A 56,514-nucleotide genomic window follows, 5' to 3' on the forward strand; every position below is an offset into this window, starting at 1 on the left:
CACGATAGACTCAGATACGCGTAGTGGTGATAACCAACGCATAATCGCTGGAACACCTTTCCATCCGATTAAAATAATAGAAGCGAAGAATACGACCTTCTTCAAGATAACCATTGTTAAGTTAACATCGTCTGTACCTAAGAAGCTCATTGCGAATGCTAATAAAATAACAACAAGAATGTCATCAAATACAGCTGCTCCAAGCATCGTTGTACTTTCACGTGTTTTCATCTTACCTAAATCGCGAAGTGTTTGAACGGAAATACTAACACTTGTCGCACATAGAAGTAATCCTAAAAATACAGCGTTCCCTTGTTCCATTCCCATAACAAGACCGGAAATATAACCACCTACGAATGGAAGAATGATACCTCCGAGTGCAACTGCTAAAGAAGAGTTACGATTTGCATTTAATTCTTCTAAGTCTGTTTCAAGTCCAGCCATAAACATTAAAAGAATAACACCAACATTACTTAATTGTGTTAGAAGTTCTGAGTTTTCAATCCAACCAAATACGGCTGGACCGATAACGATACCGACAATTAATTTACCGAGTACAGAAGGTTGACCTAATCTAACACTAAGGTCACCAGCAAGCTTTGTACTTAATAAAATAAGTGCAATTTGAAAGAAAAATTCGAATTCCATTTGATCCTCTCCTTATCACTTTGTATTTTTATTAAACGATTTCTCGGAATTTGCCTAATGAAAATATGTAAAAACCATTAAACAAAGGGTCTAATTACAAGTTCTTTTGAACTTGTAATTTGAACCTGTAATCAATATATAATAAAATTTATAAAAAATCAATGAAAAAATAGCAGATTTTCATGATGAGATTCGATTTAGGTATAGAGGGAATCAATATATAATAAGAAGAAATAAGGAAACATTTTTAATGAATTGGAGAATGGAATATGTTAATAAACAAACGCTTTACAATTGGAGAAATGGCAAAAATGCATAATATCGCAGAATCTACATTAAGGTATTATGATGAAAAAGGAATTTTTCACCCGTCTATTGTCGATCCGCAAACGAATTATCGTTATTACACAATTGATCAGTTTTCACTGTTAGATACGATTAAATTTTTACGACAGTTAAATATTCCGTTAAAGGAAATTAAGAAATATATTGATGAGCGGAACCCATCTTATGCGCTTAATTTACTTGAAAAGCAACAAGAAATGATGTTAAAGAAGCAAAGAGAAATTGAGTATGCTTTAGCAAAAATGGAACATAGAATTTATGTAATTAAGGAAGCGACGAAAGTAAAAGCTGAAAAAATCATAGTTAAAGAAATCCCGCAGCGAAAGATTACAGCGATTGCGGTTGCACCAAATACAACAGATGATATGTTTGAGTATTATATCCATTCGTTGCAGAAGAATATGAAACAAATAGATAATAGCTTATTCTCTGGAGATATCGGTGTAACGGTTGCCAAAAAAGCATTAATTCAAAATGAATTTCAATCATACAATAGTGTTTTTATTCTTTTGGATTATATGCCTTTTCAAGTACATAGTTCAGATGAAATTAAAGCAGGTATATTTGCGTGTGCTTATCATCATGGACCATATGAAGAAACAGATGAAACATACAAGGAGTTAATGAAATACATCTCTCAAGAGGGATATGAAGTGAGCGGAGATTCGATTGAGATTGCATTAATTGATTGGTCTGTAACAGAAAATCCAGAGGAGCAAGTAACGGAAATTCAAATCCCTATAATGAAAAAACAATGAAATAAGGTGTAAGACTCGTACTAATTACAAATCGGCATCAATGACGATAATTAAGTTACCTATTTTTAAATTCTCTCTTGACATTCAAGTTACTTGAAGGTTTAAACTGTGAACAGAGCGTTGAAAAAAGGAGCATATTAGTATGGAAGCAACAGAAAAATTAAGAGAAAAACCGATAAAAAGTTTATTTATTTCATATTTAATACCAGCAGTTCTCGGAATGGTATTAATGTCAGTTAATATTGTGATTGACGCGGTCATGATTAGTAGGGGAGTTGGAGCGAACGGTTTAGCGGGAGTAAACGTCGCTATTCCAGCATTTTCGATTTTCTTCTCCATTTCACTATGGATTGGAATGGGCGGAGCAACATTATATTCGATTGCACTAGGCGAAAATAAACTTGAAAGAGCAAGGTCTATTTTTACGCAATCTATGACTGTAGCAGTTATTATCGTAGGCGTTTTAGCGGCTATTTGCGTATGGAGAATAGAAGATTTAGCATACTTATTCGGTGCAAATGAAGTGATTTTACCGTATGCGTTAGACTATTTACACGTGTTATTAACATTTGGAATGATATACGTGTTAGAAAATATTTTAAGTACATTTATACGAAATGATGGAAATCCTAATTTAGCAATGGCAGGTCTTGTTGTAACGGCTGTATTAAACATAGTGTTTGACTATATCTTTATTTTCATCTTTGGATGGGGTGTAACAGGTGCTGCTTCAGCGACTATTCTTTCGGCAGCAATTGGTTTCCTTGTATTATTAACTCACTTCTTTAGAAAGAGTAGTATTTTAAAGTGGACGAAATTCCATTTTGAATGGGATACAGTTAAACAAATAATGGTGATTGGTTTCCCAAGTTTTACAGCAGAAAGTACAGTAGCAATCGTAACGATTGGTTTTAACATCGCATTCGTTCAATATGCAGGAGAAGTAGGAGTCGCTTCCTATGCAATGGTGAATAGTATTCATGCGATGGCATTACTATTATTCTTTGGTGTTGGAGCAGCATTACAACCAATCGCAAGTTTTCATTACGGTGCAAATTTATCAGAAAGATTGCGTGAAGGATTACAGTTTGCTGTGAAGATTGCGGTTGTACTCGGAGGCATTGCGATAATTGTCGGATTATTCTTCGGGAAATATATCATTGGTCTATTTGATGTCCAATCGCCAGAACTATTGAAGTTAACGTTAACAGGTATTAGCTTGTTCTTTATCCAATACGTATTTTTAGGCTACAACATTGTGTATGGAGAGTACTTCCAATCAGTGCGACAAACGAAGAAATCAGTACTTATTATAATGAGCCGAGGGTTACTATTTATTATTCCGTTGTTATGGATTATGCCAAAGTTATTTGGAATAAACGGAATTTGGCTCGTTATGCCGGTTGCGGAAGTATTGACAGCAATTATCGTATTTACGATGAATCGTATGAAACATCCTGTTCCGTTACATATGGCAGGAAAGAAAGAAGCAATATAATGAAGAAAATCCCCTTGAGCAAGTAAGGGGATTTTTCATTCTTTTAAACTAATCGCAAAAGACCCATCCGTTTCTTGAACAGACGCAAAAGCCACATTTTTAATATTTGTGATGCCTTTTTCTTTTAACTCTTTATATAACCACTTTTCGTCTTTATGGATCAACTTTAAGTTATCGTATTGAATTTGAGAATCGACAATAAGGGCGATTGGTAATCCAGCATACTTAACATGTATATTCATATCCTTTGGAGTCAATGGTACAAGTTCTCGCTTTGGTAAAATGCTAATGGCTCCATTCGCTTCTAAAATAGCGTATTCAATTTCATGAACACTTGGATATCCGGCGACGCGAAGGTTAGAAAGCAATTCGGGTATGGGATATCTACTTTTTTGTAAGTTCTCAAAAATAATATCACCATGTTTAATTAAAATAATGGGGTGTCCGAGAATGAAACGATTTAGTTTGTTGAGTAAGCTTAATTTTGTAAGAAGTAAGTGCAAACATGTAATAACGACCATACCGAGAAATGCTTGTAAAGCACCAGCGACTGGTATGGCTTGAAAAGCTAAATAAGATAAAAAAATAATAGCCCCAAAATCATGAGGAGTTAGTTGTGCTAATGCAGATTTACCGAGTAACTTAAGCGATAGTAAAAATAAAATAAAAAAGAATGATACGTTACATAAAAAGAGAAGCAATAGGGACACTCCTTCGTGCGAAGTTGTACTTACTATTCCCAAAAATAATAGAAATATTACCTTTTAGAGGATAAATAAGGGTTATTTGGAATTTGTCTGTATACAAACGAATAAATGGATATTATGATGAAAGAAGCAAAGAACATAGGAGTATATGGATATGAGAAAGAAGAAAATAATTAAGTATATTATAGCAATTATAACGGTTTGCGCCGTGTACGCGGTTTTTTTACAATATAACATTTATAAGCATGGGCATATGAAAGCTACCGACGATGCTGATTATATCATTGTATTAGGCTCGAAAGTAAATGGTACGAAACCATCGTACTCATTACAATATCGTATTGATAAAGCAGCTGAATATTTAAAATCACATGAGAAAACAATCGCTATCGTATCTGGCGGACAAGGAAAAGGTGAAGATATTTCAGAAGCATTAGCGATGAAACAAGGATTAATGAAACAAAATATTGCAGAAGACCGTATTATAATGGAGGATAAATCAACGAGTACAGATGAGAATATTACATTCTCAAAACCGTTAATTCCAGCCAATATGAAAAAAGGTATGATCGTAACAAACGATTTCCATATGTTTAGAGCGAAAAAAATAGCAGCAAAACAAGGTTTGCAATTAGAAGGGCTTCCTGCCAAAACACCGAAGCCAATTATCATCCCATCGAATGTCCGAGAATATTTAGCCATTACGCAATATTGGTTTATGAATCGAATATAGTGAAAGTAATCCCGCCCGAGATTCGAGGCGGGATTTATTTTGAGGAAAATCTTACAAAACTGTCATCTTAATGAAAGGTAAAGCGATAGTTTCTAGAATGGATTCCTGACATAATAAAGATAACAAAAACTATTTAGAGGTGAATCGGATGAAAGGAAATAATATTCTATCTTCACTATGTTACTTTAGTATCTTTTTTGCACCATTTTTACTGCCAATTATCGTGTACTTCGTTGCGGAAGATGAAGTGAAATATCACGCGAAAAAAGCATTTTGGTCACATGTTTTTCCGTACGCAATCTTATTTGCTGGATTAGCAGTATCAGGCGTATACGGTTTAGGCTTCGATCAATCTGATGGCGCGGGAATTGGGATGGCTATCACATATGCAGTATTCATTCTTGTAGGAATTTACTACTTCATTTGGAATATCGTAAAAGGTATTAAAGTTTTGAAAGCAGCGTAATAAGACAAGAAATAAATTGGTGTAATCCTGTCGTTATTTGTCGGTAAATCAATATTTCTTGTCGAATCGTCGATATATTCGAAAAATCGTTGATATAGTGCAAGGAATCGTTGATATATTTAAATTATCGTTGATATAATTTCATTTACCGTATTGATAGACATTTTAAAAAGAGCAATTCAAAAAGAATTGCTCTTTTTGTGCTTATAAGTTGTGAATATTGAAAAAGATATGTTAATTTTTCATTATGAAGAGAAAAAAGGAGTGTTTTTCATGAATGAGATCATACATAAAATGGAGCAACACGTTTCAGTTCGTAAATATAAAGAAGAATCCATTCCGAAAGATGTAGTAGAAAGAATGGTTCAAGCTGCGCAGCATGCCGCTTCCTCGCATTTTGTACAGGCCTATTCTGTTGTATATGTAACCGATCAAGACCTAAAGGCTAAACTAGCAGAACTATCCGGAAATCGTCACGTGAAAGAGTGTGCAGCATTCTTTGTTTGTTGTGCAGACTTAAAGCGACTTGAAATGGCGTGTGAAAAGCATGGTACAGAGATAAAGCATGAAGGGGTGGAAGATTTTATCGTTGCGACGGTAGATGCTTCACTTTTTGCGCAAAACTTAGCACTAGCAGCGGAATCATTAGGATACGGTATTTGTTATATTGGTGGTATTCGTAATAACCCGAAAGAAGTGAGTGAATTGCTTCATTTACCGGATAAAGTATATCCTGTGTTTGGAATGACAGTCGGTGTGCCAGATGAAGAACATGGAGTTAAACCACGTTTACCGGTAGCAGCAATTCTTCATGAAAATGGATATGATGAAAAGAAATATGATGAATTATTAAACGAATATGATGAAACGATGAGCGCATATTACAAAGAAAGATCATCAAATCAAAAAAACATAACATGGACGGAATCAATGAGCTCATTTATGTCCAAAGAGAAAAGAATGCATATGAAAGAGTTTTTAAGTGAGAAAGGGTTAAATAAAAAATGAGTAAAAAGACAAACCTGAGACGTTAGTTTAAGTTATAACATTACTTGTAAAACCGAAGCTGAGAAAGTGGGATTCACTTTTTTAACTTCGGTTTTTTATTTGTTATTATATAAAGTGAAAATAAAAATTAATAAATTTTTACAAAAGTGATAGAAAATGAGAATGAAATGCCAATAGTAAGTAAAAGCAGCTGCTAAAGGGGAACTGAGGAAGGATGATGTTTATGATTTTCGATTCTGAAGAGGATTTAATTATAGCAATGAAAAAACGTGATCAAGATGCTTTGAAAGAAGTGATTGATCAATATGGAAAATTAATTTTGTACATTATTCATAAATCATTAAGTACCCCTATTGAAAAACAATATGTGGATGATTGTTATAATGATGTATTTACTATCATTTGGTTTCAAATCGAACAATTTGATATAGAAAAGGGCAACTTAAAATCTTGGATGATTGGTATTACTAAATTAAAGGCATTGGAATATAAAAAGAAAGTATATAAAGAGAATAAAATTGATAAAGACGTAGAAATAGATGCAGGTATCCATGATAAGTATGAAATAGAACAAGAAGAGATTATGGAAATCGTACAAGATTTAAATACAAAGGATCGATATATCTTTTTAAAGAGGTATATTGATGGATATTCCATTGACGATATTGCAAAAGAATTAAAAGTAACGGCTGACTATATATACAATCGAATCTCTCGTGGAAAGAAAAAACTTCAAAAACTGTGGAAAGGGAGTGTGTAATATGGATAAAAGATTATTATCGATGTTAAATGAGCTCCAATATTCAGAAGAAGAAATTACACGTTTAGAGAAAGAAGCGAATGAGTCTATAAATATAGATAAGTATTATGTGAGAAATGGAGAGTTATTAAAAAAATTAACTTTACAAATGTTAGAAGAATCAATTCGCAACGAATTACAAGCTGGTGAAGAAATTCAGAAGGAACTATTAGTAGATGAAGGATATATGGCAAATAACAAAGTTATACCGAATATATATTACGTAGGAGCTACTTTTTATTATTATATCGTTTTAACGAATAAAAGAATGATAATGAAAGGGTTAGATTGTTATTTCAAAAAAACAAATGAACATAGCATGCCAATAGGAGATATACAATCTATTTCGCAACATAAAAAAATGAAAAACGTTTTTGAGATTAAATATAATAACAATTATATACAGTTTGGAAGTATTGCGTATGCACATGAAGTTGCGATGATTATTATGGAGTTGAAAAAACGCGGAGTAAAAGTAGAAAAGTATACAGATTTCGAAAAAGGTTTTTTCTTATTCTTTAATATACTCGTGATAGTAAGTTCAGGTCTTTGCTTTATAAAATATTTAATGTAAAAGGCGGCATAATAGCCGCTTTTTATCGGATGATTTTGTAGCTTAAAAATACAACAATAATTTCATTTAAACCAAGCTGTTATTGCGCAATCTAAAGCATTTTCTATAACAAATGCAAACTATCAATAAGAAGATAAATACCTGTACAGCTCAAAAGGATATATGTAAATATTTTAAAAACTTGTTGATTAAGCCATTTGAAAATAATTTGACCTATAAACAAACCTAAAAATACAATTGGAATTGCATAAAAACTTGATTTCCAAATTGTTATGTTCGTTCCAGTAAAGAGTATTTGAGTTAGTAGACTAATGAAATATATAAACAGATAAAAAGCCAAAGTAGTTGCTCTCAACTTCTCTTTTTCAGTATCAGTTCCTGTAAAGTAAAGTAACAAAGGAGGTCCGGGCATACCGATACTCGTCGTTAAAAGTCCTGATAATCCACCAACTACGAAATCTCTAAACGGTGTTGATCTAACTTTAACATTGCATATTAGCAACAATGTTAATAGTAAGAGTAGGATGCTAATTGTTAATTTAAAAGTGTTTATGTTAACGGAAATGAAGATTAAAATTCCAAAAGGTACACCGGCTATACTTCCAAAAATAAACCGTTTCAGTAAAATAAAATCAACGTCCATTCTTATTTTCCAAATGAGTGATATGGAAATAATTAATGATAAAATAATGTTTATTTGTATAGCTTCTTGTGGCAAGAATAACATGAGTAAGAAAGGTGTTGCCATTATAGAAAAGCCAAAACCTGTACTGGCTTGCAAAACAGAAGCCACCAATATTATACATATGAAAATTAATGTAATCTCCAAAACAGCCCTCCTATTTAATCAAATTCAATACATATTTTATTACTACGAAAATCGAATGTAGCTGTTTTGAGCCTATAGAATAAGTGCAATCTTTCACAATATTACTTTTATTTTAACATAAATATTTGATTTCCTCTCAAATGGTGTTCAAGTAAAGGGCCTTTTAATGAAATGAAATGACTTGTATTTTATTTAATTTGATTGTTATATAACGATAACAAATGAGAGTAAATAAAAATTAGCAGTGAGCTATATAGTATCGGTAGGAGCTTCACTAAGCTTCCCGCGATAAAATAAGAAAAGCCATATAAAACTAACAAAAATACAACATATAGCTAACAGGCAACCAATTACTTGCGGAGAAAGGGTTTCTAAAAGCCAGCCTGTAATAAACATAGATAGCTGAATGAGAGAACCATATATGGAATAATGAAATGAAAAAACTTTACCAATCATGTTTTCTTCGGTATACATTTGTAATAAGGTTGTGTCTAAAGGGACGATAATGCCCCCTGCGATACGCATGCAGAGTAAAGTAATAATACCGATAATAAGCTGATTGGATAGAACGAATCCGAGAAAGAAAAATCCTTGTAGTAAGTACGCCAAGCCAAATGCTTTTTTCATTGTCTCCTTATTTTTACATACATATAGATTAACGAATAGACTACCAATAATAAGACCTAATCCTTGAGCACTATATAAAATTCCAATATTAGCATGGAAGATCCTTTCGGCATAAATTGTTAAAAGAAGTTGATAAGCACCACCAATAATCCCCCATGAAATTCCGACAAGAATTAATGCTAATATAATTTTTTTCTGTAATATGTACGTGTATCCATCTTTTATATCCACAAAAAATGACTTTTTTATGTTAAATTTTTTGTGAGAAGGGATATTCAACTTATAAATGATTAAAGCGGAAACAAAGTATGATAGGCTATTAATGATAAAAGCAATTTCTATACTTAAAGCCTGGGCGATAATCCCACCTAATGAGGCGCCCATAATTGACATAAAGCCATTAACTGTACTAGAAAGTGTATTTGCAGTTACTAAATGTTTTTGCCTAATAATCATTTTTAAAGTTGATTGTTTAGCAGGCTCAAATAAGCAAGAGAGGACCGACAAACATATATTAGCTACGAAAATAATTTCAATCTTATAGGTTGCTAATAAGTAAGTGAGTACAATAACTCCTCTTAAAACATCGGTGGAAATCATAATCTTCTTTGTTGGAAATCGATCCACAAACCCTCCAATAAAAGGACTAAGAAGAAGTTGAGGTAACCCTTTACTCATAAAAGTTAGTGCGATCATAAACGGAGATTCTGTTACGCTATAAACGAATGTGAATAAAGCTACCGTATGAAACCAATCTCCCAGTACACTTAATGTTTGACCATAAAACAGCTTTCTAAAGTTTGTATTTGTTTTAAGCAGTGTGGAATAAGAAACTGACATAAAAGATTAATCCTCATGTATTAATGATGCTTGAACTTGTCTTTTCCATTCACTTAAATACATGTTCTCTGCTGCAGAAAGTTCAACAGGTAATTGTGCAATCAATTCTAAACTATTTCCATCAGGATCGTTAAAGTATACGGAGGCGTGTGCCAATTCTGGAAAAACGATCGGTTCAATTGGCTCCATTCCAAAGTCTTTTCTTGCTGAAATTCCTTTTTGACTTAGCCAATGTATTGCATTTTCTAAATCAAGCAAGCTTACTTGGAAGGCAATATGTCGCAAAGATGGGTGATAAGTAACTTTGTATTCTGTTCCTTCCCAAAGTCCGAGCCAACTCTCATTTTCTTTAATCCAAAAGAAAGCAATATCGTCACCTCTTTTATATAATTTTAGCCCTAGTGATTCATAAAAAGGTATTGATACTTCTAAGTTACGGACGGGTAAATGTGCCTCATAAAGACCTTTAATCATTGTAATCCCCCTTAGTAAAAATGTTTCTTATTTCATAGTAAACGATATTTTGTTAGATCAAATCAGAAATAAGAGGGATATAAATTCATACGAAAGTATGAAAAAACAGCTCAAATATGAGCTGTTTTCGTATAGTTTTTAATTCATTTGGTAAGGATAGGATGATTAATATCCGTATCCGCCGCCACCCCAGCAGCTACATCCGATAATGATTAGAAGGATGAATAGTACGATAAGCAAAGCAAATCCACCGCCGAAACCAGCACAACTACCACCATAGCTCATGTGTTTTCCTCCTTTTTGTAAATTAATCTATATAATTCATGGACTACTATATACAATATGTTTTTCATGTGGAAAAGGAGCCAGTCTGTATTTGAATTAGACAAATGTCTGTGTGATTCAGGTTTTTCTATATTACATGTGCGGGAAATCTTACTAAATAAAGCATTTACGGATTAAGAGTATGTTAAAAACGTAAAAATTGTAAAAAAAACCATTTTTATATTTTTTTATGAGGGAATATGTACTATAATTTTACAAGTAATATTATGGGAAAAGGGAGTTTTAGTTTAGAGATGGAGATGGGACGATTACAAAATAAAATAGAAAACAAAAAGAAAGAGTTAATTCAACTTGTTGCGAGACACGGATTGGATCATGATAAAGTTTTGTTATTTAGCCGAGATTTAGATATACTAATTAATAAGTTTATGAATGTAAAAGATAAGGTCCATAAATGAATAATTTATAGTTTTTTATATTAAGATATTCAACGGAAGAAAGGGGAGAAACGTTATTGGAACATTTACAAGATGAGCTTTATAAGCAAATAAAAGAAGAAAAAGGTACTGTTACAGTTTTCTTAAAGAGTGGTGTGAGAATAGTCGGAGAAGTTGCTGGCGTAGACAAATTTACAGTTTTAATGTTAGTAGATGGAAAGCAACAGCTGATTTACAAGCAGGCAGTATCAACAATAATGAAATAAGACACTCTAGTAGAGTGTCTTATTTCATTATTTCTTACAAGCTTCAACGTCAATGCCAGCAGCTAATAATTTCTTTTCTCCATCTTGTTCAATAATTTTTTGTAATTTAGATAGGAAAGAGTCAAAGTTTGTATGTTTTGCGACTTGGAATGTCATTTTATGTTCAATTGGTAGCCACGTATTAATGTCAGCCTCGTTATGCTGAATTTTTACTTCCAATTTATCAAGCGCATTAGCAACTTTTGCTTCGTACGTTTCTTTCGCTTCAAACTCCATCCATAAATTATATAATTCCTCACCGAGAGAACCTTTTAATGTTTGTTTAATATTTAAAATTGCTTCAAGTTCATTTTTTTGTTTTTGTAATTGTAATTCGTGACTATTCATTGTATCAAAAGCAGGGATATCGCCAGCTTCAGCTTCGACTAGGTCGTGAATAATAACCATTTTAAGTAACTTTTCAATATTTACTTTTTGATCTAAATAAGGCTCAACTAAAATGGCCATTAGAGACATGCGCCATGTATGTTCGGCAACACTTTCTTGGCGTCCGTTAGAAAGCCAGCTATGTCGCATTTCGTATTTTAGTTTTTCTGCTAATGCAATGACTTGTAAAATGTTATGTTCCATCGTGATCCTCCTCTTATTTCCATACCATAATTCTAATATGGAAATGAAATGTGTCAATTTTATGAGTATATTGCGATAAATAGATGATGAGCGTATAATGAACGTTATATGTGAAAACGCATTATTAAAATAAAAAAATGTTTTATAAAAATGAAAAGGAAAGGGCAGGAATATGGGAGACGAAAAACAAGTATTTGCTAGACCAGAAAGAAAAAAAAGGAAGTTTGATATTTCTAGTCCAATGGGCATTATAGTAGGCTTCGCTATTGTAATAGCGGCGATCGTACTTAGTGGCGGTGGAATAAAAGCTTTTAAAAACTTCTTAGATATTCCATCTATTTTAATTGTCATAGGGGGAACGGCAGCGACAATTGTTGTGGCGTATCGATTTGGAGAAATAAAAAAATATACGAAAAGTATTTTTACTGTTTTACATAGAAGAGAAGAAGATTTAGAACAGTTAACGGATTTGTTCGTTAATTTTTCGAAAAAGTCTAAAAAGAACGGTTTACTTTCTTTAGAAGTTGATGGAGAACAAGTAGACAACCCTTTTATTCAAAAGGGGATTCGTTTAATGTTAAGTGGCTACGATGAAGATGAATTAAAAGAAGTGTTAATGAAAGATATAGAAACAGAAGTGTATGAGCTAAGAAAAGGGGCAACATTATTAGATAAAATTGGTGATTTCGCTCCAGCTTGGGGTATGATAGGGACTTTAATTGGTCTTATCATTATGCTTCAAAATTTGCAAGATACATCACAAATTGGTACAGGAATGGCAGTGGCGATGCTAACGACATTATATGGATCAGTACTTGCGAATATGATTGCAATACCTCTTGCGGAAAAGGTGTATCGTGGTATTGAGGATTTATATACAGAGAAGAAGTTTGTAATTGAAGCAATTTCAGAATTGTATCGTGGGCAAATTCCTTCTAAATTAAAGTTGAAACTTGATACGTATGTGTACGAAACGAAGATAAAAAAAGAAAAACGAGCAGCCTAATATTGCAAGGAGTGGTATGATGATAAAACGATCGCAAAAGGGATCGCCTCGTTGGATGACGACTTTTACAGATTTAACGATGTTATTATTAACTTTCTTTGTATTACTAGTTGCTACATCAAAGCAGGATGCAGTAAAATTGTCAAAGATGCTTGAAAAGTTTAGCGATGCGGAGCAAGTAGATGCAAAAGTAATGGAAAATACAATACCAGATATAACACATGAAAAAAATGATGAAAAAATGATCTCAAAAAAGAGAATGGATGAATTATATAAAAAGTTAAAAGCATATGTAGATAATAACGGTATTAGTCAAGTGAATGTATATCGAGAAGATACAGGGGTAAGTGTCGTTATCGTAGATAATTTAATATTTGATACGGGTGATGCGAACGTTAAACCAGAAGCAAAAGAGATAATGAGTCAATTAGTCGGATTTTTCCAATCAGTACCAAATCCAATCGTTGTGGAAGGACATACAGATAGTAGACCTATTCATAATGAGAAATTCCCTTCTAACTGGGAATTATCTTCAGCGCGAGCAGCTAATATGATTCACCACTTAATCGAAGTGTATAATGTGGACGATAAGAGGTTAGCTGCGGTAGGATATGCAGACACAAAGCCAGTTGTACCAAATGATTCACCGCAAAACTGGGAGAAAAATCGTCGCGTTGTTATTTATATAAAAGAATAGTATATTGTTATTTTAATAATAAAATAATAAAAATACGAAAATTCTTTTAAAAAAATATTAAATTTTATCATTTTATTTTGTATAATGAGTGAGAATGATAAGGTGAAATATTAAGATATATTTATACATAGAAGGAGAGAATCAAAAAGAATGGCACATAAAATTTTAGTTGTAGACGATGCGATGTTCATGCGAACGATGATTAAAAACTTATTAAAAAGTAATTCTGAATTTGAAATTATCGGTGAGGCGGAGAATGGAGTAGAAGCAATTCAAAAGTATAAAGAACTTCAACCTGATATTGTAACATTAGATATTACTATGCCAGAAATGGACGGACTTGAAGCATTAAAAGAAATCATTAAAATTGATTCAAGTGCAAAGGTTGTTATTTGTTCGGCAATGGGACAACAAGGTATGGTATTAGATGCAATTAAGGGTGGGGCGAAAGACTTTATTGTAAAGCCATTCCAAGCGGATCGTGTAATCGAAGCTTTAACAAAAGTAGCAAATAGCTAATATAAAAGGGGTGCCACAAGGAATCAAAACAGTGATAGAGGATACACGTGTGGCCCCCTTTTTTCTCGTTTTAAAACACTAAATTGTTATACATAAATGAAATGTTTGTTAGACAGGTAGGGGATTAAAATGCAAACAGATCTATTGAATATATTTTTTGAGGAATCAGAAGAACATTTACAATCGCTAAATGAAAATGTGCTAACTTTAGAACAAAATCCAGCCGATATGGATGTTGTAGGAGAAATATTCCGCTCAGCCCATACATTTAAAGGTATGTCTGCAAGTATGGAATTTGCGGAAATGGCAGATTTAACGCATAAGATGGAAAATGTGTTAGATGAAATCCGTCATGGGAATATCGTGGTCAATGCGGATATTATTGATGTGATTTTTGAGTGCATTGATAATTTAGAGAAGATGGTTGCAGATGTACAACAAGGCGGAATGGGTAATATTGATGTAGTTTCTACTAAACAGAAATTAGAAGCATTATTGCACGGTAATGTAGTAACGCCTACAGAACATATAGAGCAAGATCATATAGGTAACGATGGTGGAGTTTCGCATGAAGTACATATAACGGTAGAACAGCAAGCTATTTTAAAAGCAGTACGTGCCATTATGTGTATAGAAGCATTGCAAAATGTAGGTAATATACAAAAAACTGTTCCGAGTATTGAAGAAATTGAAGCGGATGCTTTCGGATTTGAGTTCACCGTATTTATGGATAGTGATTATAATGTAGAAGAATTGAAACAAGTAGTGCTTCATATTTCTGAAATTGAGAAAGTAGAAGTGAAGCAAGGACATACATCACAAGAAGCTGTGCAAATAGAGAAAATGATACAATCTTCTGCAGTTGCGCAGGTTGTATCACCTGTAGAAGCACGGAAACAATCAGCTAATACTACACCAGCTAAAAGCACAGTAAAAACGAAAAATGCTAAAGTGGAGAATCGCTCCATTCGTGTTCAATTAGAGAAAATCGAAACATTAATGAATATGTTTGAAGAAAGTGTAATTGAGCGTGGGCGCATTGATGAATTGGCACAAACGATTCAAAACAAGGAATTAATTGAGCATTTAAATCGATTAGGAGATATTTCAAAAGATATTCAAAATGTACTTTTAAACATGCGCATGGTTCCAATTGAAACGGTCTTCAATCGTTTCCCACGTATGGTACGAATGTTAGCGAAAGATTTAGGTAAAAAAATCGATTTACAAATTACAGGAGAAACTACTGAAGTTGATAAAATTGTAATTGATGAAATCGGTGATCCGCTTGTTCATTTAATTCGAAATGCAATTGATCACGGTGTTGAGACTGTTGAAAAACGACGTGATGCAGGTAAAAATGAGACAGGAACGATTAAATTAGAGGCGTTTCATAGTGGAAATCATGTCGTTATTCAAATTACGGATGATGGAAACGGTATTAATAAAGGGAAAGTATTAGAAAAAGCGATTAAAAATGGTGTTGTAACAGAAGCAGATGCGAATAGATTAACAGATCGTGAAGTGTTTGATCTTATATTCCAACCAGGATTTAGTACAGCTGAAGTTGTATCGGATCTTTCTGGGCGTGGTGTTGGATTAGATGTTGTAAAACATACGATTCATAGTTTAGGTGGACATTTAATTATTGATTCTGAGGAAGGAAAGGGAAGTACATTCAGAATTGAACTTCCGTTAACTTTGTCTATTATTCAATCTATGCTTGTTCAAACGAACGATAAGCGTTATGCTTTACCTCTTGGAAATATTGTGGAAGCAATTCGAATTAAGAGAGAAGACATCCAATCCTTACAAGGAAAAGATGTGTTAAATTATCGTAACCAAATTATTGAAGTGAAACATTTAAGTACAGTATTTGGTGAAAAAACAGTAGATGAGGCGTTTGCGTCATATGATGGTCAAATGGTTCCTGTGTTAATTGTTCGTAATACACATCGTAGCTATGGGCTTATTGTAAACACAATTATCGGTCAAAGAGAAATCGTCTTAAAGTCATTAGGTGACTTCTTTGCAGAGAGTTCTAACTATTTCTCTGGTGCGACGATTCTCGGTGATGGACGAGTGGTCCTCATTTTAAACCCAGAAGGTTTATAATAGGAATGAAGGAAAGCTCCCCACTTGTATACAATTGGGGAGCTTTTTGGTTAATTATTATGAATGTATAAAAATAATTATATAACTGGAAATAAATACAGAGTAACGATTTGTATAATCAGTTTGTTAAAATATAATGAGTGTAATAAGTTGAGAGTTTATCCTGCTAGTTGCGGGTTAATAATCAGTGAGGAATGGATAGAAGTCCCATTGATTAAAGTGTCACTTTATATCATTTGATAGAAAAACAGAAATGAGGAGGCAGGGAAAATGCCTGAGCAACACACAAACGGGGAAACGAGCACAATTGTGCTAGAAAAAGAAAATGAGCATTTAACACCTCAAGAATGCGATATTCTTGGCGAAATCGCAAATATATCATTTGGTTCAGCTTCGACTGTATTATCAACAATTTTAAATAGGCAAGTAAACATTACTGCTCCTCGTGTAGAATTGGTAGATTTATATGATACAAGTGATGTTGAAGTTCCACATGTTGTGTTAAATATTCATTTTACAAAAGGATTAGATATGGAAAACCTTCTTGTTCTTAAGCAAGATGTTGCACTATCAATTGCTGATTTAATGATGATGGGGACAGGTGAAGTGGAAGAAGGAAAAGAACTTGGTGAATTAGAGCTAAGTGCTGTACAAGAAGCGATGAATCAAATGATGGGATTCGCAGCTACATCTATGTCGGAATTCTTCCAAGATACAGTAGATATGTCTCCGCCGACAATTAAAGTCGTAAAGCTATCAGAAGAGATGGAGAAAATCTCTGAAATAACTGGAAATAACACAATAGTTAAAGTATCGTTCGATCTAAAAATAGATAATCTTGTAAACTCTAAACTTGTACAAATTGTTTCGGTGGAACATGCGAAACGAATGATAAATAAATTACTGCAATTATCTGGTGAAGTAGAAGAAAGAGATGAACCGGCGGAACTGGTTGAAACTGAGATTGTAGAGGAACATGTTGAAAAAGAGCATTTAACACAAGAAGAGAAAGATGTACTCGGTGAAATTGCGAACATTTCAATCGGTTCAGCTTCAACGGTATTATCAACGCTTTTAAATCAGCCAGTCACGATTAGTACACCAAATGTAGAGGCGATTAATGTTCGTCATTATGATGGAGTACCAGTGCCATTTGTCATTTTAAATGTCGACTTTGTTGAAGGGCTAAAGAATGAGAACGTATTCGTATTTACGAAAGATGTTGCCTTAACAATGGTAGATTTAATGATGATGGGAACAGGGGAAGTTGATCCGGAAAAAGAGCTTAGTGAATTAGAACTAAGCGGTATTAAAGAGATCATGAACCAAATGATGGGGCATGCTGCAACAGCGATGTCGGAAATGTTTCAAGAAAAAATGGACATGACGCCGCCAAATGTCAAATTTGTAACGTTAAAAGAAGAAATGGAATACTTGGGAGAGTCAATGGAAGTGGACGAACTCGTTCAAATTACGTTCAATCTTGAAATTGGCGATCTTCTTCAATCGAAAATGTATCAAATTTTACCCATTTCCGAAGCGAAAGAAATGGTAAGAAGACTTCTGTATCCAATGGTGGAGGAGCAAGAAGAGATTGTCCCGGAAGAAATTGAAGAGGAAGAAATTGCGGCACCAGTTGTACAACCTATTGAATTTAAAGAAGTAAAACAGATTGAACCAGTATATATGGATACATCCATTCTACAAAATGTAGAAATGAATGTGAAATTTGTATTTGGAAGTACTGTGAAAACCATTCAAGATATATTAAGTTTACAAGAAAATGAAGCGGTTGTACTAGATGAAGATATTGATGAACCGATTCGAATTTATGTGAATGATGTATTAGTGGCATATGGTGAACTTGTAAATGTAGATGGGTTTTTCGGAGTAAAAGTGACGAAATCGCTATAAGGCGTTGAAATAGGAGTTTGAACGAGTAGATGAAAAACGTAAAGTTTTTTCTAATGAGTTGGCTATGTATACATGTGTGCTTGTTCTTCCCCCTGCAAAGTCAGGCGGAAGAACAAATTGAGCCAGAGCAAAAAATAAATAAATTGGAAGTAATAGAAGAAAATAAGAAACTTCAAGAACAGCCAGAGCAAGTAGAAATAAATCAAGGTGAAGATGAACAAAAAGAAGTGACGAATGAACAAAAGAGCGAAAGAAAGATAGAAACGGATCAAGGTGTTATTACAGTAAATAAGCCAGAGCTAAAAGTTGGCGAAGAAATGCGGATTACTGTAGAACCAAACGAGAAAGACATTCAAAGTATGAAAGGTATATTGCAGTTACAAAGAAATGGCGAGCAGTATGCACAAGAAAGAATGCTATCTTTTGAGTATGATGAAGAAACGAAGCGATGGATTGCTAACTATAAAGTCGAGAGTTTTGATTTACAAGGTGATTGGAATCTTCATCTCGTTCAAAGTTACAAAGAAAATGAGAAGGAAGAGCTCATAGAAAATGAAGTGAAAGTCCCGCTCGTTCGTATTGGAAATGAAACACCAACTATAGATAAAGAATTGCCGAAGTTACATAAAGTTACTATTGATGAAGCAAAAGAGAACTTAATTGAACGGAAACAGGGAGATTCTATACATATACGAGTGAAAGCTGCCGATGTAGAATCTGCTGTGAAAGAAGTGCGCGTTACATTAAAAGGGAAAGATGATAAAGAAATTCCCTTTTTATTAGACTACAACAAGCGTGACATGGATTGGCAAAAAGTATTTGAACTAACTGATGCCTTGCCAAATGGACAGTATAAACTATTTGTAGAAATAGTGGATGCTGCAGGCAATAAACTTGTTGCGGAAAGTGAATATATCGTTTCTGTTTTGGGACAAAAAATGGAAGATGATAAAAAAACAGAAGAGCAAGAGAATGAAAATAAAGTAGAAGATAAGAAAGAAATTAGTAAGCAAGAAGATTCGAAAGTAGAGATCGTGCTTCCAGAAGAAAAACTTCCAGTTGTTCAAATTCCGAAGCAAGACGAGAAAGTAAATGAGTTTATACAAGAAACATTGAAAGAGAAAGAGGAATTCCCTCACGTTATAAAAGACCCATTGGCAGATAATAAGGAAGTAAGTAATGTAAAGGCTCAAAAAGAGAAAACAGGTAAAAATGACAAGCAAGACGTTTCGAAAAAGAAAACAGAGCCAGAAGATAAGAAAGAAGAAAGAAGTGAACAAGGAGTACAAGCTTCTAATGTGTTTACTATTATGTCAGGTTTATTTGTACTATTTTTAGTTTTAAAGAGTAATAAAGAATGGGGCTAATCATTTCGTAGTAGTGGAGGCATTTAAATGGAAATTAACCGTACGACAGTTGAAAATAAGACGCTACAACCATTAAAACAGCCTGCAGCTATTTCGGAACATGAAATTCAGAAAGAACGAAAGCATAGTAATTTAGTGTTTAGTGGGCAGTCTAAAATCATTTCGAAAAATAATGAAATAGGCATTTTACTTGCAAGTTTAGGCGATGGAAAGATTATGAAGGAAATACTTTCTAAAGAGATGGATACAATGTTACAACTCTTTAAAAAGTTACATACGTTATCTGGAGAAGGTAAGCAAACAGAAAAAATATTTGAACAAGTAATTAGAAGTTTACAAGGACTTGTTAAGCAGGCGCATATAAAAGATCTTCCTTTATTAGATGGAACATATGATTTCGCTGAAGTACAACTATCATTTGGTAGAAAGGTACATATTCCGTTATTAGATGTAAGTGCACTTATCTCTAGAGTGGAGAGTGATTCTTCAGAAGGAAATATAAATTTAATGGTAACGGTTATTACTGCTTATATAACGAAGTTGTCTAACGAAACCATTTTAATTAGCGTTACAGACCGCACGGCAAAAGATCGGGATGTCAGTGTATGGAGAGCGCTCGCAGAAATGAATATGACACAATTGTCACAGGCGTTGAAACATACAATGCAAGAACATAAATGGTCTATGACGTTTCTTTTTCTTTTTATATGGATTGTTGGTATCATTTTAATTCGAGTTATATAAAAAGGTCGTCACTTCATTGTGACGACCTTTTTAATCCCGTAAAAGCCCGATTGGTATGTGCTGATTAAAGTTTCACTTTATATTTTTTCATAGAAGAATGTATCGAACCGCTGAAGGTTGTAACGTTCGGGTGTTAAAATTTGTTCTGTACTACCAACAAATAGTACACCGCCTTTTCGTAAAGAACGACTAAACTTTTCATAAAGCTTTACTCTTGCTTCTTCTGTAAAGTATATCATTACATTACGACATATAATTAAATCGTAATTTGTATCGAATGACTGCATTAAGAGGTCGTGTTGTTTGAACGAAACGTTTTGCTTAATGTTTTGATGCAATGAATATGTATCATTCTCTTTTGTGAAATGACGCTCTTTCAAATCGATAGGTAATTCTTTTAAAGAACGTTCTGTATATTGACCGCGTTTCGCAGTTTCTAAAATATGAAAATCAAGATCTGTTGCTTGAATTTCATAGCGAAATGGAGAAAGATGTTTCGATAAAATTAAAGAGAGTGTATATGGTTCTTCACCAGCAGCGCAAGCAGCACTCCATACTTTTAATTTCCCGTTATTTTGTTCAAGTAATTTTGGCAGTGCTTTCGTCTCTAACGTTTGCCAACGTTCTTTATTTCTGAAAAACTCTGAAACGTTAATTGTAATATAGTCAATAAAACTTAAAAATAAATTTTGATCAGCACGTAAATGATTTAAGAAATTTGCGTAGTTGTCAAATCCTTTTCTTGAAATGAAAGCATCGATTCTACGGCGCATTCTATCCTGTTTATACGAAGCGATATCCATATTGTATTGTTGTTTAAAACTCGCGATAAAATGATCATAATCTTGTTCAATTATCATATTTACAATGGGCACAATAACGATATTGTGCCTCCCCCTTTACATCATACGAATTTTTTGTTCAAAGCTTTTTTTCATCTGTTTGTCATGTAAACCCGGTAAATCATAAATAACAGCACCAATACCTGCTTCTTTTGCAACGTCAATGGGAATGACAGATGTATGTTTGTCCCCGTTATAAAAACAGAGAACTAAATCGGTATCTTCAATAATTTGTTTTACAAAAAACATAAAATCTGATCGATAAATGGAGTCGGAAGGATGATCAAAAGCAACATACTCGGCTCCGTGTTTTTTTAAGTAATGAACGACTTCTTGAAATTCATCTGTTAATGCTTGTAACGGTTGTAGCGTGTAAAGGCATAAATTTTGAGCGAGTCTTTCGTTTTCAATGAAAAAACGAAGAACTTCATTTTCGATAGATTTATAACATAATATGTAAATTTTATGTTTGTGAGCATAGTCAGTTAGAAATTTTTTAATTTCATCTTGATCTAATGCTGTTAATTGATTTGAACCACAAAGAAAAATATTCATAGAATTGTGCCACCTCATGCTAAATTGTAACATATCTTTTATAAAAAATAACTGCAAAATATTACTGTTCAGAGTATAATTATAAATAACTGGATTTTACGATTAAGTTTAGGAAGAAATAAAAAAATAAATAGGTGATATATATGCTACGTTCTATCTCGCATAATCCAATTTTATCGCATATACCGCCTGCTACTCAAATGCCGAAAGAAGCAAATGTCAGGACAGGACTTGCATTTTCGGATAATTTGCATGCAGATCCGAAAAAAGATAAATTGCTAGAACAAATGGAAGCGTTTGTCGATAATATTGGAGAAATAAAAGAGAAAATTGAAATGGAATTAACGCTTGATAATGTCATGGAATACAAAAATACAGTGAAATCATTTTTGAATTTTTACGTAGATAATGTATTGCAATATAAAGACGTTATGTCTCGTCATCCGCGTTACGGATATTCACAGAAAATGACGATTGTGAAACAAGCAGAAATGGGATTAAATGAATTAGAAGATGTGATGAACTTAATTAATACAAAAACTGGACATTTAGAAATGTTAAATCAAATTGGAGAAATCCACGGTTTAATTGTAAATTTAGTCTTGTAAAAGGAAGGAAGCTATATGTACATACAATTATATGAGAAGCTCGTTATTATTCAAAAAGCATATGAAAACATTCAAACGCTTGGAGAACAAATATATGAGAATTTAAAACATAAAAATGTAAATGCAGTTCAAAAGTTGCAAGTAGAGCAATTGCAGTACATTGATGGTTTAAAAGGATTATCGAGCGCATTTGAAGAAATGGTTGTTCAGTTTTGTAAAGAAAAGGGCGTTGAGCCATCTCGCGTGAGTGCATTATTTTCGTATTTTTCCCATGAAGAAATTGAAAAAATGGAAAAAATACAAAAAAACTTAGTTGAATTAGAAGAGAATGTAAAAATGATTCTTTTAAAAAATCAATATTACTTAAACGTACTATTAAAAACTACAGAAAGTATTGTGGATTCCGTTTCTGAATATAATTTGGAGCGAAACAATAATTCGCAAATCTTTATGAATGAACTATTGTAAAGGAGAAGTGAAGCTTTATGAGATTATCTGATTATAATACACCGCTATCAGGCATGTTAGCGGCTCAAATGGGGTTACAAACAACGAAACAAAACTTGTCTAACATTCATACACCGGGTTATGTGCGTCAAATGGTGAATTACGGATCTGTTGGAGCAAGCAATGGTCATACGCCAGAACAGAGAATTGGATACGGTGTACAAACGTTAGGTGTCGATCGTATTACTGATGAAGTGAAGACGAAACAGTTTAATGATCAATTATCACAACTCTCTTACTATAATTACATGAATTCAACGTTATCACGAGTAGAGTCTATGGTAGGGACGACAGGAAAAAATTCATTATCTAGTTTAATGGACGGCTTCTTTAATGCTTTTCGTGAAGTGGCAAAAAATCCAGAACAACCAAATTACTACGATACATTAATTTCTGAAACTGGGAAGTTCACAAGCCAAGTAAATCGTCTTGCGAAAAACTTAGATACAGTGGAAGCACAGACGACAGAAGATATTGAAGCACATGTTAATGAATTTAATCGTCTTGCCGCAAGTTTAGCAGAAGCGAATAAAAAAATTGGACAAGCAGGCACACAAGTACCGAATCAACTGTTAGACGAACGAGATCGCATCGTTACAGAGATGTCTAAGTATGCCAATATAGAAGTATCTTATGAATCTATGAATCCTAATATTGCAAGCGTTAGAATGAATGGTGTTTTAACAGTAAGTGGACAAGATACATATCCCCTTCAATTAAATAAAGAAAAAGACCCAATGTCAGTTGAGATTTACGGTTCAGAAATCTCTGTAACTAGCGGAGCAATAAAATCAGCGATTGATACGAAAGCGAAGATTGTTGAATATAAAAAAAACCTTGAAGGTTTAATGAGTTCAGTGAAAAATCAAGTGAATACAGTGATGGGAAAAGATTTCTTCGTTGGCGATTATGCGAAAGATATGAAATTAAATCCAGAATTTGCAAAAGACATTTCGAAAATGAAAATATCTGCTGAAACAGCAAATAAACTAGCAGCAATTACAGATGGCGATTATAAAGAAGGCCTTTCTAATAAACAAGCATTAGACCAATTCATAGTAGGTGTAGCTTCTGATAAAAGTGCAGTGAATGCTTATCAAAAAATTCATGGAGACTTATTAGAAGGTATTCAGCAAGAGAAGATGAGCGTCGAAGGGGTAAATATGGAAGAGGAAATGGTAAATTTAATGGCCTTCCAAAAATATTTCGTGGCGAACTCTAAAGCGATTACTACGATGAATGAAGTGTTTGATAGTCTATTTTCGATTATTAGATAATGTGAATTAGAAAAGAAATCCCCTCTTTTTTATGGTTAGAAAGAGGACCTACGGATGGGAGAGGCGTTCAATGCCTATCATTGGCCCAATCGATGTAAGACTAGAAATATAAAATGGTTGTAGGTTAAGTGAGTTAAGAGGATAGCGATAGGAAGCTGTGGATTCTTCTTAACACCAATTCAAATATAGATAAAGGAGAAGAGAGAGATGAGAGTATCTACATTTCAAAATGCAAGCTGGGCAAAGAATCAGTTAATGGATTTGAACGTGCAACAGCAATATCATCGAAATCAAGTAACTTCGGGGAAGAAAAACCTTCTTATGAGTGAAGACCCACTTGCAGCAAGTAAATCATTTGCAATTCAACATTCATTGGCAAATATGGAACAAATGCAAAAAGATTTAGCCGATTCGAAAAATGTATTAACACAAACTGAGAATACTTTACAAGGTATTTTTAAATCTTTAACGAGAGCAGATCAATTAACGGTGCAGGCATTAAATGAGCCAAATGGTGAAAAAGAATTGAAAGCCATCGGTGCAGAGATTGATCAAATTTTAAAACAAGTTGTATATTTAGCGAATACGAAAGAGCAAGGTCGTTATATTTTCGGTGGTGATAGTGCGGAGAAGCAACCATTTACAGAAGATGGTACATACCAAGGTGGAAAAAATGATGTAAATTGGCAACTAAATGACGGTTATGAATTAAAAGCGTTTCGTAACGGAGAAGCATTATTATCTCCGGTTATAAAAACGTTAAAACAGATGAGCGAAGCGATGCAAAAAGGTGACCAAAAAGCGTTACAACCGTTATTAGGAGAAAATAAGAAAAACTTAGATGGCATCATTAACCGTACAACTGAAGTTGGTTCGACAATGAACACAATGGAAACATTTAAAACAATTTTAAGCGAGCAAAATTTAGCGCTTCAAGAAAATCGTAAAGAAATTGAGGATGTCGATTTAGCGGTAGCAATTTCTGACTTAGCGTATATAAATGCGACGTATGAAGCGACGCTTAAAGCAGTTAGCACGATGAGTAAAACGAGTATTTTAGACTACATGTAATCTATAAGGAGTGAGAAAAATGGCAGGAACAACGATGACAGGTATTGGTGGTAGACAACAAATTTGGAATCTCGGAAATAATATGATCGATACTTCAAACTTCGTCGAATTAGAAATGAATGCGTTAGATATGAGGAAAACACCGTATACGAAAGAAAAGAACGACCTTACAAATGATAAATTATTATATACAAGTTTAAAATCAGAATTTAGTTCTTTCACACAAACATTTAAAAACTTAGCGGCTTTTAAAGGGAATGAAAAAAAAGTAACGACAACACAAGACGGTTATATAAATGTAAAAGCTGATGGTGGTGCGATTGCAGGAACTTTTAATATGACAATTACACAGCTAGCGCAGCGTCATCAAATAGCTTCAAATGACATTACAGATATAAATGCAAAGCTTCCTAAAGATGAAACATTAAAACTAGGCGGTAAAGAATTAAAAGTAACAACTGATATGACATATAAAGATTTAATTAATAAGATTAATGATGGAGATTATGGCGTATCAGCTTATACACTTGGAAATAAAATTTTCATGACCTCGAAAAAAGAAGGAACAGATGGAGTAATTAAGTTTGAGGGGAACACATCTACACTATTTCAAGATATTGGTTTAGCTAATGCGGATGGAGTAGCGCTTAATGTAATCAATGAAGCGCAAAATGCTAAATATAGTATTAATGGTATCACAGCTGAAAGCTTTACCAATACAATTGAGGCTCTTCCAGGCGTGAAAATTGAATTATTAAAGGTAACTGAGCCAAAAGTGGAAGGGACACCAGATGCTGGCACAACACCAGATCCAAAAACAAAAGGTATAGACCTAAAATTTACAGTAAATGACTCAAACGTAACAGATGCATCGAATGTTATTAAGAAGATGGTTGCGGATTATAATAAAGCTGTTAGTACGGTAGATATCTTTGCCGGAAAAGGTGGGGCTTTCCAAGGTCAAGCCATTATGCAAAGTGTACGTCAAGCGATGAACAATGTCGTAACATTTTCTCAAGATGGTAATTATTTATTCACATTTGGTATTCAATTAAAGCAAGATGGAACGATGGAAGTTAATGATGAAAAATTAACACAAGCATTAAAAGAAAAACCTGATGCAGCGAAGCAATTTTTCTTTAGTTCTAACGGTTTAGGAAAAATGATGGAAGAGCCACTTGATAAACTATTTGGTGATAAAGGTGTAGTCGGTGAGAGAGTAAAAAATATTGACTCACGTGTAAGTGATTTAGATAAAAAGATTAAAGATATCGAGACGCAAAACTTGCAAAAGCAAGATGAAATTGTGAAGAAGTATCAAAAATTAGAAAGTACATTAGCGGCGCTTGATAGCCAGCTAAAAACAATTAAAGCAATGACAAAACAAAAAAGTGATGATTAATGAAAGTTAAGGAAGTGATGGTATGCAAGCATGGCAACGTTATATGCAAAATGATATTATGACGAGTAATCCGATTAAAAATACAATTTTTATCTATGAAAGATGTATTGTAGAGTTTCGTAATTTAGAAGAGCTTTTACATACTTTTAAACTACAAGAAGGAGACGCGCTTCTTGAAAAGTTAGAACGTATTTTTGAAGAATTGAAGCTTCAATTGAACCCTGAAATTACGAAAGACTTATATGATAGTCTTTATGGTTTATACGATTGGATTAGTATTCAAATTCAGACGATGAAAGTAACGCGTGAAGCAAAAGACATGGATGCGATTGTGAAAGTGTTACAAGATTTAATAGACGGTTACCGCGGAGCACTTGAAAATGAACAATGATATTTATCGGACGTTTGTCGGCTGTTTTAATGAAATCGGTGAATTGCAAGTGTCAGATGGAGAGTTTGCTGAGAAGAGTGAGATGTTAAATCGCTGGATGATGACATTGGATGAAGAAACGCGTGCGCAAGTTGCAGCAGAAGTAAGTCCATTCATTATTAAGGCAGCGCAGCATATTCGAGATAAGCAAAAGATTTTGGAAGAAATGATTATGACAAATGATGGACGAATGAAAGCTAATTCATTTTACGGTAAATATTAATAATACAGTTTACAAATGGATTTCCCCTTTTTAAAGGGGATCCATTCCTTTGTTTAAGTAAATAGTTCCGCTGATTGAGGTTTCATTTTATGACTGTAATGAAAAAATAGTAGTAATCTAAATAATATAAAAATGAACTTTAATGTGTAGTTCATATATGAAAATAGTTCACGGATCACTGTCTGTATACAGTTTTTTGTATTCTTTTTTATATTTTTGTATTTTTCTAAAGACAACAATGGAAAAATGGAATAAAATATGTAAGGGTACATAATAGTTAATATTTTAATAAATACATATAATAAAATAAATAATGAAGTGAAACTTCCATCAGTGGATCATTAAGGTAGAAAAGGAAGGGTGTGGAATATGCCAGATTTAGTGAGTGATGTAAGCCATTATATGAACTATTTAGTAACGAAACGAAATACTGTTTCTAGTAATATTGCAAATGCGAATACACCTGGCTATAAAGCACAAGATGTAACATTTGCTGAGCAGATGAGTAAGAGCAGTGCGTTATATAAGAACAATGCGGCTGATTTAAAGAGCAATCCAGATTTATATCAAACGAATGAAATGCACTTACCGACAGTAAATATGAAAAATACGTATGCAAAGATTCAAACGAAATCAATGCAAAAGAATCAAGATGGAAATAGTGTGGATGTAACGACAGAAATGCTAGATTTAATGAAAGCAAATCAGTTATACGGTATTTCAATTAATGCAATTAATACACAATACGCAATTAACCAAGCGGCACGTGGACGTTAAAGGTAGAAGGAGAGACAACGATGTTTCAGGCAATGAATGCAAGTGGCTCAGGACTAACGACAGCGAGAAAGTGGATGGAAGTTACTTCAAACAATATTGTAAATGCGAATACGACAGCCGCTCCGGGGGCAGATTTATATGAGCGTCGTAGTGTGGTGCTAGAATCAAATAATAGTTTTGCAAGTATGTTAGACGGGGCTCCTACTAACGGAGTGAAAATAAAAAGTATTGAAGCAGACAAAACGGAAAACTTAGTGTATGATCCGACGCATCCGCATGCAAATGAAGAAGGATATGTACGTTATCCAAATATTGATGTAACTGCTGAAATGACGAATGTTATGGTTGCTCAAAAAATGTATGAAGCAAATACAAGTGTATTAAATGCGAACAAAAAAATGCTCGATAAAGATTTAGAAATTGGACGAGGATAAGGGGGAAGATAGGGATATGAAAATTCAACCAATGTTACATACACAGCCATTTGGAGCAATTCAGTCAATTGGTGCACCGAAAACTTCGGAAACTTCTGTAGCTCCGGGAAAAAAGTTTATTGATTTATTGGAAGATATGAATCAAACGCAAAATAATGCGCAAACAGCAGTATATGATTTATTAACAAAAGGGGTAGGAGAAACACATGACGTTTTAATTCAGCAAAAAAAAGCTGAATCTCAAATGAAAACGGCTGCTCTCGTACGTGATAATCTTATTGAAAATTATAAGTCACTAATTAATATGCAAATTTAGGAAAGTGGACGGGTGTGTTTAAATGGAAAAGATAAAAAATGTTATCCAATCGTTAAAAACGTGGCATAAGTTAGTAATCGGTGCTGCGCTTTTAGCGGTTGTAACAGGAGCACTTTTATACTTCACCTTGCCAGATAAATATGTTGTTGTATATCAAAATTTAAATGATGCAGATAAGCAAGAGATTACAGCAGAATTATCGAAGTTAGGTGTCGATTACCAATTAGCGGCCGATGGTTCAATTCGTGTGCAAAAGAATGATGCTCCATGGGTTCGAAAAGAAATGAATGGAATGGGCTTACCGTTTAATTCTAAGAGCGGCGAGGAAATATTATTAGAAAGCTCGCTCGGGTCAAGTGAGCAAGATAAAAAAATGAAGCAAATTGTCGGTACGAAAAAACAATTGGAGCAAGATATTGTACGAAATTTTGCGACGGTTGAAACGGCAAATGTTCAAATTACATTACCTGAAAAAGAAACAATTTTTGATGAAGAAAAAGCAAAGGGAACAGCGGCGATTACTGTTGGTGTGAAGCGTGGACAATTATTAACAGCTGATCAAGTTGCTGGTATACAGCAAATGATTAGTGCGGCAGTTCCTGGCGTGAAAGCAGAAGAAGTAAGTGTTATTGATAGTAAAAAAGGTATCATCTCAAAAGGAGCAGATGAAGCGCATTCTAACAGTTCCTCTTCTTATGAAAAAGAAGTAGAGATGCAGCATCAAATTGAAGGTAAGTTAAAGCAAGATATTGACGCAACGTTAATGACGATGTTTAAGTCAAATGAATATAAAGTAAATACGAAAGTTTCTGTAAACTACGATGAGGTTACACGTCAATCAGAAAAATATGGTGATAAAGGTGTGCTTCGTAGTAAACAAGAGCAAGAGGAAAGCTCTACTGCACAAGAAGGAGCAGATACGAAGCAAGGTGCTGGTATTACAGCGAACGGTGACGTGCCAAACTACGGTACGAACAATAATCAAAACGGTAAAGTTGTCTATGATAATAAAAATGGTAACAAAATTGAAAACTATGAAATAGATAAAACAGTTGAAACAATTAAGAAACATCCAGAATTAACGAAAACAAATGTTGTTGTATGGGTAGATAATGATACGTTAGTAAAACGAAAAATTGATATGACGACTTTCAAAGAAGCGATTGGCACAGCAGCTGGGCTTCAAGTTGATCCGAATGGAAACTTTACAAACGGTCAAGTTAACGTTGTAACTGTTCAGTTCGACCAGCCGAAAGTTGAAAAAGAGAAAGAGCCGGAAAAAAGTGGTATGAACTGGTGGTTATTCGGTGGAATTACAGCTGGCTTGTTAGCACTAATTGGTCTAGTATGGTTCTTCTTAGCAAGACGTAAGAAAAAGAGAGAAGAAGAGGAATATGAAGAATACTTAGCCGAAGAGGAAATTGCCGCAAGTAATGAAAGTATTCTGGAAATTCCTGAAGAAAAAATAGTGCCAGAGCCAACACCGGAACCAGAAGGACCGAAAGAACCAACGTTAGATGATCAAGTGCAGGAAGCTACGAAAGAACATGTAGAAGGTACTGCAAAAGTAATTAAAAAATGGTTAAACGGACAGTAAGGGAGGAACAACGATGTTAGATGAAATCTCCTCCAAAGAAAAAGCTGCCATCCTCATTCGTACATTAGACGAAGGGGTGGCAGCAAAAGTCATTGAATATATGACAGCTGAGGAAAAAGAAGTATTACTTCGTGAAATTGCGAAGTTTCGTGTATATAAACCAGAAACGTTAGAAAATGTGCTAGGGGAGTTCTTATATGAATTAAATGTAAAAGAATTAAACTTAGTCACTCCAGATAAAGAGTACATTCGTCGCATATTTAAAAACATGCCCGAAGACGAGCTGGAAAAATTATTGGAAGATCTTTGGTATAACAAAGATAATCCGTTTGAGTTCTTAAATTCACTTACAGATTTAGAACCACTTCTTACAGTGCTCAATGATGAATCACCACAGACGATTGCGATAATTGCTTCTTACATTAAACCGCAACTTGCTTCTCAATTAATTGAGAGATTGCCAGATCATAAACGAGTAGAGACGGTAATGGGTATTGCAAAACTAGAACAAGTTGATGGTGAATTAATTAATCAAATTGGTGAGTTGTTAAAAGCGAAATTAAATAATATGGCATTTAGTGCAATTAATAAAACAGATGGCTTGAAAACGATCGTGAACATTTTAAATAATGTTTCACGAGGTGTTGAAAAAACAGTCTTTCAAAAGCTGGATGAAGTCGATTATGAGTTATCTGAGAAAATTAAAGAAAATATGTTTGTCTTTGAAGATTTACTTGGTCTTGAAGATCTTGCGCTTCGCCGTGTATTGGAAGAAATTTCAGATAACGGTGTTCTTGCGAAAGCACTTAAAATTGCAAAAGAAGAAATTAAAGAGAAATTATTTACATGTATGTCTTCAAACCGTAAAGAGATGATTCTAGAAGAATTAGATGGCTTAGGACCGCTTAAGATGACGGATGCTGAAAAAGCGCAGCAAACGATTACAGGTACAGTTAAAAAGCTAGAAAAAGAAGGAAGAATTATCGTTCAAAGAGGTGAAGGGGATGTCCTTATTTAAAAACAGAATTCCGAAGAATTCTGTTTCTTTTTCTGAAGAAACGTATGAATTACAATTTCCAAAACCAGCTTCAGTCCAAATAGAAGAGGAAGAATTACAAGCTGATCATGCAGAGCTTCGCGCCCAGCAAGAATCATTACATATGGAAATGAATCAGTTAAGACAAGGGCAGCAAATGCTAGAACGAGAGCGTCAGCAGCTAGTACAAGATAAAGAACAATTTCAAATGCATATTCATGAACAAATGGAACAGATGGAAGTAGCACGTATGCAGTTTCAAAAAGAACAACAGGAAACAGCATACGAATGGACAGAGTTATTGTGGGATCAATCTTTTCATCTAGCAGAAAAAATCGTAAACCAAGCGGTAGATTCGCGATTACTTGATGTGTTACCAATTTTAACTGGCATCGTTCAAACGTTGCCTACTTCATTTGAAAAATTAATAATAACAGTACATCCAGAAACGTTTGAACGTATTCAAGAAGAGAAGGAAAATACGAAAGAGTATTGGTTACTACAATTAGTAGAATGGAAATATGATTTCTCCCTGCAGTTCGGTGAATTTGTTTTGGAGGAAGAGAAAGAGTTTTTTGAATTTAAATTTGCACCTATATTTGCGAAGCTTCGTCAGAAATGGGAAGAAGAGAAGTTGTTTGAGGAGCAAAATGTATGAACAACAAGCTCATAAATGAACAGAATAAGTGGAATACGTTTATCGACACACCGTTTTATACGAAAATTGGTAAAGTTCATAGTGTACAAGAACAGTTTTTCGTAGCGAAAGGGCCGAAAGCAAAAATTGGCGATGTTTGTTTCGTTGGAGAACATAATGTTTTATGTGAAGTAATTGCGATTGAAAAAGAGAATAATATGTTACTCCCATTTGGACAGACAGAAAAAGTATGTTACGGGGATTCAGTTACATTAATTGCAGAAGATGTTGTTGTACCTCGTGGTGATCATTTACTTGGAAAGGTGTTAAGTGCGAATGGTGAAGTGTTAAATGAGAACGCTGAAAACATTCCACTACAGAAAATAAAATTAGATGCCCCCCCTATTCATGCATTTGAGCGTGAAGAGATTACTGATGTATTTGAAACGGGAATAAAATCAATTGATTCTATGCTAACAATTGGTATCGGTCAAAAGATTGGTATTTTCGCTGGATCAGGTGTTGGTAAATCTACTTTACTTGGAATGATTGCAAAAAATGCAAAAGCTGATATTAACGTTATTAGTTTAGTAGGAGAACGTGGCCGAGAAGTAAAAGACTTTATTCGAAAAGAATTAGGCGAGGAAGGTATGAGGAAAAGCGTTGTTGTTGTAGCGACGTCAGATGAAAGCCATCTGATGCAACTTCGCGCGGCAAAGCTTGCCACATCCATTGCTGAATATTTCCGTGATCAAGGCAATAACGTACTACTCATGATGGATTCAGTTACTCGTTTTGCTGATGCGCGCCGAAGTGTTGATATTGCAGTGAAAGAGTTACCGATTGGTGGTAAAACACTGTTAATGGAAAGTTATATGAAGAAGTTGTTAGAGCGATCCGGTAAAACACAAAAAGGATCTATAACAGGTATTTATACCGTACTCGTTGATGGAGACGATTTAAACGGTCCTGTACCAGATTTAGCACGTGGTATTTTAGATGGACATATTGTATTAAAGCGTGAGCTTGCTACGCTTAGTCATTATCCTGCCATTTCAGTGTTAGATTCAGTAAGTAGGATTATGGAAGAAATTGTGTCGCCTAACCATTGGCAACTTGCAAATGAAATGAGAAAAATCTTATCTATTTATAAAGAAAATGAATTGTACTTTAAATTAGGGACGATTCAAGAAAATGAAGAAAATGCTTATATTTTTGAATGTAAAAATAAAGTAGAAGATATAAATACGTTTTTAAAGCAAGGTCGATCGGATAGTTTCCAATTTGATGATATCGTTCAAGCGATACACCATATAGTATAAGGCCTCTACTAAAGGGGTCTTATTTTTTTGTTTTTTAATATTTCACAGATTTTTTTGGAAAAAAACTATATAATAGAAAAAGAGAGCGTTATAATAGGAAGGGGCTATGAAAACAGGTGGATAAACAGCAGTACGACACGATAAAATTGCAAATAAATCAAGAAAAAGAACATATTTTAAAAGAAGTGTACGAACTAACAGCTGAAAAAAGAAAAATAGAACAAAAAAAAGAATATGATTTATACGTTGTGAAATCACGTAGCAAAGTCGTACAAACTGGTCAACGTATTATGGCTGGCATGCTTTCTTCACATACGTTTTCACCTGAAAGAATAGAAGAATGGAATCGAAAAATAAAAAAAACAGAAGGTTTTATTCAAAAAAATGAAAGCCTTTTAGAGCAAGTAAAAGAAAAAGAACGTGTCATTGATGAAATGTATCAAGAAGATTGTAAGAAGCTTGCAAAAGTGCAAGAAAAGCTAGAAGAAAAAATGCTTCTTGATTTAAAAATGTGTATGAATGGATGAGGTGAATGTAGTGATACAGTCTGTATTACCGGTGCAACAAAGTTTACCTCCGCAAAAAGAAAAAGGGCTAGAAATACAATCGAAAAATGAAAATTCTTCATTTGATCGTACGTTGAGAATGGAAAATAAACAGCAGCCGAAAACGGAGAAAACGAAACGAGAAGAAGCACCAAAAGAAGAGAAAAAAGAATATAATCTTTCTAAACCATCGGTAACGAAAGAAGAACCAAGTGTAAAGAAAGAAGAAAAAAAAGAGACAGAACAGTTGTTATTAGCTGTATCTGAGCAAATGGTTGCAATTGAGCAATTACGTGTGCAACCAGAATTGTTATATCAATACATACAAAAAATACAAGAGCTGTATAAAGAATATGGAAATATAAAACTTAACGAATTACCCGCAGGTGAATTACAACAATTACAAGAGCTCCTTTCAAATATGAATATTAAAAATGCTATATGTTTAGAAGATACAATGCAAATGGTGTTAGACAAAGTGAAGATGCCAGAGCAAATGATGCAGGCTTTGAAAGTTGTAGAGACAGAAACTTGTAATATTGCAAAAAAACAAGAAGAGTCTAAAGATGTAGATCTTCTGAAATCAGAGAGCGATGATGTGAAGGTAGAGTTGCCAGAAGTCGATTCGTTAAGTGATTCGAGTTCCACGGGTGCGGAGTTATTAAATAAAGCGACGAGTACTGATCAAATCGGAAAATCAAATAGTGGCGCTGAGAAGGTTACATTACCTGACTTAGGAAAGAAAATGGAAGCGCAAGTAGAAGCATTGCAAAAATTTGTAGTGAAACAAGAACGTGTTTTATTCCAGCTAAATCCAGAAAAATTTGGAACGTTAACTGTATTTATGAAAAAGCATGGCGACCAAATTGATGTGCATGTAGAAATGGAAAAACACGATGCAAAAAAACGTGTTGAAATCATTTTTGATGAATTGAGGCTAAAGCTAAAAGAAAAAGAAATTAATATTCAAATTAGCTATTCGGATAAAGATGAAAACCGTAAAGAACAGCGAGAACAAGAACAAAGACAAAAGCAGAAATTAGCAAGTACGCAACATGAGAAACAACAATCAAAAGAATTTGCGGGATTATTGGAGGAATAAAGCGTGCCAACAGTTGGGTTAAATACAACGAGTACAAATCATATTCCGTTACAAGCAGGAGCGCAAGCAAAAAACGCATCTGTGAATGGTGTACAATCGCCAGTTCAACAAACAAACGGAGTTTCAGCAGGAGCACAAAAGACTCCTGGGGTAATGGGGAAAGATGACTTCCTAAAATTGTTTTTATCAAGTTTCCAACATCAAGATCCATTTAATGCAATGGATATGAATCAAATGATGAACCAGACAGCGCAGTTATCTCTTATGGAGCAAGTGCAAAATATGACAAAAGCAGTTGACTCTTTAAGAACGACGATGTATTCGACAGCGCTTGATGGCGGTATGAAGTTTTTAGGGAAGTACGTAAGAGGTGTTGACGGCGACGGAAACAAAGTAACTGGTCAAGTAGAGACGGTTCGCCTTGCAGAGAATAATGATGTACAGCTCATTATTAATAATAAAGTCGTATCTCTTCGTTTCGTTGAGAGAGTGTCTGATAAACCGATTGGAGAAACGAATCCAGAGGATGTCAAGAAAGAAGAGCAAAAAACAACTGAAGAAGTAAAAACTACAAATTCATGAGGAGTGTCCATACGTTATGATTAAAGCGTTATATACAAGTATTACAGGAATGAATGCAACACAAAATGCATTAAGTGTAACTTCAAATAATATTGCTAATGCACAAACAGTTGGTTATAAAAAACAAAAAGCAATGTTTGATGATTTACTATATAACAATTCGATTGGTGCAAAAGGTGACGGTAAATACGCAGGAACGAATCCGAAAAGTATTGGTAACGGTGTGAAAATGAGTGGTACGGTTACAGATTATAGTGATGGTACAATTACGTTAACTGGTGGTAAAACACAAGCAGCAATGGAAGGTAATGGTTTCTTCGTTGTAGGTGATTCAAAAGGCGGAAATATGGAATTTACTCGTAAAGGTACGTTTGGGATATCCTCAGATTACTATATTACGAATACTGAAGGTCAATATGTATTTGCATATCCTGCAAATGAAGCAACTGGTGAAGTTGATTTATCTGGAATCCCAGGACCGTTGCAAATTCCAATGGGAACAGCAATTGGTGGTATTCGAACATCGAAAGGGACAATTAAAGGGAATATTCCAACTGGTGAAAAACAAATTACACAAGATTTACCTGTATATGATAATGCGGGGAATACATGGACAATGCGTGTAGAGTTTAAACAAACGAGCGAACATAATTATACATATAAAGTACAGATGCGTAATGACTCGAAAAAAGAAACAGAGTTTAAGGATGTTCAAGGTGCAGGTGGTAATATGACATTTGATGCTGTTGGAAATCCTAATCCGAAAGAGCAAAGAGCCAATATTCCATTTGATGGCGGCTCTATAAATTTAGACTTAAGTCATTTAACAAACCATCCAACAGATAAAACATTATCAGTAACAGACGTAGATGGTAGAGCAGCAGCGACGGTTAAAGATTGCTTCATTGCTGACGGTGGATATGTAATGGTAAAATATTCTGATGGAAGTATGAAATCTGCTGGCCAATTAGCTGTTGCGATGTTCCCGAACGAAGGCGGTCTAATGAAAACAGGTAATGGTAACTATACAGCGACGAATACAACAGGTATTTTAGCACTTGGTGCATCTGGTCAAAACGGTGCAGGTAAAGTACGTGGTGGCGCGCAAGAAGGGGCCAACGTAGATTTATCTGTTGAGTTCGTTGACTTAATGCTGTATCAACGTGGATTCCAAGGAAATGCGAAAGTAATTAAAGTGTCAGATGAAGTATTAAATGAAGTTGTAAACTTAATTCGATAATATATTATAAAGAAAACTTGTAATGTAGTAGAAAGGGTTTTTTATTCGTATGACAAGACAAGAGCGAGTTTTACAATTGCCTTTTTTCGAAAATAAACGTGAACTTGCCGAGCAAGTGCTAAAAATGGAACGAGAAGAGCATGTATATTTACCGGATCAATTTGAAATTAAGCAAGTGCCTCCGTATTCATTTGGTGAAAAGGAAGCCATCATTGGCCGTATTCATGAGTTTTATTTCGTAAGTGTTGGTAGTGATGGAGTTTGGAAGTATCAACTGTTTAAGGACGAGATGAAGTGCCGTGAGTTTTTTGTTACGTTATCAGGGATAACGGATCAGCAAATTGCGTTTTGGTTCAATAATATCGAGTTACTTAAAAGCTCTTAAAAGCCCTTTTAATGGTTTGAGAGATGTGGTAGGGTTTAAGTGCTTATAAGGGTGCTCGAACGTTGTGGAAACAGCGGTATGAAGTGTTACCAAGGTAGTTTAATAAGAGATAAGCGAATTGTAGTATAGTATGGATAACAACTATGGTTCTGAGGGGCTTGTAGTTGTAAGAGTAGTGCTATGGAGAGGTACTGTGATGGTTGGTTGGAGATAAGATAATTGTCTCATAGCAAACCAGTGCCTTTTGGATAGTTTGTGGGGATACATTTTTATAAAAGGAGAGGTGAGGAGGATGGCGCAGAATAAGTATCGCGTTACATTCATTTCGCCAAGTGAGGTTGAGCAGCGGACTGTAATGGCGGCGAGTAGTTTGCCAGATCTAATTCGTAAAGTAGAGAGTATTATCGCAGATCCGAACGGTTATTTTGTGAATGATAAAAAAAATAATTGCTATTTTAAAGTAATTAAAGAAAATGTTGCGTTTATTCAATACGAGCTACTATTTTCGGATAAGGAAATTCATATTGAAAAATTAAAACATATAGCGCCGGCTATATTAAAACAATTATTTAAAAAAATAAACGATCCAGAACTATATGCACTCGCGTTACTTGATGTTGATATAGCGACGAAACAATATGTACTCGAAGAAATGAATCAAGAGTTAAGAATGAGAGTAGAAACGGAACTTTCAAAAAAATGGGAAGCAATGCCGACAGAAATTGTAGGGGCACAAGAAGTGTTATTAGAGGCACTTGCTTCATTTATACAAGATTAAGCGTAAATAAATTGTTCGACTATCTATATTTTTCATATAGGTAGTTGACTTTTTCTCTTTTATAAAGCTTAATAATTAAATATACGGAATTAATGGAAGGGGAGCGACACCTTTATGTCACAAGCACAAAGTATTTTATTAGAAAGTGGAACAAATGAATTAGAGATTGTCACATATACTGTTGGTGAAAATCTATTTAGTATCAATGTAATGAAAGTACGTGAAATCATTAATCCATTCCCTGTTACAACTGTGCCAGAATCTCATCATGCAGTTGAAGGTGTTGTTCAAGTACGTGGTGAAATTTTACCTGTTATTAACTTAGCAACGGCTCTTAATTTAAAATCAACAAAGCCACTTGATCAAACGAAATTCATCATCTCAGAATTAAACCAAATGAAAGTTATTTTCCGCGTTGACGAAGTACATCGTATTCAACGTATTTCATGGGAACAAATTGATGAACCAGCTTCCTTATCAATGGGACTAGAAGAAACGACATCTGGCATTGTAAAACTAGATGGGAAAATTATTTTACTATTAGACTATGAAAAAATTGTATGTGAAATTAGCGGTACTGGTTATGACAATAAATCACTTTCAGGCTTAGAACAAAAAACAGATCGTGCTGAAAAAGTTATTTATATTGCAGAAGATTCAGCAATGCTTCGCCAAATACTAGAAGAAACTTTATCATCAGCTGGATATACGAAAATGAACTTCTTCAGCAATGGTGCGGAAGCGTTAGCACAAATTGAAAAATTAGCGAAAGAGCAAGGGGAAAAAATGTTTGAACACATTCACTTGCTAATTACTGATATTGAAATGCCAAAAATGGATGGACATCATTTAACGAAAGTGGTTAAGGATGGTGAAATAATGAATCGTTTACCGGTCATTATTTTCTCTTCATTAATTACAAATGAATTATTCCATAAAGGTGAAGCTGTAGGAGCAAATGCTCAAGTAAGTAAGCCAGATATTCAAGAGTTAATTGGTTTAGTTGATAAGTTAGTGTTGTAAAAGAGTTTTAAAAAGCGTTTTTTTTGCTGGAATAGAACCTCTAGCGAAGTTTGGAAGCGGTCAGTGCCTAATAGAGCTCTGTACGATGTAAGACCAAAGATATGGAGTGGTTTCAAGTAAGCAGGAGAAGAGAGCTTTCGACTGAGGGTTGGAAACTTTCTTCTATTAGTGGGGAAAAAGGAACTAGCCATGTATAGTAGTACTGGCTAGTTCCTTTTTAGTATTCTATACGCTGTACAGGTAGAAGGAGTATTTGTGGTTGTAAGAATCGTCTCTATTTCGAGATTTTCAATTGGTTTAATTAATAAGTAACGTTTTTTTGTTTAAAAATATAAGAGAACATATTTTGGTTTATGTTAGTAATATTTCGTGGTAGCGCAAACTTTTTCGGTGAAAATATATTAAAAATACCATATAATATAATTATATGTAATTAATATGTATAATTGCATATTAATTAAAAAATACTCTTTCTTTTTTACACTTTCCATACGTTTTTGTATGTTAATTATTTGACAGACAATTTCGAAATGTTATAATATGGATATGTAAAAATTGCTATTTCTTAAAAGACATGGGAGTCAGATGAGAATTGTGAAAGGATGAGGGGGAGTGGCACAGATTATGTATCACCACACAGCAATCAATGTATTAAAACTTTTACAAAACATGTCAAATAATAAAATGAATGATATGAAATTAGAAACGGAATTTAAAAAAATAGAGAAACAATTCCGAGTGGAGTATGAAGAGTTAGTCGATTTATATAATAGAATGGTTTTATTCCAAATAGATATAGAAAAACATGGCGGTATGCGAGCTTATGAAAAATCAACAATTACATGGCTGAAGTCTGAGCTAGAGTTACTGTATGAAGTGTATCAATTTTGTCAACGTCACGGTTTAAACATTTTAAATATTTCAAAATACGTTAGTAAAAATGAACTAAATCTTTTTCCGAAAACAGAAAGTCAATTGCAAAACACATACTATAAATTGAAAAAATGCGAAATACCGTTTGAAAATATTGAAAAGCAAAAACCAGGACGAAAGCGAAAATATACACCCATAAAAGAACAAATCGTTGAAATAAAAAAGGAAAACAAGCAAGAAGTAAGAAAAGAAGTTCAAAATACAGAGAATGAAAAAAGCCTTGTAACAGTTATATCTGGTATCGTTGATAATTTTGAAACAATTAGTCAATGTAGTGAAAGAAAAGAAGATGAACTCCATCAGTTTATGGAAGGCATTTATAAGCTTTCAAGCATGGCTGCTGGGCGTTCGGAAAATGAAAAGGATGTACGTGGTCTTGAAAGCGAATTGCATGTATTACGAGCTGAAAATGAAAGACTAAAGCGAGAAAAGGAAGAGCTTGTTCATGATATAAAAGAAATGACGCATCATTTAATTCATTTCATTACGAGCTCTGATATCGATCAAATTCGCACATTGCCTTACTTCGTAAAAGAATGTAAACAAGATTTGCATAAATTAGGGTTATATAACGCACAAGACGGGAAAATGAAAATTATGGTTGATCGTAGTGGACAAGTTATGACTGTAACACAGTAATAAAATTTGGGTACAAAATAAAAGGGAGATACATAGTTTATATGTATTTCCCTTTTATTTTGTGTGGAATCGTTTCAAAGAGGGAAGACAAATTTTTAAGATTGTAGTAATTTAGAAACCATTTGCGGAATTTGATTAGCCTGTGAAACCATACTGAGCGCAACTTTAGTTAATAATTTAAACTTTAAAAAATCGCTCATTTCCTGCGCCATATCCGCGTCTTCAATTCGAGAAGAAGCATCTGTTAGGGCCATACTTTGACTATTTAAATTTTCAATATTAAAGTGTAAACGATTTATCATAGCCCCAAGATCAGCACGATGAAGTGATACATTTTGCAAGGCTTCTTCAATTTTACGGATCGCTGCTCTTGCTTCTTGTTCTGTTGAAATCTTGATGTCATGTTGTGTAGGGGAAGGGGGGATATGGTTCGTCATATGTACTGTATGACCGATATCGTCTAACGTAATAGGACGGCTTTGTCCATCAAATACAAATAAATCATTAAACTCAGTTGTCGCACCAATATAGCCAACTTGCTCTGTTAAAGATTGAAACTCTTTATTTAACGAATCACGGTTTTTATTTGAATTTGTATCGTTCGCAGACTGAACAGCTAAATCACGCATACGCTGTAAAATATTCGTCACAGTTTGAAGAGCAGCTTCCGCTGTCCGAAGCATTGATAGCGCATCCTCATTATTACGAATCGCCACACGCATACCACTCGCTCGTGCATGCATACGAGTCACAATTGCAACATTAGCTGGATTATCAGAAGCATGGTTTAACTTCTTACCAGTCGCCAAATGCTCCATCGCAATATTCATACGTTTTTCATTCTCATATAGTGATTGCCTAGCATTCATACTTAAAACATTCGTACCAATACGCATAATAGACACTCCTTATAGATTGATATAGTTAGTGTTCTAAAGCTAATAAACGGCTATGGATAGATAAAAAGGCTTATGCTCATTTGCTGTTGTTCTTTTAACATAAGAGGGGATCAAAATAGGCACTGACCGCTTCTACATATCGCGGATGCTCCCGTCCATCTAAAAAAAGAAGCGTTTTACAAATAATTTATTTATATAGAAAAATAAACCTCTCCGCAAGCAGAGAGGTTTATTCAGGAAACTAGCTCAAATGGCTTATTGTAATAATTTAGAAACCATTTGTGGTGTTTGGTTTGCTTGAGAAAGCATGCTGATACCAGCTTCGTTCAAGATTTTGAACTTAGTCATTTCAGACATTTCTTTCGCCATGTCAGCGTCTTCGATTTGAGAAGCAGCTGAAGCCATAGAAGAAGATTGGCTCTTCAGGTTATTTACGTTAAAGTCAAGACGGTTTAATGTAGCACCTAGAGTTGCGCGGTTAGATGCAATGTTTTCTAGTGCAGAGTCAATTGCAGCGACAGCAGCATTAGGATTAGCAACAGTTACTTTTGTTTTATCGAACGCACCGCCTAAGGCTTTAGCTGCAGCAGCTTTAGCTACATCTGTATCTGCGGCATTATTGTAGTCTGCTAATTTGTCAGTAACGGCTTTAGCATCTGCTGCAGACATAGATCCTTTAACTTTATCGAATTCCTTCATAGCAGCATCAACTTCTTTTTGAATATCAGCTTTGTCAGTAGTAGTTGTTGTATTAAGTGCAGTAAATTTGCCTGCAACATCATCAATTGTTTTTTGTGATGCGCCACCAATTGTTAGTTTATCAATACTTAGTGATTGTGTAGAAACGTTTGCTAATTTAATATCAATTTTCTTACCTTCATCAGCGTTATCTAATGTTTGAATTGCAATAGTTTCATTAGAACCATCTAATAATTTTTTATCATTAAATTCAGTGTTAGTAGAGATGTAATTGATTTGCTCTTTTAATGCGCCGAATTCTTTATCTAGAGCTGCTTGGTTCTCAGATGTATTTGTACCATTTGCAGATTGGTTTGCAAGGTCACGCATACGAAGTAAGATGTTAGATACTGAGTTCATTGCTGAATCAGCTGTACGGATTAATGAAATACCGTCTTGTGTGTTGTTAGCAGCAACACCTAATCCACTTTCACGAGCACGCATACGAGTTGCGATTGCAAGACCTGCTGCATCGTCAGAAGCGTTGTTGATACGTTTACCGCTTGATAAACGGTCCATAGCGTTGCTCATTTTAGCTTGGTTTTGGCGCATGTACTCTTGCGTACGCATGCTGTTAATGTTTGTATTAATTCTCATGTTAAGAAACCCCCATTTTTTTATATTGACTTTTCTGCAAATTGAAAAACGGTAATATGCGAAAAAATCAATTTCGAGATTTATTGTAATCCTTGCTACAACAGGTGTCAACTAAAAATTCGAATTAATAAATATAAAAAAATAACAGTTTAACAATATATTCATTTTTTTATTACATAATTATTAAAAGGATTATTGCAAACTTTAAAAAAAAACTCTAATATTAGATTATCTTTGTTTACCGAAAAGGTGATATTATGGTAATTGGAAATATAGTAAAAGAAGTGCTTGCATATAAAAAAGGACAAATTCAGCAAAAGCTAAGTAGTCCACAAGCATTCGTTAGTAGTCGTTTTCAAGAGAAGTTGCAGAGTGAACCTGCGAAGGAGACGAAGGGTACTACGCAACCGGCAAATATAGAAGAGATGAGTCAGCCGGTACAATCTACGAAAATAGAAACGGTTGTTACTAAACCGGAACAATCTATTCATAAAGTAGAGGAAGCGAGTAAGCCTGAGGAAAAGGCTGAAACGAAGAAAGCAGATGAAGTGCAAGTCGCGCAAAAAGAGTTTGAACGACGTTTCCCAGAAACGAAAAATGAGGCTGTTGATACGTGGGGATTAACGAAGAAGTATAATATTCAAAAAATACGTTCTTCCAATGAAGGGAAGTATGAGGATATTATTGATCGCGTAAGTCGTACATACGGAATTCCGAAAACGTTAATTCAAAAAATGATTGAAGTAGAATCTGATTTTAATCCGAAAACGGTGTCACATGCAGGTGCGATGGGGCTTATGCAGCTTATGCCAGCGAATGTGAAAGAGATGGGTATAAAAAATCCATTTTCACCAGCTGAAAGTATTGAGGGCGGCGTGAAAGAGTTAAGCGGTTATTTAAAGAAAAATAACGGTGACTTAGTATTGGCGCTTGCTTCTTATAATGCTGGTCCTGGTAATGTGAGAAAGTACGGAGGCGTACCACCGTTTAAAGAAACGCAAGGATATATTAAAAAAATATTAAATATCGACGTTTCAAAATAAGAAATTTCATATATAGAGAGAACATGAAATTTTCGTGAACATGATATGGGAGTTGGCTAGATTTGAAATTACAAGATGATATTCCGTTAACAATCTATTTTGAAATCGGAAATACGAAAAAGAAAATTGAAGATCTGCTTCATATTACGAAAGGTACATTGTATCGTCTTGAAAATTCAACGAAAAATACGGTGCGTCTTATGCTTGAGAATGAAGAGATTGGAACCGGAAAGATTTTGACGAAAAACGGGAAGATGTACGTTGAAATCGTTGAATTGAAAAGGTAGGGAAGGGGATTGTCATGAGTGGCGAAAAATTAAGCCAAGAGCAAATTGATGCCCTGCTGAAGGCGGTAAATGAAGGCGAGGAAATGCCAGCTTTTGCACAAGAAGCAGGGAAGCAAGAGAAATTTCAAGAGTATGATTTTAATAGACCAGAGAAGTTCGGTGTGGAGCATTTACGTAGTTTGCAAGCGATTGCTTCTACGTTTGGAAAACAGACGTCACAGACGTTGTCAGCGCGTATGCGTATTCCGATTGAGCTAGAGCCTTCAACAGTTGAGCAAGTTCCATTTACGAGTGAGTATGTGGAGAAAATGCCGAAAGATTATTATTTATATTGCGTAATTGATCTCGGTTTACCAGAGCTTGGAGAAATTGTTATTGAGATTGATTTAGCATTTGTTATTTATATTCATGAATGTTGGCTTGGTGGGGATAGTAAGCGTAACTTTACGATGCGCAGACCGCTAACGGCGTTTGAGTTTTTAACGCTTGATAATATATTCTTGCTTCTTTGTAAAAATTTAGAGCAATCATTTGAAAGTGTTGTTGCGATTGAACCGAAGTTTGTAACGACGGAGACAGATCCGAATGCATTAAAGATTACGACAGCGAGCGATATAATTTCATTACTGAACGTAAATATGAAAACAGATTTTTGGAATACGACGGTGCGTATCGGGATTCCGTTCTTATCTGTTGAAGAAATTATGGATAAATTAACGTCTGAAAATATTGTCGAACATTCTTCAGATAAACGTAAAAAGTATACGTCTGAAGTGGAAGTGAAAGTAAATCAAGTGTACAAACCTGTTCATGTTGCGATTGGTGAGCAGAAAATGACAATGAGTGACATTGAACAAATTGAAGAAGGCGATATTATTCCGCTTCATACGAAAGTTTCGGATGAATTACTTGGTTATGTAGATGGAAAGCATAAATTTAATTGTTTTATTGGGAAAGATGGAACGCGTAAGGCGCTCCTATTTAAAAGTTTTGTAGAGTAGGAGGATCCATATGAAGCATGAAGTATCTCCTGTGTCCTTAATGGGATTAGAAGATTTTGCGGGAAAACGAAATGAAATGAGTAAAGCACATATAGATACTGTTTCAGATATTTCGATTGAACTTGGTGTAAAGCTTGGGAAGTCATCTATTACGCTCGGTGATGTGAAGCAGTTAAAAGTTGGCGATGTTCTTGAAGTAGAGAAAAACTTAGGACATAAAGTAGATGTGTATTTAAGTAATATGAAGGTCGGCATCGGTGAAGCAATCGTAATGGACGAGAAGTTCGGCATTATTATTTCTGAAATTGAAGCTGATAAGAAGCAAGCTGCGCTTATGAAGGCGCAAAGTCAAATGCAAGATAAAGAGTAGAGGAGGAGTCATATGTCGTATATGACGACCTTATTTCAAGTCGTTTTACTGTTTGGTGCACTCGGTTACGGTGCATATTATATGACGAAAAAGACGCGCAAACAGCAGTTTTTTAAGCAAGGTGAAAATGGCCATATTCAAGTAAAAGACGGTGTATATTTAAATCATCAAACGAGTGCTTTTTTATTTGAAGTGGATGGCAAGCAAGTATTCACTGTTATTAGTAATAACGGTGTGCAGTCTGTGCAATTAACAGGAACAGGAAATCAGTTTCAACAAGCGCTAGAAGACGCGGTGAAGAGTGAAACGAAAAAAGTAGAGGATCCATCATGAGAATAAAGAAACAGTTATCAGTATTAGCCGTTATTTTCGTATTTTCTATCGTTTTTTCAATTATTTTTGTAAATCCAGCGTATGCAGCCCCGAACGGTTTTATTAATTTCGAAAATGGAAAAGAGTTTACGAGTAATTCAAGTGTACAGTTATTTGCACTCGTTACCCTTCTATCATTATCTTCTTCTATCGTTCTTTTATTTACGCATTTTACTTATTTTATGATCGTTCTTGGAATAACTCGTCAAGGACTTGGGGTAATGAACTTACCACCAAACCAAGTGCTTGTTGGACTTGCTTTGTTTTTATCACTATTTACGATGCAACCGGTGCTAGGTCAGTTAAAGAGTGATGTGTGGGATCCGATGACGAAAGAACAAATAACAGTAAGTCAAGCTGCGGAGACGACAGCTCCGATTATGAAAGATTATATGGCGAAACATACATATAAGCATGATTTAAAAATGATGCTGAAAGTACGCGGTGAAGAGTTGCCGAAAGATTTGAAAGATCTTTCATTATTTACGCTCGTACCATCCTTTACGTTAACGCAAATTCAAAAAGGATTATTAACGGGGATGTTCATTTATTTAGCGTTTGTATTTATAGATTTGATTATTAGTACACTTTTAATGTACCTCGGGATGATGATGGTACCGCCGATGATTTTAAGTTTACCGTTTAAAATACTCGTTTTCGTATATTTAGGTGGATATACAAAAATCGTCGATATAATGTTTAAAACGGTCGCCTGAAGTGTTTGATGCTATGTGATAGGAGTCATATAAATGAATACGTCACCAATTATAGATATTTTTCAAACCTTTTTTTATAAAGGGGTTATGATTTTAATGCCGGTTGCCGGTGTAAGTATGATTGTCGTTATTATCATCGCTGTCATTATGGCGATGATGCAAATTCAAGAGCAAACGCTGACGTTTTTACCGAAAATGGCGAGTATTGTACTCGTTATTATCATTTTAGGTCCGTGGATGTTTCAAGAGTTAACGACGCTTATTTTAGATTTATTTGATAAAATTCCATCGCTATTGCGTTCGTACTAAGATAGGTGAACTGAAATGAATATGGAATTATGGGCGGCGACGTTTTTTGCGTTTTGCCGTATTACTTCATTTTTATATTTTTTACCTTTCTTTTCAGGACGGTCGATTCCTGCAATGGCAAAGGTTACATTTGGACTTGGTCTTTCGATTACAGTGGCCGATCAAGTTGATGTCTCTCACATAAAGACAGTTTGGGACGTCGCAGCTTATGCAGCAACGCAAATTGTAATTGGATTATCCCTTGCAAAAATTGTAGAAATGCTGTGGAACATTCCGAAAATGGCCGGACATATTTTAGACTTTGATATCGGTTTATCACAGGCAAGTTTGTTTGATGTAAACGCAGGGTCGCAGTCTACTTTACTATCAACAATTTTCGATATATTTTTTCTCATTATTTTTATTTCACTTGGCGGCATTAACTATTTCGTTGCCACGATTTTAAAGTCGTTTCAATATACAGAGGCGATTTCAAAATTGTTGACGACTAGTTTTTTAGATAGTCTACTCGCAACGTTATTATTTGCGATTACATCAGCGGTCGAAATTGCTTTACCGCTTATGGGAAGCTTATTCATTATTAATTTCGTCCTAATTTTAATCGCAAAAAATGCACCGCAATTAAATATTTTTATGAATGCATTCGTCATTAAAATTACATGTGGTATTTTATTTATTGCAATGAGCGTACCAATGCTCGGTTATGTGTTTAAAAATATGACAGATGTATTACTGGAAGAGTATACGACACTATTTAACTTTTTCTTAACGAAGTAGGGGGACGCGTATGGCAAAGGATAATAAAACAGAAAAGGCCACCCCGCAGAAGCGTAAAAAATCGCGTGAAGAAGGGAATATCGCCCGGAGTAAAGATTTAAATAATTTATTTTCTATTCTCGTATTAGCAGTTGTCGTTTATTTTTTCGGAGATTGGCTAGGGTTTGAGATTGCCAATTCTGTAGCGGTGCTGTTTGATCAAATCGGAAAAAGTACAGATTCGACCGAGTATTTTTATTTAATGGGGATTTTGCTACTAAAAGTATCAGCTCCTATATTAATACTCGTATATGCTTTTCATTTATTCAATTATATGATTCAAGTCGGTTTCTTATTTTCTTCTAAAGTCATAAAGCCGAAAGCATCACGTATTAATCCGAAAAACTATTTTACGAGACTGTTTAGTCGTAAAAGTTTAGTAGATATTTTGAAATCACTGTTTTATATGGGATTAATCGGTTACGTTGCGTACGTTCTTTTTAAAAAGAATTTAGAGAAGATCGTGAGTATGATTGGATTTAACTGGACTGCGTCACTTACTGAAATTATTAGGCAAATTAAATTTATCTTTTTAGCTATTTTAATTATTTTAATCGTTCTTTCTATTATTGATTTCATTTATCAAAAGTGGGAGTACGAGCAAGATATTAAGATGAAAAAAGAAGAAGTAAAACAAGAGCATAAAGATAATGAAGGGGACCCACAAGTAAAGGGGAAACGAAAAAACTTTATGCATGCCATCTTGCAAGGGACTATTGCGAAAAAGATGGATGGTGCAACGTTTATTGTAAATAACCCGACGCATATTTCAGTCGTACTTCGTTACAATAAACAAGTTGATGCGGCGCCAATTGTCGTTGCAAAAGGGGAAGATGAGCTCGCATTATATATACGGACGCTTGCCCGTGAACAAGAAATACCGATGGTGGAAAACCGTCCGCTCGCTCGGTCTTTATATTATCAAGTCGAGGAAGATGAGACGATTCCAGAAGATTTATACGTAGCTGTAATTGAAGTTATGCGCTATTTAATTCAAACGAATGAACTTGAAGTATAATAGCGCGTTTGGAGGGGATCTCTTTGTTTAAGATGGATTCTGCAAGAACCTATTTTTCTATCTTTTTAGCAGCGTCATTCGTTGTGGCGCTCCTAATTCCACTTCCACCATTTGTACTTGATATCGTTATCGTTTTTCTACTAAGTATGTCAGTACTTATTTATATGCGAGCGACAAGTATTAACGAGTGGGATGAATTAAAGTCATTTCCGACGATGTTGTTATTAATCGGGATTTTCCGCGTATCGATTAACGTTTCGACGACGCGAGCGATTTTAACAGACGGAAATGCGGGTCATGTTATTGAAGAGTTCGGTCAGTTCGTAATTGGCGGAAACTTATTAATTGGTATCGTTATTTTTATCGTTTTAATCATTTTCCAGTTTATCGTTGCAAACGGTGCATCTCGTACAGCTGAAGTAGCAGCTCGTTTTACACTTGATTCTTTACCAGGGAAACAAATGTCTATCGATGCGGATTTAAACCAGCGTATTATTTCAGAAAAAGATGCACAAGCAAAACGAAAAAAATTAAATATGGAAACAGAGTTTTACGGGGCGATGGATGGTGCCGGGAAGTTCATTAAAGGGGACGTTATTTTCGGGATTGTCATTTTATTCGTAAATATCATCTTCGGTTTAATTGTCGGAATGATGCAGCAAGGAATGAGCTTTGCAGATGCGGCTCTTCATTATACACAGTTAACTGTCGGTGACGGAATCGTAAACCAAATCGGTTCGTTAATGCTTGCGATTTCAACAGGTATTATCGTAACGCGTGTATTTGATGGTTCACCGGATACGGTAACAGAAGGAATCTTTAAAGAGTTATTAGCGCATGAAGTTGTTGTATATGCGCTCGGTGGTTTGTTTATCGCAATGGGTATTTTTACTCCGCTACCATTCCTACCGTTTGCTCTCGTTGGTGGAACAATTATCTTCTTAGGAATTCGCAATAAAAAGCGAATAAAGAAAGAGAAAGAAGACGAGCTCCAAAAAGAATTAGAAATGATTCAAGGCGAGGATGAGCAATTACAACAAGTGGAAGATTCATTTGGAGTCTTTACAGATAAATATCCGATTATTGTAGAACTCGGTTTAGATTTAGCGGCACTTGTAAAGCAGAAAATTAATGGGGAAACAGCTCGTGATAAAGTTGTTCTTATGAGGAAATCGATTATTACTGACCTTGGTATTAACGTTCCTGGCATTAACTTTAAAGATAATACGAGTTTTAGACCACGTGGTCGTTACATTATTCGTATTAAAGGTGCGAAGGCGGCTGAAGGTGTTTTAAAATCAGGTTATTTATTAGCACTAAAAACACCGAACGTAATGGCTGATCTAGATGCAGAACCAGCGAAAGATCCAATCTTCGGTGAAGATGGATATTGGATCTTAGAGCATATGGTGCAAGATGCGCAAATGAAAGGCTATCAAGTGTTAGAGCCACTTAGTATATTAATTACACATTTAGATGTTGTCGTTAGACGTAATCTTCATGAGTTAATTCAGCGTCAACATGTGAAAGACTTAATTAACTCGCTTGAAAATGATAATGGCGTTTTATTAGAAGAGATTAAGAAGAAAGAAATCGATTTATCACTCGTTCAAAATGTTATTAAACAACTTCTAAAAGAAGGTATTTCAATCCGTGATTTACCAACGATTATTGAAGGTATTATTGACGGAAAAGAAGTGTATCAAAATCATGTTGATGGTGTAACGGCATTCGTCCGTGAATGTATTTCAAAAGTTATTTGTGAAAATGCGAAAAATCCGGACGGGAAAATTTATGCGGCGCTTTTCTCTGATTCAATAGAGCTAGATGCGGATGTTGTGAACAATTCCTATCAAGGTTACTTATTAAACTGGGATTTAGATTTAGAAACACGTGTCATTGAGCAAGTACAGCGCGTCTTTAAACAAGCCCGTTTAATGGGAAGAGAGCCAGTGTTATTAACGCGTAGAAAAGATTTCAGATTTGCGATTGTAAGACTGCTAGAACGTTATCAAGTGGAAGCACAAGTACTGTGTATTAGCGAATTAGCACCAGAAATTGTTGTAGATCAAATTGCCTATATTGAATAGTAGGGGGTGAAGTAATGGAAAGTACAGAAAAGAAAGAAGCGTTAATGCGAATAAAAGCAGCTTCGAAAAATGAATTGTATCGAAAGTTATTTGACCAATATGGTACAGATTATTATTACGTTGTCGATGAAAGTGTAAAACGAAATATCCCGTTTTTTTGGAAAAAGGATTATGAAATGTTAGTTGCTTTTCCAGAGGATAAACAGGAAGAAGTGAATGAAGGAACAGCACAATTTCATGAACAATTAATGGATGTTGTGAATGATCCTTCAGAACAAATTGTGAAGGCGAATGGAATTCAATCAGTACTGCACAATTTAGAAAACGTAACGACTTCTATGTCATACGCGGCAATGCAAACAGGAAATAGTGAAGAATGGGCAAGAAAAAAAGAGAAACTATTAAAGCTGTTTGAAAAAGGAATCGTCGTGGTGAAACAGACGGAAGAAACGAAAGTAACGAAAAAGCAAAAAGTTGTGAAACAAGTCGTTCCGGCGAAGAAAAAAGAAGTAGTTGCAAAGAAAGAAAATCAAGAATCTGTACCGTTTATTATTCAAAAAGTAATTCGGATGCTAGAACAAAACGATGTAGAACAATATTTCATTCATGCATATGCTGAAAAGTTAAAAGTGAAGTTTGAAAATGCAACGATGATTACAGAAGAGGAAGTAATCGGGTATATATTAGAAGATATGAGATCTCACTTCAACACTGAAAATGTATTTGAAAAAGAAGTACAAACAATTGCATTAATCGGTCCAACTGGCGTTGGGAAAACGACGACGCTTGCGAAAATGGCATGGCAATTTCACGGTAAGAAAAAAACGGTTGGCTTTATTACGACGGATCACTCTCGCATTGGGACAGTACAGCAACTGCAAGATTACGTAAAGACAATTGGATCAGAAGTAATCGCTGTGCGTGATGAAGCGGCAATGACAAGAGCACTTACGTATTTTAAAGAAGAAGCACGCGTCGATTATATTTTAATTGATACAGCCGGAAAAAATTATCGTACGTCAGATACAGTAGAAGAAATGATTGAAACGATGGGACAAGTAGAACCAGATTATATTTGTTTAACGTTATCAGCTTCTATGAAAAGTAAAGATATGATTGAAATTATTACGAACTTTAAAGATATTCATATAGATGGTATCGTGTTTACGAAATTTGATGAAACAGCAAGTAGTGGCGAATTGTTGAAAATTCCAGCAGTTTCATCAGCTCCAATTGTATTAATGACAGACGGACAAGACGTAAAGCAACATATACATATCGCTACAGCTGAACATTTAGCGAAACAAATGTTACAAACATCGTAAGAAAAGAGGTGAAGAATAAGGCGGTTGCCTTATTCAAAGGAATATGAACGGTCTTTATATAGGTTCTATGGGAATGATGAATTACATGCAGCGTATTAATGTTCATTCGAATAACGTTGCAAATGCCCAAACGACAGGATTTAAAGCAGAAAATATGACTTCTAAAGTATTTGATGTACAAGACACATATCGCCGCGGAGATGGGGCTATGACAAATATCGGTTCGGTCGATTACGCTGTAGTACCAGCTGCGACGCATGTGAACTTAGTACAAGGAAATGTACAAATTACAAATAGTGCTACAGATTTCTTTTTAGATGACGGTGCGGCAGGCACATCATCATTTTTCGTTACATCTAAAAATGATGAAACGTTTTTAACGAGAGATGGAAGCTTCACATTAAATAGTGATCGTTATTTGCAAACATCGTCTGGTGCATATGTTATGGATGTAAATAATGAACGTATTCGTATTCCTGAAAATGTGAATTTCTTCGTATCTAATAATGGAGAAATTTATAGAGAAATTAACGAGGGAACTTTGCAAAAACCAGATATTAAGAGAATCGTAATTGCACAGTTGCAAACAAAAACAGTAGATGCAGAAACAAATGCTCGTCTCGTGCAGCGTGAAAACAAAAGCTTTACACTAGCAGAAGGAAATATTGCTAATTTACCGAATGGAACAGGAATAGTAAAAAATCATATGCTAGAAAATTCAAATGTAGATATGACGAAAGAGATGGCAGATCTTATGTCGAGTCAAAAAATGATTCAAGCATCTCAGCGTATTATGACTTCATTTGATAAAATTTATGAAAAAGAAGCGAATGAAATATTGAGATAAAGGAGACTTCCCGTTAAGGGGAGTCTTTTTTTGGTTGCTTTTATTACAGTTACAACATAAAATGATAATCATTATCATTTTATGTTGTTTAATAAGAATGGAAGTTGTGATGGTCGTATCAATTGTTTAACTAGGTGAATTAAAAACGAAGGGGAAGGTGTATTTATGTCTACTAAAAAGAAACTTTGCATTGGATTATGTTTAATTTCTAGAAAGAAAGAACAAGAGAGTATGTTTAATTCAGGGATAGATGAACAAGTAGAGTTGGCACTACAGGCAGAAGAGGCTAAGTTAGATTTTGTTTTTAAAGCAGATTATTTAGTGGCGCACCCGGATTTAATCGCTCGTAATAAGGGGAATGTAATGTTAGATCCGACATTATTATTTACTGCTATTGCGTATGCAACAGAAAAAATTGGAGTGGTTACGACTGCCTCCACATCGTTTTATCCACCATACATACTTGCGAGGCAATTACAATCTTTAAATTGGATTAGTAATGGCCGAGTAGGTTGGAATATTGTCACATCCATTGATGGTGCAGAAAACTTTGGTGAGACAGGGATGCCGCCATCTGAGGAACGATATGCGAAAGCTGCAGAATGTACAGAGTTAGTAAGGAAACTTTGGAGAAGCCATCCTTATGAAGTTTTGAAAGTAGATAACACTGAAGTCATTAGAGAGATGGTAAAGCCTATTGAGCACAGTGGTGAATACTTTGAGGTGAAAGGGCCACTTAATATTCCGCAGCATATTTCAGGAGAAATGCCATTATTTCAAGCGGGTGCTTCAGAGGCTGGCCGGAATTTCGCTGCTTCTGTTGCGGATGCGATTTTCGCCGCGATGCCAGATATAGAATCAGGAATCGAACTTCGTCAAAATTTAAGAAGAAGAGCAGAAAAGCATGGCCGAAAGCAAGATGATGTACGGGTATTACCTGGATTGTATTTCTTTATCGGTGATACATATGAAGAAGCGCTAGAGATGCATAGGCAAGCTCATCAACATCTCACAATGGAGAAGAGATTGGCTTTACTTGAAATGGTACTCGGATTAGATGCTAGAGGAATTTTACTAGAAAGTAAGATAAAGGAAGATATGTTGCCAAGTAGAGAGCAAACTGTACGTAGTAAAACACATGCCGAATTATTACGGAATTTCATCATTAAAAATGAACCAACTGTTGAACAAATACTAGAACGACCAGAAGTTGTTTGTTCTGCTCATTGGGTTGCGATTGGTACACCACAAGATGTATTCCAGCAAATTATGGAAAGATTTGAAGCAGGAGCACTAGATGGATTTATTGCAATTCCAGGTGGGCCTCAGAAATCATTGGATCTATTCTTTAGTGAAGTTATTCCGTTATTTGTGAAGGCGGGTATATTTAGGGAAGAATATACAGGTTCAACTTTGCGTGAACATTTAGAGGGGACTTCATTAAATACTTTGCTGTTAAAATAAGTAGAATACTATGTAGAAAATGCCTTTCATAAGAAGGCTTTTTCTTTTTTGTTAAAATTTCAGAATTATCAATTGACTTTATAGGTCTTCTTTTTTTATATTAGTAGGTATAGTAATAACTACTAATATAAAATGAATGCATCGTTTTCAAATGAGAGCTATGTAGATTGTGAGGGGTTACCGATGGATGAAATAATAAAAGAGTTACAAAAGCTAGGTTTTTCCCAATATGAATGCAAAGCGTACATTGGATTATTAAAACATTCCCCAGTAACAGGATACGAAGTGAGTAAACAAACAGGGGTACCTCGTTCGATGATTTATGAAGTACTTGGCAAGTTGATGGATAAAGGAGCGGTGCATATCGTTCCTTCTGAACCAGTGAAATATGTACCAGTGCCAGCTACGGAATTAATGGATCGAATGCGAAAAGACTTTGAAAAGTCCTTTGCATTTTTAGACCAGAAATTAAATTGTTTAGAACAAGAGCGGCAAATTGATGTAATTTCGCATATTCGCTCAAATGATCGTGTTTTGAAAGAAATATGCAATATAATTAATAGAGCAAAAGAAGAGCTATGGATTTCAGTATGGGAAGATCAAGTGCACGAGATTGAGCCGTTCATTCATCAAAAGGAAGAGGAAGGCGTACATATTTTTTCCATTTTATTTGGTGCTCCAGAAACAAAAATAGGAGCGACATTTCATCATAATTATATGACACCTCACGTCGTTGAAAAGAGAATGGGAGGTCATTTAACTGTTATCGCGCGTGATGGGGAAGAAGTATTAATTGCTAACTTTTCAAATGATAGCACTTCATGGGCGGTGACAACGTATGATCCAGCTTTAGTACTCGTCGCTACAGAGTATGTTCGGCACGATATTATGGTGGAAGAGATTACGAAGGAGTTTGGAGCTGATAAATTAGATACATTATGGCGTGAAAACATAGATTTAGTTCATGTCGTAACAGGCAAACGCACGATGGAAGAAATGGAGGGAGATAATGGTGAATAAAGCTCAAGCACATATGACACTGCAGAGCGATGATTCATTTCAGCAAGGTGTAAAGGATTGTTTACCAACTGTATTTGGATATTTGAGCATTGGTATAGCAGCTGGTGTTATTGCGAAAACAGCAGGTTTTTCGGTCATAGAAATCGCCTTTATGTCCACGTTAATTTACGCAGGTTCTGCTCAGTTTATATTAGCGGGGATGTATGCAGCAGGTGCCCCAGCTTCAGCAATTATTTTTACCGTGTTCTTTGTTAATTTACGTCACTTATTAATGAGTGCGGCACTTGCGCCTTACTTCACGAAGATACCTCTTTTTAAAAATGTAATAATTGGTTCGCAAATTACAGATGAAACTTTCGGCGTTGCAGTGCAACAAGCAGCGCAAAAAGGATATTTAGGCGAGAAATGGATGATGGGCCTTAATGTAACAGCGTATTTAAATTGGATTCTTGCTACAGTTATCGGGGGGCTTTTTGGTGAGTGGATACCAGACCCTCATACGTACGGGATGGATTATGCATTACCAGCGATGTTTATCGGATTATTTGTACTTCAGCTAATAAGTAGTAAACCGAAACTAGCAATTCATCTCAGTGTAGCAATTGTAGCGATTATTATCGCATACGTTTCACACTTATTTATGCCAGATAGTATAGCAGTTATTATTGCAACATTACTAGCTGCGACGATTGGAGTGCTGATTGAAAAATGGAAATGAGATTAGATGTATTATTACTATTACTAGCGGCAGGAGCTGTCACACTCGTTCCGCGTATTTTGCCTCTTCTCGTATTTAGTAAAATACAAATTCCAGACTGGGGTTTAAAATGGTTAAATTACATACCAATTGCGATATTAGCAGCACTTTTAGCACAAGTATTATTTATGCATGAGACGATGCAGTGGGATTATCTTATCGCCGCAATTCCAACATTTCTTGTCGCAATCTATACTCGTAGTCTATTAGGAACCGTATTAACTGGAGTGATTGTGATTATTTTGTTACGTTTCTTTTTCTAGAAAGGATTCGGCTTATATAATAGCGAAAGGTGTAA

General features: G+C 34.8%; 65 protein-coding genes (1 of these 65 cut by a window edge). 54 read left to right on the forward strand and 11 right to left on the reverse strand.

Translation table 11 applies throughout. The annotated features are described in order from the left end of the window. On the reverse strand, positions 1-648 hold the 5' portion of the coding sequence (locus tag ACUN26_RS04775) for a cation:proton antiporter (protein ID WP_000393881.1). It extends 516 nt beyond the left edge of the window; 648 of the gene's 1,164 nt are visible here — the first part of the coding sequence; the start codon lies at positions 646-648; its stop codon lies beyond the left edge, outside the window. Between the two features lie 269 nt (positions 649-917). On the opposite strand from ACUN26_RS04775, the gene ACUN26_RS04780 reads away from it, so the two are divergent. Continuing rightward, complete coding sequence (locus ACUN26_RS04780) at positions 918-1,751, forward strand: MerR family transcriptional regulator (RefSeq protein ID WP_000906738.1); 834 nt, start codon at positions 918-920, stop codon at positions 1,749-1,751. Between the two features lie 142 nt (positions 1,752-1,893). Next, complete coding sequence (locus tag ACUN26_RS04785) at positions 1,894-3,249, forward strand: MATE family efflux transporter (RefSeq protein WP_000388386.1); 1,356 nt, start codon at positions 1,894-1,896, stop codon at positions 3,247-3,249. A gap of 35 nt (positions 3,250-3,284) precedes the next feature. Here the strand turns inward: ACUN26_RS04785 and ACUN26_RS04790 are convergent, their stop codons facing one another. Next, entirely contained in the window at positions 3,285-3,950 is a 666-nt protein-coding gene (locus tag ACUN26_RS04790; protein WP_000923918.1) for a DUF421 domain-containing protein, read from the reverse strand. A 160-nt stretch (positions 3,951-4,110) separates the two neighbouring features. Between ACUN26_RS04790 and ACUN26_RS04795 the strand changes: the two genes are divergently transcribed. From ACUN26_RS04795 to ACUN26_RS04815, 5 genes are all read left to right on the forward strand, one after another. Further along, positions 4,111-4,689, forward strand: a complete 579-nt coding sequence (locus ACUN26_RS04795) for a YdcF family protein (protein WP_001227661.1) — start codon at positions 4,111-4,113, stop codon at positions 4,687-4,689. Positions 4,690-4,837: 148 nt separating this feature from the next. Further along, on the forward strand, positions 4,838-5,155 hold the full coding sequence (locus ACUN26_RS04800) for a DUF4870 domain-containing protein (RefSeq protein WP_000678050.1): 318 nt from the start codon (positions 4,838-4,840) through the stop codon (positions 5,153-5,155). A 273-nt stretch (positions 5,156-5,428) separates the two neighbouring features. After that, positions 5,429-6,163, forward strand: coding sequence for an oxygen-insensitive NADPH nitroreductase (nfsA, locus tag ACUN26_RS04805; protein ID WP_001002406.1), 735 nt, complete (start codon positions 5,429-5,431; stop codon positions 6,161-6,163). 217 nt (positions 6,164-6,380) lie between these two features. Beyond that, positions 6,381-6,923 (forward strand): sigma-70 family RNA polymerase sigma factor, encoded by a 543-nt coding sequence (locus tag ACUN26_RS04810; protein ID WP_002093801.1) that lies wholly within the window; start codon positions 6,381-6,383, stop codon positions 6,921-6,923. 1 nt (position 6,924) lies between these two features. Further along, positions 6,925-7,536, forward strand: a complete 612-nt coding sequence (locus ACUN26_RS04815; RefSeq protein WP_000361358.1) for a PH domain-containing protein — start codon at positions 6,925-6,927, stop codon at positions 7,534-7,536. Between the two features lie 103 nt (positions 7,537-7,639). On the opposite strand, the gene ACUN26_RS04820 is transcribed toward ACUN26_RS04815, so the two are convergent. The 4 genes from ACUN26_RS04820 to ACUN26_RS04835 form a co-directional block, all read right to left on the reverse strand. Further along, positions 7,640-8,365: a sulfite exporter TauE/SafE family protein gene (locus tag ACUN26_RS04820; RefSeq protein WP_000406808.1), complete on the reverse strand. Its 726-nt coding sequence runs from the start codon at positions 8,363-8,365 to the stop codon at positions 7,640-7,642. A 249-nt stretch (positions 8,366-8,614) separates the two neighbouring features. Then, complete coding sequence (locus ACUN26_RS04825) at positions 8,615-9,832, reverse strand: MFS transporter (RefSeq protein WP_000117072.1); 1,218 nt, start codon at positions 9,830-9,832, stop codon at positions 8,615-8,617. Positions 9,833-9,838: 6 nt separating this feature from the next. Continuing rightward, positions 9,839-10,306: a VOC family protein gene (locus tag ACUN26_RS04830; RefSeq protein ID WP_000589701.1), complete on the reverse strand. Its 468-nt coding sequence runs from the start codon at positions 10,304-10,306 to the stop codon at positions 9,839-9,841. A gap of 165 nt (positions 10,307-10,471) precedes the next feature. Next, positions 10,472-10,591, reverse strand: coding sequence for a YjcZ family sporulation protein (locus tag ACUN26_RS04835; protein ID WP_000120179.1), 120 nt, complete (start codon positions 10,589-10,591; stop codon positions 10,472-10,474). Between the two features lie 239 nt (positions 10,592-10,830). Between ACUN26_RS04835 and ACUN26_RS04840 the strand changes: the two genes are divergently transcribed. Continuing rightward, positions 10,831-11,049 (forward strand): aspartyl-phosphate phosphatase Spo0E family protein, encoded by a 219-nt coding sequence (locus tag ACUN26_RS04840; RefSeq protein WP_000291696.1) that lies wholly within the window; start codon positions 10,831-10,833, stop codon positions 11,047-11,049. A 56-nt stretch (positions 11,050-11,105) separates the two neighbouring features. Further along, positions 11,106-11,294 (forward strand): RNA chaperone Hfq, encoded by a 189-nt coding sequence (gene hfq, locus ACUN26_RS04845; RefSeq protein WP_000400654.1) that lies wholly within the window; start codon positions 11,106-11,108, stop codon positions 11,292-11,294. A gap of 27 nt (positions 11,295-11,321) precedes the next feature. Here hfq and ACUN26_RS04850 read toward each other — a convergent pair whose 3' ends face one another. Further along, positions 11,322-11,924 (reverse strand): HD domain-containing protein, encoded by a 603-nt coding sequence (locus ACUN26_RS04850; protein WP_000400764.1) that lies wholly within the window; start codon positions 11,922-11,924, stop codon positions 11,322-11,324. Positions 11,925-12,096: 172 nt separating this feature from the next. Between ACUN26_RS04850 and ACUN26_RS04855 the strand changes: the two genes are divergently transcribed. The 7 genes from ACUN26_RS04855 (at position 12,097) to ACUN26_RS04885 (ending at position 20,286) form a co-directional block, all read left to right on the forward strand. Further along, positions 12,097-12,930: a flagellar motor protein MotP gene (locus ACUN26_RS04855; protein ID WP_000502108.1), complete on the forward strand. Its 834-nt coding sequence runs from the start codon at positions 12,097-12,099 to the stop codon at positions 12,928-12,930. Between the two features lie 19 nt (positions 12,931-12,949). Then, positions 12,950-13,627, forward strand: coding sequence for an OmpA family protein (locus ACUN26_RS04860; RefSeq protein ID WP_000596068.1), 678 nt, complete (start codon positions 12,950-12,952; stop codon positions 13,625-13,627). A 150-nt stretch (positions 13,628-13,777) separates the two neighbouring features. Then, a complete protein-coding gene (locus ACUN26_RS04865; RefSeq protein ID WP_000940571.1) occupies positions 13,778-14,146 on the forward strand; it encodes a response regulator in 369 nt (122 codons plus the stop codon). Between the two features lie 129 nt (positions 14,147-14,275). Beyond that, positions 14,276-16,261 (forward strand): chemotaxis protein CheA, encoded by a 1,986-nt coding sequence (locus ACUN26_RS04870; protein ID WP_001192581.1) that lies wholly within the window; start codon positions 14,276-14,278, stop codon positions 16,259-16,261. 270 nt (positions 16,262-16,531) lie between these two features. After that, entirely contained in the window at positions 16,532-18,175 is a 1,644-nt protein-coding gene (locus tag ACUN26_RS04875; protein ID WP_001115037.1) for a flagellar motor switch protein, read from the forward strand. Positions 18,176-18,204: 29 nt separating this feature from the next. After that, complete coding sequence (locus tag ACUN26_RS04880; RefSeq protein WP_000800073.1) at positions 18,205-19,542, forward strand: hypothetical protein; 1,338 nt, start codon at positions 18,205-18,207, stop codon at positions 19,540-19,542. 27 nt (positions 19,543-19,569) lie between these two features. Further along, positions 19,570-20,286: a hypothetical protein gene (locus tag ACUN26_RS04885; protein WP_000405177.1), complete on the forward strand. Its 717-nt coding sequence runs from the start codon at positions 19,570-19,572 to the stop codon at positions 20,284-20,286. A gap of 77 nt (positions 20,287-20,363) precedes the next feature. Here ACUN26_RS04885 and ACUN26_RS04890 read toward each other — a convergent pair whose 3' ends face one another. Next, entirely contained in the window at positions 20,364-21,146 is a 783-nt protein-coding gene (locus ACUN26_RS04890; protein WP_000582904.1) for a CheR family methyltransferase, read from the reverse strand. Between the two features lie 39 nt (positions 21,147-21,185). After that, positions 21,186-21,683, reverse strand: coding sequence for a hypothetical protein (locus ACUN26_RS04895; protein ID WP_001020088.1), 498 nt, complete (start codon positions 21,681-21,683; stop codon positions 21,186-21,188). Between the two features lie 143 nt (positions 21,684-21,826). Here ACUN26_RS04895 and ACUN26_RS04900 point away from each other — a divergent pair, with 143 nt between their 5' ends. The 22 genes from ACUN26_RS04900 (at position 21,827) to ACUN26_RS05005 (ending at position 40,547) form a co-directional block, all read left to right on the forward strand. Continuing rightward, a complete protein-coding gene (locus tag ACUN26_RS04900) occupies positions 21,827-22,291 on the forward strand; it encodes a YaaR family protein (protein ID WP_000946323.1) in 465 nt (154 codons plus the stop codon). A gap of 15 nt (positions 22,292-22,306) precedes the next feature. Next, positions 22,307-22,759 (forward strand): flagellar export chaperone FlgN, encoded by a 453-nt coding sequence (gene flgN / locus ACUN26_RS04905; RefSeq protein WP_000275891.1) that lies wholly within the window; start codon positions 22,307-22,309, stop codon positions 22,757-22,759. 17 nt (positions 22,760-22,776) lie between these two features. Then, positions 22,777-24,075 (forward strand): flagellar hook-associated protein FlgK, encoded by a 1,299-nt coding sequence (flgK, locus tag ACUN26_RS04910; RefSeq protein ID WP_001239720.1) that lies wholly within the window; start codon positions 22,777-22,779, stop codon positions 24,073-24,075. A gap of 207 nt (positions 24,076-24,282) precedes the next feature. After that, positions 24,283-25,146, forward strand: coding sequence for a flagellar hook-associated protein 3 (locus tag ACUN26_RS04915; protein ID WP_001266434.1), 864 nt, complete (start codon positions 24,283-24,285; stop codon positions 25,144-25,146). 19 nt (positions 25,147-25,165) lie between these two features. Further along, the gene (locus ACUN26_RS04920; RefSeq protein ID WP_000929294.1) at positions 25,166-26,548 is read left to right on the forward strand and encodes a flagellar hook-associated protein 2; all 1,383 of its coding nucleotides are present in this window, start codon (positions 25,166-25,168) and stop codon (positions 26,546-26,548) included. A gap of 22 nt (positions 26,549-26,570) precedes the next feature. Further along, positions 26,571-26,939, forward strand: coding sequence for a flagellar export chaperone FliS (locus ACUN26_RS04925; protein ID WP_001149518.1), 369 nt, complete (start codon positions 26,571-26,573; stop codon positions 26,937-26,939). Beyond that, the gene (locus ACUN26_RS04930) at positions 26,929-27,201 is read left to right on the forward strand and encodes a hypothetical protein (protein ID WP_001058081.1); all 273 of its coding nucleotides are present in this window, start codon (positions 26,929-26,931) and stop codon (positions 27,199-27,201) included. The genes ACUN26_RS04925 and ACUN26_RS04930 overlap by 11 nt, the downstream gene beginning before the upstream one ends. Before the next feature lie 369 nt (positions 27,202-27,570). Next, on the forward strand, positions 27,571-27,978 hold the full coding sequence (gene flgB, locus ACUN26_RS04935) for a flagellar basal body rod protein FlgB (protein ID WP_001113112.1): 408 nt from the start codon (positions 27,571-27,573) through the stop codon (positions 27,976-27,978). A 20-nt stretch (positions 27,979-27,998) separates the two neighbouring features. Beyond that, positions 27,999-28,412: a flagellar basal body rod protein FlgC gene (gene flgC, locus ACUN26_RS04940; RefSeq protein WP_000484909.1), complete on the forward strand. Its 414-nt coding sequence runs from the start codon at positions 27,999-28,001 to the stop codon at positions 28,410-28,412. 16 nt (positions 28,413-28,428) lie between these two features. Next, positions 28,429-28,728: a flagellar hook-basal body complex protein FliE gene (gene fliE, locus ACUN26_RS04945; RefSeq protein ID WP_000701668.1), complete on the forward strand. Its 300-nt coding sequence runs from the start codon at positions 28,429-28,431 to the stop codon at positions 28,726-28,728. Positions 28,729-28,750: 22 nt separating this feature from the next. Continuing rightward, positions 28,751-30,325, forward strand: a complete 1,575-nt coding sequence (locus ACUN26_RS04950) for a flagellar M-ring protein FliF C-terminal domain-containing protein (protein ID WP_000411360.1) — start codon at positions 28,751-28,753, stop codon at positions 30,323-30,325. A 13-nt stretch (positions 30,326-30,338) separates the two neighbouring features. After that, the gene (gene fliG, locus ACUN26_RS04955; RefSeq protein ID WP_000883355.1) at positions 30,339-31,343 is read left to right on the forward strand and encodes a flagellar motor switch protein FliG; all 1,005 of its coding nucleotides are present in this window, start codon (positions 30,339-30,341) and stop codon (positions 31,341-31,343) included. Further along, positions 31,330-32,019 carry a FliH/SctL family protein gene (locus ACUN26_RS04960; RefSeq protein ID WP_000051701.1) on the forward strand — a complete coding sequence of 230 codons (690 nt, stop codon included), beginning with the start codon at positions 31,330-31,332 and terminating at the stop codon, positions 32,017-32,019. Before fliG ends, ACUN26_RS04960 begins: the two co-directional genes overlap by 14 nt. Next, a complete protein-coding gene (fliI, locus tag ACUN26_RS04965) occupies positions 32,016-33,320 on the forward strand; it encodes a flagellar protein export ATPase FliI (RefSeq protein ID WP_001060540.1) in 1,305 nt (434 codons plus the stop codon). Before ACUN26_RS04960 ends, fliI begins: the two co-directional genes overlap by 4 nt. 116 nt (positions 33,321-33,436) lie before the next feature. Further along, on the forward strand, positions 33,437-33,847 hold the full coding sequence (locus ACUN26_RS04970; RefSeq protein WP_000360857.1) for a hypothetical protein: 411 nt from the start codon (positions 33,437-33,439) through the stop codon (positions 33,845-33,847). Positions 33,848-33,857: 10 nt separating this feature from the next. Then, entirely contained in the window at positions 33,858-34,967 is a 1,110-nt protein-coding gene (locus ACUN26_RS04975) for a flagellar hook-length control protein FliK (RefSeq protein ID WP_000616448.1), read from the forward strand. 3 nt (positions 34,968-34,970) lie between these two features. Beyond that, the gene (locus ACUN26_RS04980) at positions 34,971-35,549 is read left to right on the forward strand and encodes a flagellar hook assembly protein FlgD (protein ID WP_001143458.1); all 579 of its coding nucleotides are present in this window, start codon (positions 34,971-34,973) and stop codon (positions 35,547-35,549) included. Between the two features lie 16 nt (positions 35,550-35,565). Continuing rightward, positions 35,566-36,789, forward strand: coding sequence for a flagellar hook protein FlgE (locus ACUN26_RS04985; protein ID WP_000588325.1), 1,224 nt, complete (start codon positions 35,566-35,568; stop codon positions 36,787-36,789). Positions 36,790-36,838: 49 nt separating this feature from the next. Further along, positions 36,839-37,174 (forward strand): DUF3964 family protein, encoded by a 336-nt coding sequence (locus ACUN26_RS04990; RefSeq protein WP_000198189.1) that lies wholly within the window; start codon positions 36,839-36,841, stop codon positions 37,172-37,174. A gap of 292 nt (positions 37,175-37,466) precedes the next feature. Further along, positions 37,467-37,952 (forward strand): hypothetical protein, encoded by a 486-nt coding sequence (locus ACUN26_RS04995; RefSeq protein WP_000068315.1) that lies wholly within the window; start codon positions 37,467-37,469, stop codon positions 37,950-37,952. Between the two features lie 114 nt (positions 37,953-38,066). Then, positions 38,067-38,975: a chemotaxis protein gene (locus ACUN26_RS05000; RefSeq protein ID WP_000075949.1), complete on the forward strand. Its 909-nt coding sequence runs from the start codon at positions 38,067-38,069 to the stop codon at positions 38,973-38,975. 624 nt (positions 38,976-39,599) lie between these two features. After that, positions 39,600-40,547: a DNA-binding domain-containing protein gene (locus ACUN26_RS05005; protein ID WP_000274700.1), complete on the forward strand. Its 948-nt coding sequence runs from the start codon at positions 39,600-39,602 to the stop codon at positions 40,545-40,547. A gap of 95 nt (positions 40,548-40,642) precedes the next feature. Here ACUN26_RS05005 and ACUN26_RS05010 read toward each other — a convergent pair whose 3' ends face one another. Continuing rightward, positions 40,643-41,443, reverse strand: coding sequence for a flagellin N-terminal helical domain-containing protein (locus ACUN26_RS05010; protein WP_001219692.1), 801 nt, complete (start codon positions 41,441-41,443; stop codon positions 40,643-40,645). A gap of 258 nt (positions 41,444-41,701) precedes the next feature. After that, positions 41,702-42,781, reverse strand: a complete 1,080-nt coding sequence (locus ACUN26_RS05015; RefSeq protein WP_001222344.1) for a flagellin N-terminal helical domain-containing protein — start codon at positions 42,779-42,781, stop codon at positions 41,702-41,704. A 257-nt stretch (positions 42,782-43,038) separates the two neighbouring features. Here ACUN26_RS05015 and ACUN26_RS05020 point away from each other — a divergent pair, with 257 nt between their 5' ends. The 16 genes from ACUN26_RS05020 to ACUN26_RS05095 all read left to right on the forward strand — a co-directional run bounded on the left by ACUN26_RS05020 (position 43,039) and on the right by ACUN26_RS05095 (position 56,479). Further along, positions 43,039-43,824, forward strand: a complete 786-nt coding sequence (locus tag ACUN26_RS05020) for a lytic transglycosylase domain-containing protein (RefSeq protein ID WP_000234457.1) — start codon at positions 43,039-43,041, stop codon at positions 43,822-43,824. Positions 43,825-43,886: 62 nt separating this feature from the next. Continuing rightward, positions 43,887-44,111, forward strand: coding sequence for a flagellar motor switch protein FliN (locus tag ACUN26_RS05025; RefSeq protein WP_000775712.1), 225 nt, complete (start codon positions 43,887-43,889; stop codon positions 44,109-44,111). A 14-nt stretch (positions 44,112-44,125) separates the two neighbouring features. Further along, on the forward strand, positions 44,126-45,112 hold the full coding sequence (fliM, locus tag ACUN26_RS05030; protein ID WP_000012359.1) for a flagellar motor switch protein FliM: 987 nt from the start codon (positions 44,126-44,128) through the stop codon (positions 45,110-45,112). A 10-nt stretch (positions 45,113-45,122) separates the two neighbouring features. Further along, positions 45,123-45,482, forward strand: coding sequence for a flagellar motor switch protein FliN (gene fliN, locus ACUN26_RS05035; protein ID WP_000680015.1), 360 nt, complete (start codon positions 45,123-45,125; stop codon positions 45,480-45,482). 12 nt (positions 45,483-45,494) lie between these two features. Further along, on the forward strand, positions 45,495-45,815 hold the full coding sequence (locus ACUN26_RS05040) for a hypothetical protein (protein WP_000121176.1): 321 nt from the start codon (positions 45,495-45,497) through the stop codon (positions 45,813-45,815). Next, a complete protein-coding gene (locus ACUN26_RS05045) occupies positions 45,812-46,570 on the forward strand; it encodes a flagellar type III secretion system pore protein FliP (protein WP_001220591.1) in 759 nt (252 codons plus the stop codon). Before ACUN26_RS05040 ends, ACUN26_RS05045 begins: the two co-directional genes overlap by 4 nt. A 33-nt stretch (positions 46,571-46,603) precedes the next feature. Then, positions 46,604-46,879, forward strand: coding sequence for a flagellar biosynthetic protein FliQ (locus ACUN26_RS05050; protein ID WP_001098085.1), 276 nt, complete (start codon positions 46,604-46,606; stop codon positions 46,877-46,879). Positions 46,880-46,894: 15 nt separating this feature from the next. After that, positions 46,895-47,656: a flagellar biosynthetic protein FliR gene (locus ACUN26_RS05055; RefSeq protein WP_001055699.1), complete on the forward strand. Its 762-nt coding sequence runs from the start codon at positions 46,895-46,897 to the stop codon at positions 47,654-47,656. A 10-nt stretch (positions 47,657-47,666) separates the two neighbouring features. Beyond that, entirely contained in the window at positions 47,667-48,713 is a 1,047-nt protein-coding gene (gene flhB, locus ACUN26_RS05060) for a flagellar type III secretion system protein FlhB (protein ID WP_001030095.1), read from the forward strand. 23 nt (positions 48,714-48,736) lie between these two features. Beyond that, positions 48,737-50,803 (forward strand): flagellar biosynthesis protein FlhA, encoded by a 2,067-nt coding sequence (gene flhA, locus ACUN26_RS05065; protein ID WP_000475628.1) that lies wholly within the window; start codon positions 48,737-48,739, stop codon positions 50,801-50,803. Positions 50,804-50,817: 14 nt separating this feature from the next. After that, the gene (gene flhF, locus ACUN26_RS05070) at positions 50,818-52,128 is read left to right on the forward strand and encodes a flagellar biosynthesis protein FlhF (protein WP_000446160.1); all 1,311 of its coding nucleotides are present in this window, start codon (positions 50,818-50,820) and stop codon (positions 52,126-52,128) included. Between the two features lie 43 nt (positions 52,129-52,171). Then, positions 52,172-52,975, forward strand: a complete 804-nt coding sequence (locus ACUN26_RS05075) for a flagellar basal-body rod protein FlgG (RefSeq protein ID WP_001013924.1) — start codon at positions 52,172-52,174, stop codon at positions 52,973-52,975. A gap of 165 nt (positions 52,976-53,140) precedes the next feature. Continuing rightward, on the forward strand, positions 53,141-54,439 hold the full coding sequence (locus ACUN26_RS05080) for an NtaA/DmoA family FMN-dependent monooxygenase (RefSeq protein ID WP_000104860.1): 1,299 nt from the start codon (positions 53,141-53,143) through the stop codon (positions 54,437-54,439). 183 nt (positions 54,440-54,622) lie between these two features. Continuing rightward, positions 54,623-55,459, forward strand: a complete 837-nt coding sequence (locus tag ACUN26_RS05085) for a TrmB family transcriptional regulator (RefSeq protein ID WP_000343347.1) — start codon at positions 54,623-54,625, stop codon at positions 55,457-55,459. Continuing rightward, positions 55,449-56,177, forward strand: a complete 729-nt coding sequence (locus ACUN26_RS05090; RefSeq protein ID WP_000247290.1) for an AzlC family ABC transporter permease — start codon at positions 55,449-55,451, stop codon at positions 56,175-56,177. Before ACUN26_RS05085 ends, ACUN26_RS05090 begins: the two co-directional genes overlap by 11 nt. Then, the gene (locus ACUN26_RS05095; RefSeq protein ID WP_000425939.1) at positions 56,168-56,479 is read left to right on the forward strand and encodes an AzlD domain-containing protein; all 312 of its coding nucleotides are present in this window, start codon (positions 56,168-56,170) and stop codon (positions 56,477-56,479) included. The genes ACUN26_RS05090 and ACUN26_RS05095 overlap by 10 nt, the downstream gene beginning before the upstream one ends. Positions 56,480-56,514: the final 35 nt, after the last annotated feature.

This window comes from Bacillus sp. WC2503 (assembly GCF_052682895.1).

What these genes read in the sequence shown, in the direction of transcription:
- ACUN26_RS04780 (WP_000906738.1), top strand. Translation starts at nt 918, where the DNA reads ATGTTAATAAACAAACGCTTTACAATTGGAGAAATGGCAAAAATGCAT.
- ACUN26_RS04785 (WP_000388386.1), top strand. Translation starts at nt 1,894, where the DNA reads ATGGAAGCAACAGAAAAATTAAGAGAAAAACCGATAAAAAGTTTATTT.
- ACUN26_RS04795 (WP_001227661.1), top strand. Translation starts at nt 4,111, where the DNA reads ATGAGAAAGAAGAAAATAATTAAGTATATTATAGCAATTATAACGGTT.
- ACUN26_RS04800 (WP_000678050.1), top strand. Translation starts at nt 4,838, where the DNA reads ATGAAAGGAAATAATATTCTATCTTCACTATGTTACTTTAGTATCTTT.
- nfsA (WP_001002406.1), top strand. Translation starts at nt 5,429, where the DNA reads ATGAATGAGATCATACATAAAATGGAGCAACACGTTTCAGTTCGTAAA.
- ACUN26_RS04810 (WP_002093801.1), top strand. Translation starts at nt 6,381, where the DNA reads ATGTTTATGATTTTCGATTCTGAAGAGGATTTAATTATAGCAATGAAA.
- ACUN26_RS04815 (WP_000361358.1), top strand. Translation starts at nt 6,925, where the DNA reads ATGGATAAAAGATTATTATCGATGTTAAATGAGCTCCAATATTCAGAA.
- ACUN26_RS04825 (WP_000117072.1), bottom strand. Translation starts at nt 9,832, where the DNA reads ATGTCAGTTTCTTATTCCACACTGCTTAAAACAAATACAAACTTTAGA.
- ACUN26_RS04830 (WP_000589701.1), bottom strand. Translation starts at nt 10,306, where the DNA reads ATGATTAAAGGTCTTTATGAGGCACATTTACCCGTCCGTAACTTAGAA.
- ACUN26_RS04835 (WP_000120179.1), bottom strand. Translation starts at nt 10,591, where the DNA reads ATGAGCTATGGTGGTAGTTGTGCTGGTTTCGGCGGTGGATTTGCTTTG.
- ACUN26_RS04840 (WP_000291696.1), top strand. Translation starts at nt 10,831, where the DNA reads ATGTACTATAATTTTACAAGTAATATTATGGGAAAAGGGAGTTTTAGT.
- ACUN26_RS04850 (WP_000400764.1), bottom strand. Translation starts at nt 11,924, where the DNA reads ATGGAACATAACATTTTACAAGTCATTGCATTAGCAGAAAAACTAAAA.
- ACUN26_RS04855 (WP_000502108.1), top strand. Translation starts at nt 12,097, where the DNA reads ATGGGAGACGAAAAACAAGTATTTGCTAGACCAGAAAGAAAAAAAAGG.
- ACUN26_RS04860 (WP_000596068.1), top strand. Translation starts at nt 12,950, where the DNA reads ATGATAAAACGATCGCAAAAGGGATCGCCTCGTTGGATGACGACTTTT.
- ACUN26_RS04865 (WP_000940571.1), top strand. Translation starts at nt 13,778, where the DNA reads ATGGCACATAAAATTTTAGTTGTAGACGATGCGATGTTCATGCGAACG.
- ACUN26_RS04870 (WP_001192581.1), top strand. Translation starts at nt 14,276, where the DNA reads ATGCAAACAGATCTATTGAATATATTTTTTGAGGAATCAGAAGAACAT.
- ACUN26_RS04875 (WP_001115037.1), top strand. Translation starts at nt 16,532, where the DNA reads ATGCCTGAGCAACACACAAACGGGGAAACGAGCACAATTGTGCTAGAA.
- ACUN26_RS04880 (WP_000800073.1), top strand. Translation starts at nt 18,205, where the DNA reads ATGAAAAACGTAAAGTTTTTTCTAATGAGTTGGCTATGTATACATGTG.
- ACUN26_RS04885 (WP_000405177.1), top strand. Translation starts at nt 19,570, where the DNA reads ATGGAAATTAACCGTACGACAGTTGAAAATAAGACGCTACAACCATTA.
- ACUN26_RS04890 (WP_000582904.1), bottom strand. Translation starts at nt 21,146, where the DNA reads ATGATAATTGAACAAGATTATGATCATTTTATCGCGAGTTTTAAACAA.
- ACUN26_RS04895 (WP_001020088.1), bottom strand. Translation starts at nt 21,683, where the DNA reads ATGAATATTTTTCTTTGTGGTTCAAATCAATTAACAGCATTAGATCAA.
- ACUN26_RS04900 (WP_000946323.1), top strand. Translation starts at nt 21,827, where the DNA reads ATGCTACGTTCTATCTCGCATAATCCAATTTTATCGCATATACCGCCT.
- flgN (WP_000275891.1), top strand. Translation starts at nt 22,307, where the DNA reads ATGTACATACAATTATATGAGAAGCTCGTTATTATTCAAAAAGCATAT.
- flgK (WP_001239720.1), top strand. Translation starts at nt 22,777, where the DNA reads ATGAGATTATCTGATTATAATACACCGCTATCAGGCATGTTAGCGGCT.
- ACUN26_RS04915 (WP_001266434.1), top strand. Translation starts at nt 24,283, where the DNA reads ATGAGAGTATCTACATTTCAAAATGCAAGCTGGGCAAAGAATCAGTTA.
- ACUN26_RS04920 (WP_000929294.1), top strand. Translation starts at nt 25,166, where the DNA reads ATGGCAGGAACAACGATGACAGGTATTGGTGGTAGACAACAAATTTGG.
- ACUN26_RS04925 (WP_001149518.1), top strand. Translation starts at nt 26,571, where the DNA reads ATGCAAGCATGGCAACGTTATATGCAAAATGATATTATGACGAGTAAT.
- ACUN26_RS04930 (WP_001058081.1), top strand. Translation starts at nt 26,929, where the DNA reads ATGAACAATGATATTTATCGGACGTTTGTCGGCTGTTTTAATGAAATC.
- flgB (WP_001113112.1), top strand. Translation starts at nt 27,571, where the DNA reads ATGCCAGATTTAGTGAGTGATGTAAGCCATTATATGAACTATTTAGTA.
- flgC (WP_000484909.1), top strand. Translation starts at nt 27,999, where the DNA reads ATGTTTCAGGCAATGAATGCAAGTGGCTCAGGACTAACGACAGCGAGA.
- fliE (WP_000701668.1), top strand. Translation starts at nt 28,429, where the DNA reads ATGAAAATTCAACCAATGTTACATACACAGCCATTTGGAGCAATTCAG.
- ACUN26_RS04950 (WP_000411360.1), top strand. Translation starts at nt 28,751, where the DNA reads ATGGAAAAGATAAAAAATGTTATCCAATCGTTAAAAACGTGGCATAAG.
- fliG (WP_000883355.1), top strand. Translation starts at nt 30,339, where the DNA reads ATGTTAGATGAAATCTCCTCCAAAGAAAAAGCTGCCATCCTCATTCGT.
- ACUN26_RS04960 (WP_000051701.1), top strand. Translation starts at nt 31,330, where the DNA reads ATGTCCTTATTTAAAAACAGAATTCCGAAGAATTCTGTTTCTTTTTCT.
- fliI (WP_001060540.1), top strand. Translation starts at nt 32,016, where the DNA reads ATGAACAACAAGCTCATAAATGAACAGAATAAGTGGAATACGTTTATC.
- ACUN26_RS04985 (WP_000588325.1), top strand. Translation starts at nt 35,566, where the DNA reads ATGATTAAAGCGTTATATACAAGTATTACAGGAATGAATGCAACACAA.
- ACUN26_RS04990 (WP_000198189.1), top strand. Translation starts at nt 36,839, where the DNA reads ATGACAAGACAAGAGCGAGTTTTACAATTGCCTTTTTTCGAAAATAAA.
- ACUN26_RS04995 (WP_000068315.1), top strand. Translation starts at nt 37,467, where the DNA reads ATGGCGCAGAATAAGTATCGCGTTACATTCATTTCGCCAAGTGAGGTT.
- ACUN26_RS05000 (WP_000075949.1), top strand. Translation starts at nt 38,067, where the DNA reads ATGTCACAAGCACAAAGTATTTTATTAGAAAGTGGAACAAATGAATTA.
- ACUN26_RS05005 (WP_000274700.1), top strand. Translation starts at nt 39,600, where the DNA reads ATGTATCACCACACAGCAATCAATGTATTAAAACTTTTACAAAACATG.
- ACUN26_RS05010 (WP_001219692.1), bottom strand. Translation starts at nt 41,443, where the DNA reads ATGCGTATTGGTACGAATGTTTTAAGTATGAATGCTAGGCAATCACTA.
- ACUN26_RS05015 (WP_001222344.1), bottom strand. Translation starts at nt 42,781, where the DNA reads ATGAGAATTAATACAAACATTAACAGCATGCGTACGCAAGAGTACATG.
- ACUN26_RS05020 (WP_000234457.1), top strand. Translation starts at nt 43,039, where the DNA reads ATGGTAATTGGAAATATAGTAAAAGAAGTGCTTGCATATAAAAAAGGA.
- fliM (WP_000012359.1), top strand. Translation starts at nt 44,126, where the DNA reads ATGAGTGGCGAAAAATTAAGCCAAGAGCAAATTGATGCCCTGCTGAAG.
- fliN (WP_000680015.1), top strand. Translation starts at nt 45,123, where the DNA reads ATGAAGCATGAAGTATCTCCTGTGTCCTTAATGGGATTAGAAGATTTT.
- ACUN26_RS05040 (WP_000121176.1), top strand. Translation starts at nt 45,495, where the DNA reads ATGTCGTATATGACGACCTTATTTCAAGTCGTTTTACTGTTTGGTGCA.
- ACUN26_RS05045 (WP_001220591.1), top strand. Translation starts at nt 45,812, where the DNA reads ATGAGAATAAAGAAACAGTTATCAGTATTAGCCGTTATTTTCGTATTT.
- ACUN26_RS05050 (WP_001098085.1), top strand. Translation starts at nt 46,604, where the DNA reads ATGAATACGTCACCAATTATAGATATTTTTCAAACCTTTTTTTATAAA.
- ACUN26_RS05055 (WP_001055699.1), top strand. Translation starts at nt 46,895, where the DNA reads ATGAATATGGAATTATGGGCGGCGACGTTTTTTGCGTTTTGCCGTATT.
- flhB (WP_001030095.1), top strand. Translation starts at nt 47,667, where the DNA reads ATGGCAAAGGATAATAAAACAGAAAAGGCCACCCCGCAGAAGCGTAAA.
- flhF (WP_000446160.1), top strand. Translation starts at nt 50,818, where the DNA reads ATGGAAAGTACAGAAAAGAAAGAAGCGTTAATGCGAATAAAAGCAGCT.
- ACUN26_RS05075 (WP_001013924.1), top strand. Translation starts at nt 52,172, where the DNA reads ATGAACGGTCTTTATATAGGTTCTATGGGAATGATGAATTACATGCAG.
- ACUN26_RS05080 (WP_000104860.1), top strand. Translation starts at nt 53,141, where the DNA reads ATGTCTACTAAAAAGAAACTTTGCATTGGATTATGTTTAATTTCTAGA.
- ACUN26_RS05085 (WP_000343347.1), top strand. Translation starts at nt 54,623, where the DNA reads ATGGATGAAATAATAAAAGAGTTACAAAAGCTAGGTTTTTCCCAATAT.
- ACUN26_RS05090 (WP_000247290.1), top strand. Translation starts at nt 55,449, where the DNA reads ATGGTGAATAAAGCTCAAGCACATATGACACTGCAGAGCGATGATTCA.
- ACUN26_RS05095 (WP_000425939.1), top strand. Translation starts at nt 56,168, where the DNA reads ATGGAAATGAGATTAGATGTATTATTACTATTACTAGCGGCAGGAGCT.